Origin of the sequence: Neobacillus sp. C211 (assembly GCF_051842875.1) — a bacterium.
GTDB lineage: Bacteria > Bacillota > Bacilli > Bacillales > Cytobacillaceae > Neobacillus.
Map to the genome: position 1 here is coordinate 1 of NZ_JBPXRO010000030.1, position 57,671 is coordinate 57,671.

Below are 57,671 nucleotides of genomic sequence, written 5' to 3' on the forward strand. Positions count from 1 at the left end.
TTTCTTCATGGACAAGGATTGGTGCGTTTATTTTTGTTGCTGAAATTTTAATATTATGATATAGCCTTGTTTTTACTTCTTCTACATTTTCGAAGTTACTGTAAATCGTTACTAATGACTCACCTTTTTTGACTTGGTCACCAATTTTCTTTCTTAAGACAAGGCCCACTGCTAAATCAATAACAGATTCCTTCGTTGCTCGTCCAGCTCCAAGGATCATCGCCGCTGTACCAACTTCATCTGCAACAATTTCGGATACATTGCCCTCTTCTTTGGCTTCAAGTTCAAAGGTATACTTTGCTTGAGGCATTTTTGAAGGGTCATCAACAATTGATGCATCCCCACCTTGTGAGCTTAAAAATACCTTTAATTTTTCAAGTGCTGATCCGTCCTTTATGACACCTTCAAGCAGGGTGCGTGCTTCTGCTAATGAACCAGCCTTTTCTGCTAAGTAAACCATGTGGCTGCCTAGGGTTAAACAAAGCTCTGTTAAGTCTTCAGGACCTTCCCCTTTTAAAGTATCAATTGCTTCTTTTACTTCAAGGGCGTTACCAATCGCAAAACCAAGTGGTTGACTCATGTCAGAAATAACAGCCATTGTTCTTCTGCCAACATTGTTCCCAATTCGCACCATTGCTTTTGCCAATTCCCGAGAATCATCAAGTGTCTTCATAAATGCACCCGCGCCGGTTTTGACATCAAGAACTATGGCATCTGCACCCGCTGCTATCTTTTTACTCATAATAGAACTTGCGATGAGTGGAATGCTATCAACAGTTGCTGTAACATCACGTAAAGCATAAAGTTTCTTATCTGCAGGAGTTAAATTTCCACTTTGACCAATGACAGCAATCTTATTTTTATTAACAAGGCCGATAAATTCTTCATTTTCAATTTCAACATGGAAGCCTTTTACTGCTTCTAATTTATCAATTGTTCCTCCGGTATGGCCTAAGCCGCGCCCCGACATTTTTGCCACAGGTACCCCAAGTGCAGCAACCAGCGGTCCAAGAACTAGGGTAGTTGTGTCGCCTACACCGCCAGTAGAATGTTTATCAACTTTAATTCCCTCAATTTGTGATAAATCAATTTGATCTCCTGATTCAACCATGGCCATAGTCAAATCGGCTCTTTCCTGTTCCGTCATCCCTTTGAAAAAGATAGCCATCGTTAAGGCGCTAACTTGGTAATCTGGAATCGAACCATCGGTATATCCTTTAATAATAAAATTTATTTCTTCAGTTGATAGTTCCTGTCCATCTCTTTTCTTCTCTATTAAGTCAACCATTCTCATTATAATCACCACTTTACGAAATTTTCCTATAACAGAATTTATATCACACCGCTAACAGGGCGCTTCCGCTTTGTTATTAAGCGATCGTTTTTACAATTTCTTTTATATATTGAAGAAAGTCAGCTTTCACTCTTTCTGTTGTTTCAATAACTTCATCATGGGTAAGTGGTTGATCAAGAATTCCTGCTGCCATGTTCGAAATACAAGAAATCCCAAGAACCTTCATACCACTGTGACGGGCAACGATTACTTCTGGTACAGTCGACATTCCGACGGCATCTCCGCCCAAAGTGCGCACCATTCGTATTTCAGCAGGCGTTTCATAAACAGGCCCAGGGTTTCCGAAATAGACGCCCTCTTTTACCTTGATATTTAAGCGGTCGGCAATTTCCCTTGCTACAGCACGTAATTCTTTCGTATATGCCTCAGACATATCAGGGAAGCGGACACCAAACTTGGAATCATTCGGTCCGATTAATGGATTTGTTCCCATATAATTAATGTGATCGGATATTATCATTAAATCCCCTGCAGAGAAGGTTTCATTCACTCCGCCCGCTGCATTGGTTACGATTAACATTTCAACTCCAAGTTCTTTCATGACGCGCACGGGAAAGGTTACTTTTTCCATACTATATCCTTCATAGAAATGGAACCTTCCTTGCATGGCAACAACCTCTACTCCACTTAAAAAACCAAACACTAATTGTCCAGCATGACCTTCAACAGTAGAAATTGGGAAGTCAGGTATCTGATTATATGGAATTTTTACAGGGTTCTCAATTTCATCCGCTAGGACACCGAGGCCAGATCCTAAAATAAGACCAATTCTGGGCGTATTCTCATATTTTTGTTTTAAAAATCCTGCAGCATTTTGAATTTTATCAGCATTCATTTTTATACCCCTTTTGAATTTAATTCGTTTAAAAAACTTTTTCCGAAGTTAGGTAGTTTCACATTGAAGTTTTCAGCAACAGTTGCCCCAAGGTCCGCAAAGGTCTCTCTGATTGGGAGCTCTTTCGCTTCGTTCATACGCTTTGAATAAACAAGTAATGGTACGTATTCACGAGTATGGTCAGTTCCTGGTGCAACAGGGTCATTTCCATGGTCTGCGGTAATCATTAATAGGTCGTCTTCTTTCATTTTTGCAAACACTTCTGGCAGGCGTGCATCATATTCTTCCAGTGCTTTTCCATAGCCTTCTGGGTCACGGCGGTGTCCGTATAATGCATCAAAGTCAACTAAATTTAAGAAACTAATACCTGTAAAATCCATATCCAATGTTTCTACTAGTTTATCCATTCCATCCATATTAGAAACTGTTCTAAGTGATTGAGTTACGCCTTCTCCATCATATATATCGGAAATTTTTCCGATTGCAATAACATCAAGACCAGCATCTTTTAATTCACTCATTACTGTACGGTCAAAAGGTTTTAATGCATAGTCATGACGGTTAGAAGTACGTTTAAAATTTCCAGGTTCCCCCAAGAAAGGTCTAGCAATGACACGGCCAACCATATACTTCTCATCAAGAGTCAATTCACGGGCGATTTTACAGATCTTATATTGCTCTTCAATTGGGATAATTTCTTCATGGGCAGCAATCTGAAGGACAGAATCCGCAGAAGTATAGACGATCAATGCTCCTGTTTTCATATGCTCTTCGCCCAACTCAACGAGGATTTCAGTTCCGCTAGCGGGCTTATTGCCAATAATTTTTCTGCCTGTGCGTTTTTCTAACTCTGAAAGAAGCTCATCCGGAAAACCCTCTGGGAATACACGAAAAGGGGTTTGAATATTCAGGCCCATAATTTCCCAGTGACCTGTCATGGTATCTTTTCCGTTAGAGGCCTCCATCATTTTTGTATAATATGCTAATGGTTTTTCTGCTTTTTCAATTCCTTTAATTTCACGGATATTGCTTAAACCCAACTTGCCCATATTTGGCATGTTCAGACCATTCATTCTTTCCGCTATATGACCAAAAGTATCTGCACCCTTGTCACCAAACTTTTCCGCATCCGGGGCTTCGCCAATACCTACCGAGTCCATTACGATAATAAAAATACGTTTATATGTATTTGCAGCCATTCAATTCTTCCTCCTTTTTCCGTAGAAAACGTTTGCAAATATTAACATTACACAAGAATAAGTTGCCCTTTTTAGTTTAGTATTATTAAATCTAATCCAAATCTATTCGTCAGAAGTCTGACATCTCTATTGTACTAAATGTTTTAAAAATTACAAGGAAAAAGCCACCGAATTTCAGGCAGCTTTTTGACAATTATATGATTTTTATAGAACTTTCATTCTATTAAGCTCGAGGATGAAATTTACTATAGACATCTTTTAACTTTGTTTTTGAAACATGTGTATATATTTGTGTGGTTGAGATATCTGCATGACCTAACATTTCTTGGACTGCTCGTAAATCAGCACCATTTTCTAACAAATGCGTTGCAAAAGAATGGCGAATGGTATGTGGTGTTAGTTCTTTATCTATTCCGGCTTCTCTAGCAAGCTTTTTCAATATTTTCCAAAACCCTTGGCGTGTTAGCTGCTTCCCTTGATGGTTTAGAAACAAAGCATGATCTTGTTGCTTTGCGGATGTAAACCGAGGTCTTCCATCTTCCAGGTAATGTTTTATGGCATCCGCTGCAGCACGTCCAATGGGAATAATTCGTTCTTTATTCCCGTTACAACGAACAAACCCCATCGTTAACTGAATATTATCAATCTCAAGACCTATTAGTTCACTAACACGGATACCTGTAGCATAAAGCAGTTCAAGCATCGCCTTGTCCCTTATTCCAAAATGATCTTGTGTATTAGGTGTGTCCAGCAGGATTTCTACTTCTTGTAAACTCAATACATTGGGCAGTGATCTTTCAAGTCTAGGTGTTTCTATTTGAACAGATGGGTCTTGATCTGTTGCCTTGGCCCTTAATAAAAATTGATGAAATGCACGGACAGAGGCGATGTGCCGTGCCAATGTTTTCGAGGATTTCCCCTGTTCTTTTAGAAATCTTAAAAAGTGGACAATATGTACACGTTGTACATCATTTAAAGAATGGACGGATTCGACATTTATCAAATAATGAAGATAGCTTTTTAAATCTCGCTCATACGCCATAATTGTGTTTTGGGCTGAACCTTTTTCAACGATTAAATAATCCATAAAATCCTTTAATTGCTCGTCCATCGTATTTACTCCCCATTTAAATAAAACAACATCAGCCGATCTAACAAGGAAGAATCCTCCTCATACACTGCGTTCGAAACTTTTAGCGCAGCTCCTTCCGGTTCATCATAGCGATGATAATTTTGATATTCTTCATTCACAAACATGATACCATAATAGAAAAGAATCGTGCACCCTGTGAATATGATAAAGACCTTTAAGGTTTTTAATGCTGCTTTTAAAAATAAGATCATCCCGCTTCCCCCAATTTCCAATCATCTAGTAAAATGTATGCCAAAATAGATAAATTTTATACCTAGTCATTGGTAATATAGGGGAAGTTCTTTTTTAATCTGTTAAACTTGGATGTTGATTTCCGTTCCAATCAACATGGCTCTAAAATCAACAATGACCTTTTACATAGCATTTTACTAAAAAGAAAAAAGCCCTTTTCAAGGAGCTTTCATTGGTTAATCAGCTTTTTCTTCCTCTTTATCTTTATCTTTATCCTGGCATCGGTAACAGATCCCATGAAAAGTGAGGCGATGATCTTTTATTTTAAAATTCCATTTGCGTTCCACAATTGCTTCTACATCTTCAAGTAAATCCTCTTGAATTTCATCAACGGCACCACATTCAATACAAACAAGATGATGATGAAAATGGGCTGCACCTTCCTGGCGAAGGTCATAGCGAGAAACCCCATCCCCAAAATTTATTTTATCAACAATTTTTAATTCCGTTAATAATTCCAACGTCCGATAAACAGTTGCTAAACCAATTTCAGGCGATTTTTCTTTCACGAGGAGGTATACATCTTCCGCACTTAAATGATCCTCTTCATTTTCCAATAAAACTCGAACGGTTGCCTCACGCTGAGGTGTTAGTTTATAGCTTGCTGAATGCAACTGTTTCTTAATTCTTTCAATTCTAGTTTCCATCCTGCAGTCCCTCCCTCGCCACTGTTAATTCTCATTATAACAGATGACAATTGAGAATCAAAATAAAATTATTATAAACTACAATAAACAATATTCTATATTAAGTATTATATAATAATTACTTTAAAATTGTTGAACTAATGATGGTTTTCATTAACCAAGGCGAAAGATAGGCCTCTATCCCAGATGCTGCAGCTATAAATATTACCGCTACAATCAAGGTTAAAATATAACTTTTAAAAAAAGGAAGGATTGGCTGGGCATATTTTTTCATAAACTGCTTTTTGATCATTCGAAGTGAGAAAATCACTGATAATGCTGCCATCATTATGAATACAGGAATAATAATCAGATTCTGAGGCAAAATCGAAACAAAGGCGAGCATAAAGCCCTGCCAGCCCATTTGACTGACTAGAAAACCCACGGTAAACCCAACTACCATTCCTTTAATAAATAATAGAATAAGTATCACTGGAAGACCGATGATTGAAATTCCTAGTATCCACATGAGCCCAATAAACTTACTATTATGGAAAAGGCTTTGCATGAATAAATCATTGTCTTCTGCTTCTTTTCCGCTCGAGACTTGACCAAAAAATTGTGATAAATAGTAGAATAAATCTTCCTTCTGAGTAATGCTCATACTGTTTACAACAATTGCCCCAAAGATTACTCCCATTAAAAATAAGACAACAATAAACAAAAAAATTGAGGAATGCTCACGGAAATAACTAGCGGCATCGGACTGGTACAATCGTTTTTTCATTTGCGTATCCTCCTACTATTCTCAGTTCAGTTTATACATTGTATGCCAGTCTAGTATATCTATTCCCACATTTTAATAGATTACATAATAAAACCCGATAGCTTTATGCTACCGGGGTTCATCTTTTATTAGTCTGAAATTTTTCCGTATTTCCCACCGCCGCCGGCAGCTAGATTTACTTTACCTGCTCTTGCTTTTAGGATAAGGTCAGCGATCCTTTCCGGGACAACCTCTTTCAATCCTTCATAGGGTACATCATGCAAAATCGCCATTTCACTCCCAAAATGATCAACCAGCTTCTCAAGTAAGCGGGGTCCTAAGCCGGGGATAAATTCCAGCGGGACTTGATGGATATAGGGCGGACGGTCTTCTGGACCTTGTTCAGCCGTTTTCAGTTCAAGGATTCTGTCAGCTACACCTTTAACAATTTTCTTATTTCCACATTGCGTACATATTTGATCCCCATCAGCAGCAGGATGATGGCATGCTGCACAAACTGTTTTATGGTATTTACCGAGCAATGGATCAAGACCATAATTTGCGATAATTTTACGTCCATCTTCCTTCTTTAATGCTTTCTGCAACTCTAAAAATGTTGGTTCCTTCATGGCAATGACTTGGTATTCACGGGCTATTTTTGCAAGCGAATGGGCATCAGAATTCGTAACAAATGTATAGTCATGTAATTCCTTTATTTGATCCGCCATAGTCGTATCAGAACTTAATCCAAGCTCAATTGCGTCAATCAATTCCGGGTCCAATACCTCAGTAAGTGACTGATTGACTCCTTTTCCATACAAACTTTTAAAAGGCGTGAAAACATGAGCAGGAATGAAGATTCCACCTAACTCTTTTACCTTCTTTTGTAAAACAAGACCCGTGGCATAGATCCGTTGTGAGCTCAGTTGAATATTTTTCAAGTGACCTGACAGCCACGAGGAGAACTCTCTCATGATGGAAAGACTTGGAAAAAACATAAGCAGGTGGATTGGTCCGTTAGATTGTTCGTCATAAATCTCCAATTCAGAACCGGGAATAACCGTTAAATCACCAAACACTAACCCACCGTCCGGATGTTCCACTACATCTCCACTTTGGATAAGACTTTCCATTTCAAGGATGACTTCAGGCGAATGGCTATCGATGATCCCAACCATATTAAGTCCCTTTTCGTGTCGTGCATGCTCAATGATATTCGTAAACGTTAGAGACTTGGCACCGGTGATTTTTACCGGCTTCCCTGTCCAGGTACGTCCAATGTGTATATGTAAATCTACATAGTAGCGATTCATTTATTTTTCAACGCCTCTTGCAATTGTAAATATTGAACAGCAAAAATCGTTTTGGCATCATATATTTTTTGTTCTTTTACATATTGAGCTGCTTCTTCCAGAGTTAATTCCTCTAGATTAACAAACTCGTCCTCATCAAGTGCTGCTGCATTTTCTTTTTTGCTTAGTCCTGTCGCAACATAGACATGAACGATTTCATCGGCAAATCCTGGCGAGGTGTAAAAAGAAGTAAGCCATTCAAGGCTCTCGCACTCATAGCCTGTCTCTTCCTCCAGTTCACGGCGAGCACAAAGCTCAGGCTCTTCCCCTTTTTCCAGCTTTCCAGCGGGAATTTCAACAATGGTTCGTTCCAGTGCTTTCCGATATTGTTCAACCATTACTACTTTCTTGTTGTCGGTAATGGCTAAAATAGCGACAGCCCCGGGATGTTTAATGATCTCCCGTTTCGATTGTTTCCCGTTCGGAAGCTCTACATCCTGTAAATGAAGACTGATTACTTTTCCTGAGAAAATTTCTTCACTATGAAGTGTTTTTTCTTCGAGATTGCTCATATGGGTCACTCCTGTTCTATTCCTTTAATCTGCTCATACATTTTACCATACTTTATTTGGAGGGGGATGGAATGAAGGTGTACGTTCATGATAAAGGAATCATTCTTGTTGGAAAAGGATGGGAAATACTTCAGAAACTAAAAGAATACAACAAAGATTATTTCACCGTTTCCGAATGGATTGAAAAGGTGAATCAAAAATAAAGTCTTTCGATTGTAGTCTGTCCTTTTCTTTTATAAAATTGTAGAAAAAAGGACGGGGTGAGTTTTTGAAAAAGAGAAGACTAGGAAATTCGGATTTGTATGTATCGGAACTAGGACTTGGTTGTATGTCGATTGGAAACGAGGAGAAAACCGCTAGAAAGATTATTGAAGCCTCACTTGAGGAAGGGATCAATTATTTTGATACGGCTGATTTATATGATTTTGGTGAAAATGAAAAAATAGTTGGAACAGCATTGAAGGAAGTCCGTGAAAATGTCATTATTGCAACAAAGGTTGGGAATCGCTGGAGTCAAGATCAGAAGGGATGGTCATGGGATCCCTCGAAGTCCTATATAAAGGAAGAAGTCAAACAAAGTCTTAACCGGCTGGGTACCGACTATATCGATCTTTATCAGCTGCACGGCGGGACCATCAATGATCCAATTGAGGAAACAATAGAAGCGTTCGAAGAATTAAAAGCAGAAGGCTATATTCGCTACTATGGCATTTCCTCTATTCGCCCAAATGTAATACGGGAATATGTTAACAAGTCTAGTATCGTATCTGTGATGATGCAATACAGTATCTTAGACCGCCGCCCTGAGGAAGAAGCCTTGCCACTACTTCAGGAACATGGGCTTAGCGTTGTGACCCGCGGACCGCTCGCAAAAGGTCTTTTAAGTGATAAAATGATTGAGAAGGTAACTGAGAAGGGGTATCAAGACTACAGCTTAACCGAGTTGAATGACGTCTTGCCGTTGTTAAAGGAAAAGGTAGCAGCCACACGCTCTTTTACAGAGATAGCCCTTCAGTATAATCTGGCCCATCCTGTTGTAGCCTCTGTTGTTGCCGGGGCCAGTAGTCCTGAACAAATTAGGAGTAATGCGAAAGCAGTCAGAAGTCAGCCGCTTTCTGAGGAGGAAGTTTTAGTAATTAGAGAGTTAACGAAGGCTGGCATTTATAAAGAACATCGTTAAAAGGAGAGCGTTCGTACGCCCTCCTTTTTATATTATTTTTATTTAAACTCCTTCCAGTTCATGCCGCTCTCATTTAATAGTTCTGCAAAAGATTTGTTTTTTTCTTTTAATCGTCTTTCTTCTCTCTTTCTTAGCTCTTCGTCTTCTTTTCTTTTTTCTTCTGCTGCTTTAAGCTGTTCTTGTTGTTCTTTTAGTTGCTTGAATAAATTAGGGTTGATCATATCGCCAAGCGTTACCGCTGAATCATCTTTTTTGGGTTTCGATTGATTTTTTTGTTTAGATTGCTTTTTCATTCAGAACGCCTCCATCATCAAAATTTCATTTATATTATACCATGTCACCAAGCATCGCCCATATAAAAAAGCAGGCTATGCTTAATCATATTCAGCCTGCTCTTACTTGTTATTTTTAATAAGCTTCAAGTAACACGTTTTCGTCCACAAACAATGTGGCTTCAGTAGAATTGACAACATCCTCAATCGTATACCCTTTAGCAACTTCTACAAGCCTCAGCCCTGATTCTTTTACATCCATAACAGCGCGCTCAGTGATAATTCGGTTGACTACCCCTTTACCCGTTAAAGGAAGCGTGCACTGTTTCAATATTTTGGATTCACCCTTTTTATTCACATGCTCCATAATAACAATTATTTTTTGGGCACCATGAACGAGATCCATCGCGCCACCCATTCCTTTTATCATCTTTCCAGGGATCATCCAGTTAGCTAAGTCACCGGTTTCAGATACTTCCATTCCACCGAGTATCGCTAAGTTGATATGCCCGCCGCGAATCATCGCAAACGATTCGGCGCTATCGAAATAGGCTGCACCACTAATTGCCGTAACGGTCTCTTTACCGGCATTGATTAAATCGGGGTCCACATCATCAGCATCTGGGTAGGGTCCGATGCCAAGAAGACCATTTTCAGACTGCAAGACAACCTGTTTATTTGCTGACATAAAATTAGCAACAAGGGTTGGCATACCTATGCCTAGATTTACATAAAATCCGTTTTCTATTTCCTTCTCAGCCCTTATCGCAATTCTCTCTCTAACGGAGACAATTTCATTCACCATTACGTTCTCTCCCTTCTCCCAACACTATTTTCTCACTGTCAATCTCTCAATTCGTTTTTCCTGTGTTCCTTCGATAATTGTTTGTACATAGATACTAGGGGTATGAATAAAATTAGCATCTAACTCGCCAATTTCACAAAGTGCTTCCACTTCAGCAATCGTTACTTTTCCAGCAGCTGCAATCATCGGATTGAAGTTTCGCGCTGTTTTGTGGTAAACGAGATTTCCCATTTTGTCGCCCTTCCATGCCCTAACAAGACTAAAGTCGGCAGTTAGCGCCTCTTCCAAAAGGTATTCTCTCCCGTTAAAAACCTTCGTTTCCTTCCCTTCAGCAATCGGTGTTCCAACTCCGGCTGGTGTATAAAATGCTGGGATTCCGGCCCCGCCTGCCCTGATTTTTTCAGCCAATGTACCTTGTGGCGTTAATTCTACTTCGAGTTCTCCAGTTAAAACCTGTCTCTCAAACTCTTTATTTTCACCAACATAGGATCCAATCATTTTTTTGATTTGTTTATTATTTAATAGAAGTCCTAAACCCCACTCATCTATCCCGCAGTTATTTGAAATAACTGTTAAATCCTTTACGCCTTTTTCTGCCAATGCAAGTATCAGGTTTTCCGGTATGCCGCACAAACCAAACCCACCAACCATTAATGTAGCCCCATCATGAATTCCGGCAACTGCATCCTGGAAAGATGTACATATTTTTTTCATCCTGATTTCTCCCCCTAATCCCCATTTTCCCTTTACTATTTCTAGTAAAAATACAGAAAATCCTCTTATTTTGTCAAAATTTCCATTATTCCCGCTTTTTTGAAATTACACCACTACAATGAAAATATGATTATCAGAGGGGGAAAATGAATGTCAAACTGTCTAAATTAAATTTTTCATGAATAATCAGTCTTCGACTAATGCATCTTATTAATTGAGACTAGCTTGAAGGGGGACAGATTATTTTGAGCCAAAAACGTGATAAAGGTTCCAGTCAAAAAGGAAAAAACTATGCTGACACAGCAGGTGGAGGCAAGCGGGTGATTGCCGCTGAAGAAATCGAAAAAGCCATCCATCCTACCAAAAGACAAAACGCAGAGCAGTAAATCATTCTGTAAACTCGGAAACCGCTTATTGGTGTCAGCGGTTTTCTTTGTGTTAAAATTAAAACGGCTAATTTATGGGCGCTTGGTACTTATTTTACATATGTTATATTAATTCCTACGGGAGGTGCCAATGGTGAGGAAGGCATTTCGAACTTTGTTTGTTTTGTTGTTTTTCTGGTTATCTCTTGGTTTGTATTTTACAAACCGTCTCATGTATATGAAAAAAAAGGATGAGGAATTAATTTTAAGGCGCGAAAAAGAAGCTGGCCGGTATAATCCCGATGAATTTGATTCTCTCCCAAAACGGGAGGTTGATATTTCTTCGCCTTTTGGATACACAATTAAAGCCCAGCTCGTGGAACCGCACCAGACCAATCGTTATATCATTATTTCTCATGGTGTGACCGAAACGAAAATTAATTCCATTAAATATGCAAATATGTTCTTAGAGCGTGGGTTTAATACGTTAATTTATGACCATCGTCGTCACGGGGAATCTGGCGGTAAAACAACTAGTTTTGGTCATTATGAAAAATTTGATTTGAAGACAGTCGTCGATTGGCTCAAAAAAGAAAAAGGACCTCAACTTGAACTAGGGATTCACGGCGAATCGATGGGCGCAGCTACCATGCTGTTATATGCTGGACTCCTTGAGGATGGGGCAGATTTTTATATTGCCGATTGCCCGTTTTCTGATTTTAAGGAGCAGTTGGCTTATTTGATTAAAAAGGATTTCAAGCTCATCCCTGGTCTTTTGCTACCGCTTGGGGATGCCCTTTTACGCCTTCGGGACAAATATTCGATCCGAAATGTTTCCCCGATTTCGGTTATTGAAAATATCAAACATCCGATTTTGTTTATTCACAGCCAAAAGGATGACTTTATCCTTCCTACCATGACAAAGGATTTATTTGAGCATAAAAAGGGTCCTAAAATGCTTTTTTTAGCGGCTAACGGCCGCCATGCCCAGTCCTTTAATGAAAACCGGGCTGATTACGAACGGGTGATTGATGAATTTTTACAAAAATATGTTGATCATCCATTGCCAAACTAAAAACAGACTATCCATTATGGATCAGTCTGTTTTTTCTTTAATTATAAGGCTCATACGGCCATTTAGGATTTGTTGCGGACTCTTTAGTTGAAAGCAATTGCACGCTTTAGAAAAGTCAATTTTCATTTGCTCATCGAAAAAGACCATTTTTGATTTTTCTGCATAAACCGTCCGGTCATTTGTTTCAATAGCTATGTCATCATTATCTAATTCTGGTATAAACCACAAAGCCACTACCCCGTTTACGGCACAGCCACAGCCGTCTGTATCGTATTTTAGCTTTAAGTAGCCTTCTCGACCGTCAATTCGCTCATTTATTTTGTTAGCTGCCTCTGCAGTAATAGTTATCTCCAAGTTTATTGCCCCTCTCATTTAGCATATGGTGATTGTACCACATGTTACGAGAGGTTGATTCATCTTTGCTCATAGATTTAGATCTCCGTCATCCGAATGTCAGCAATAGCATCCATCGGAATCCGGTGCACCTCATCAAAGCAATCTATCACATGAAGCCTTTGCGTCAGTTCATCCCAGTAATGGATTTTGCCAATCACGATTTCATAGTTCCGATTCCGGTAATGGGTAATCGTCACGTACTGATTATATTCAATCGCTTCGGACAAGATCCCGTTCATGAGCTCCAGATGCTGTTCATCCATTTCTCGTTTCTGTTCGTACCGATCTTCTTTCACCCAATCCCTGAGCAATTTCACATGCTCAGGAAGCATCATCGACGTCCATTTGATCCTTCCACGGTCGCGAATCATCCGCCTCTCCTTCTTTCTCAGTATTCAGTCTTAATTATTTGACTACTGTCTAGCTTTAACGCCGCTAAACGGGCGCTTCTACATTTATCTTTTATGTCCACCAACAAGTGTAGCCCGATGCTTAGCCGTTCCAGCAGCTGTATAGGAAACCGCACGCAACAAGGAACCTGAACCAAAGCGTCTGCGAACCGTATCCACCACATAGCCGAGCTCTCGCCTCTTATAGGCACCCATGTCGAACAGATCAAGCTGCAGCTCACGGTCATCAACAATATTGCTGATGGCAATCGAGATCTGCCGTACCGTCTTTCCAGTGTAATGCTCATGAAATAATTCCAGACACACACGGTACAGTTCCATCGTCACATTCGTTGGCTGGCCGATGCTTCTAGAGCGATGAAAACCGCCGCCAAATTCATCCTGGCTGTAGCCGACTCCGAGACTTATCGTTCTCCCTGCTTTTCGATGCGTCCTTGCCCGCCTTGCTACTTCCTCACACATTTCTAAAATGACCGTCTTAATTTCCGCTTCCTCTTTATAGTCCCTTAACAGAATTTGACTTTTTCCAAAGCTGATTTGTCCTTGGATAAGCGGTGCACCCAAATCAGAAAGGTCAACTCCCCAGGCATGATGATAAAGCTGGTTTCCCATGATACCAAATTTCTTTTCTAGCTTTTCTAAATCATAACGGGCTAGCTGACCGACAGTGAAAATCCCCATCCCATTTAATGTTTTTTCGACACGTCTGCCGATCCCCCACATTTCCCTGAGCGGTGACACATTCCAAAGCTTTGTCTGAACATCTTCATATGTCCACTCGGCCACTCCGCTTTTCTTGGCATCAAGATCAAGACATAGCTTTGCCAGTAACATGTTAGGGCCAATTCCAACGGCACACGGCAGTTGAAACTCCCGCTCAATATCATCCTTTATTTTTTTGGCAATCGTGTGGGCATCCCCCCACAAATGAATGGCACCATCCACTTTAATAAAACTTTCATCGACGCTATAGACATGAATCGCTTCTTTTGGAACATAGCGGTTAAAGACACGAGAAATTTCGGTAGCAATCCGCAAATACGTTGCCATTTTTGGCTCAACAATTTGAATCCTGGGGTCTTGTGGAATCTCAAACATCCGGGAACCCGTTTTGATGCCAAATTCTTTTTTCATACGCGGCGAAGCAGCAAGGACAATACTTCCCTGCCGCTCTTTTTGACCAACCACCGCTAAATAACACTCCATAGGGTCAAGGCCCCACATAACAGCTGAACAGCTGGCATAAAAGCTCTTCATGTCCACACATAAAATTTTATTTTGCGGCAGTGCGCTGTAGTCCACCATGGCATTCCCTCACAATCAGAATATCGAACATTCGTTCCTTTTTATTATATTCATTATCATAAGCGAATATGCGTTCGTATTCAATGGAAATTTTTGAACACCGTTCTTTTATGGAAGTCGAGGAAAACATAGTATAATGGATAGTGAGGTGCATGTTTATGGATAAAAAATTGGTGGCAAAGATGATCAAAAATTGTTTTAAACAGTATTATGAGACGGGGACAATGCCTATTGGAGACAACGATTTGGAGAAGCTAAGCAAACAGATCCTTCAAACGAAAGCAGAGGAACCAACTGCAGATTTATACGAGATTGTGAATGATACGGTATACGAGTATTTAGCAGAGTGAAAAGAAAAGCGTAAGCGCCCTGTTCAGAGGCGTATGGCCTGGAGCGCTCCAACTGAGATAAAGGAAACACGAAGAGCCGAAGGCGCATTCGTGCTTGACTTATCGTAGGGCGGAGAGCGAAGGACACTAGCCGCTAGGGTGCTGGAGCTGGACAATTTTCAAAGTCGAAACAGGATGACAGCAAAACAAAAAGCCTCTAAAAATGAGGCCTAATTTACTTATAAACTATTTCTGATTAAAAGCACGTCTGCCAATCCGCTCAAACAGCCGTGGGAAGAGGACGTACACAACGCTCCCCATGTTCATCCAGCGCGGTAAATTAATCTCCCTTGTTTTCGACAGCATGCTGTCAACGACCTTCTGAGCGACGTACTCAGGCTTGAGCATAAATCTCTGCACATTTTTAACATACGTGCCTTTTTCATCGGCTATATTAAAAAAATTAGTGGCAATTGGCCCAGGGTTCACTGAAGTCACTTTTACATTATAATCGGAAAGCTCCATCCGCAGTGAGTTTGTGTATCCAAGTACGGCATGCTTTGAAGCAGAATAGACACTTGATTTGGGCGTGGCAATCTTACCAGCCTGCGAAGCAATATTGATAATATGACCAAAACGCCGTTCCCGCATTTTCGGCAGCACCATGCTTGTGCAGGCCATAAGCCCGACGACATTGACATCAAACATTCCCTTGATTTCGTCCAATGTCGCCAAATGAGCTTCACGGAAAATTCCAAAGCCGGCATTATTGACAAGGATATCAATCTCTCCGATTTTATCGAAAATCCGTTGAAAAACCTCCTGCACCTGAGCTGTATCCGAGACATCCAGCTTGAAAACATCCACTTTTACTTGATACTTTTGCTGTAGTTCCGTTTGCAGCTGCTCGAGTTTACCAATGCTTCTTGCAAGCAGAACAAGATTGGCACCGCTTGCCGCACATAGCTTGGCGATTTCCGCTCCGATTCCTCCGGAGGCACCCGTAATCACGATATTTTTACCTTTTAAATGTTCCATAACCATTTCTACACCTCATCTGAGTTGACCCAATGCATATTACTTAGCTTGATAAAGCACGGGCTTAGTATTCTTACTAATAATCTCCCCGATAGATGATAAATAGTCAAGTTGTGCGACGGTTTCCGAAAGGGTCAGCATCAGTTCGCGCTGATAAACAGATGGAAACAGGCGTTTACAGATTTCAAAAACGGTGAGCTGCTCTTCTTTTAACCAGCTATGAACCGTCATTGCCCGCTCGTGTTGGCGTATCAATCGTTTTTCAATCAACTCTGCTAACTGGTAGACTTCCTCGCCGTGACCAGTGTAGACACATTGGACCGGATACAATAGCAGCTTCTTCATGGAGTCATTATGTTGCAGCAGTGGCTTCGCTCTTTCTGTTTCACCTGGGGCAGGCGGCTCGAGCAATGGATTTGGCGAAATGTGTGCTAAGATTAAATCTCCACCAATCAAAATTCCATCCTTTTCCCGGAAAAGCGCAATTTGACTTTGGGCATGACCCGGTGTTTCAATGACCTGCCACTCACTTAGCCCAGGAGGTCTCATTCCCTCAACAAGATGTCCAGTTAGTGATCGGTTACATGAATATTTCAATGTTTTTCTTAACTTAGAAAGTAACGAAAAATATTCCTCGGGCAGCCCGAATTCTAGAAAATGCACACGGAAGAATTCCTCTTGTTCTTGAAAAAAGGCTTCTGTCTGGTGAATCCATCGTTCATTCAAATAATGACCATATACTTCTAACGAATCCGGAAAAAAATCTAGCATTCCAACATGATCGGGGTGATGATGTGTTAGAATCACCTGCTCAATATCAGCAGGACTTAAGCCTAAATCCCCCATTTGCTCCTTAAGTGACATCCAGGACTGTTCCGTTTTTACGCCCGCGTCTACAAGCGTTAATCGCTCGCCTTTAATCAAATAGACATTGACATCTCCGACCGCAAAAGGAGTCGGCACCGTAATTTTCGCTATTCCGTCTTTCCATTTTGTCATTACTAAATCCCCTTAACATTATTGTCGAATAAAGAACCCAACGATATAGATATGAACATTATGTGACATTTATTGTATATACTAAAGTGTAGCGACTTTTTAACCAATTGTCATTATTTCTGCATAATTTTTTAGAAAAAATAAAAAATTCAATAAACTTATCTATTGACAGATGGGTTGTTTATCTTGCATAATCTAGTAAAATTTAATTCGTTAAAGCGATGAATAAGGCCAGTAAATGAGAAATGGCGAAAGAGAGTGAAGTTCGACGGCTGAAAGACTTCACCGCCCTCTTAATCATTGAACCTACCTTAGGAGCACTTAGGAAAACCTAACGCATTTCCGGCGTTATCGGAGTCGAGTGAACCCTTCTTGCAATTTAAGCAAGGGTAAATGAAGGTGGTACCACGGAAGCTAGACCTTTCGTCCTTTACGGATGAGGGGTCTTTTTGTTTTCTTAAGAATCGAAATGGAGGAATATTAATGGAAAAAATAGCAATTATTGGTGCAGGTTCGATGGCTGAGGCATTCATTTCAGGAATTCTTGAAAATGGGCTAATTAATAAAAAAAATATCTGGATTACAAACAATTCTAATCAAGAAAGATTAACTAATTTAGAAACTCGTTATGGAATTCGAACGACTTATAATTTGAATGAACTGTTTGATCAAGCGGACATTGTGATGTTAGCAATGAAACCAAAGGATGTCGCGACAGCCGTCCAATCCATTCGGGAACACTTAACGGAACAAATGCTCGTCGTCTCAGTCTTAGCTGGTGTTTCCATGATGACAATTGAAACATTGGCAAAATTACCACTTGCGATTGTAAGGTCGATGCCAAACACTTCGGCTGCTGTTGGAAAATCGGCCACCGCTGTTGCCGTGAATCAACGTGTTACCGAGCAGCAGTTAGAAACAACCAAGAACTTGTTTGGAACAGTTGGCTTGGCTTCTTTTGTAGAAGAAGAGCAGTTAGATGCCGTTACGGGGCTATCAGGAAGTGGGCCAGCCTATATTTATTATCTTATCGAAGCCATGGAAAAAAGTGCAGTAGAAGTAGGACTAGACAAAAAAATGGCCAGTGAACTGATTGTTCAAACACTACTTGGGGCAGCAGAGATGGTGAAAAAATCAAGCAAATCATCTACTCAACTGCGTATGGAAGTAACAAGCCCTGGCGGAACAACAGAAGCTGGCATTAGAGTTCTTGAAGGACACGGCGTCCAGCAAGCATTTATTTCATGTATTAAAGCAGCAACTGCGCAATCCAAAAAAATGGGGGAAGAATTAAGTTCTAGGCTTCAGACTGCAGACCAAACTTCCTAAATTGGACTTTTGCCTAGTTTACATTACACTAGTGAAAAAAGGCTAGGGAAGTGTCGTGGATGCTAACGATCTTATTTTCTTTAGGTATGCTAGTCTGGACTATTTTTCTTTTAGACGGACTGATTGGTTTACGAAAAATAGATCCGCTGGAAAAAGAAGCAGGCATGGAGCTTGGACCGCTATTATCTGTAGTAGTTGCCGCTCGTAATGAGGAAAAACAAATCGAAGCAAGTATCCTTAGTCAGCTGGAGCAAACCTACAAAAATGTAGAATGGATACTTGTCAATGATCGGTCAACTGACATGACTGGAACCATTATGGAAGAATTAACAAAAATAGACCCGCGCCTAAAAGTCATCCATGTTGATCAATTCCCTGAGGGCTGGCTTGGGAAGAATAACGCTTTGTACACGGGCGCACTTCAAGCTTCAGGGAAATGGCTATTGTTTACCGATGCTGACGTAAAATTTGAAAAACAAGCCTTCGCAAAAGCGCTCCACTATTTTGAAAGACACAAGCTTGACCATCTAACCGCTGCACCAAACTTAAGCGCTAACCGATTTTGGTTAAAATCATTTGTTGCCTTTTTCCTGTTTGGTTTTTCTTATTTTAAACGTCCTTGGTTGGCAAATAACCCAAAATCAAAAATCGGAACAGGGATTGGTGCGTTTATTCTTGTTTTAAAAAAATCTTATGAATCGTTTGGAACACATGAGAAGATAAAAATGCGGCCGGACGATGACCTGCAACTTGGGATGAAAATGAAAAAAGCAGGCTACCGACAAAGAATTGTGACTGCACTTCATCTAATCGAAGTGGAATGGTATGGAAGTTTAAAAGAAGCATTAGTTGGACTAGAGAAAAATACATTTGCCGGATTGCACTATCGTATCAGCATGGTGATCTTTGCAATCCTCGGGGTTTTTATCACCAACGTTCTGCCTTTTGTGATGATTTTTTCAGGGAATACAACAGTTGCTCTATTAAGCTTTGGAAATATTGTTCTTTGCGGAATTCTTTATGTGGTTGTCATAAAAAAATTAACCTTATTCTCCCCTATGATGTTTTTGGTCTTTCCAATCACTGCCTTACTGTTTATTTATTCGATTATTCGGGCGAGCCTTCTTACCTTTAAGCGCGGCGGTATTGTTTGGAGAGGAACCACCTATCGGTTAAGTGAACTGCGAGAAAAAGATTAGAAGCTTGATTTTTTCATTAAAAAGATCCTTTTGCTATACTAGAAAAGGATAATTCAGATTGAATTCAGGAGGCTTCTGAAATGGCAGTAAAACTATTTTCACCCTATACAATAAAGGGTGTTACACTTAAAAATCGAATAGTGATGTCACCGATGTGCATGTATTCCAGTCATGAAGATGGCCATGTTCAAAACTGGCATCGAACCCACTACACAAGCAGGGCGGTCGGTCAGGTTGGTCTAATTATTGTTGAAGCAACATCAGTAACACCTCAAGGCAGGATATCCCCTAGAGATTTAGGAATCTGGAGCGATGAGCATATAGAGGGCTTTTCTGAGCTTGTTGGTCTTATGAAGGAGCATGGGGCCAAGACTGGGATTCAACTCGCTCATGCCGGCAGAAAAGCCGTATTAGAAGGTGAAATTCTTGCCCCTTCTGCACTTGCTTTTAAAGAAAACATGAAAACACCAAAGGAAATGTCCAAAACGGATATTGAAGAAACAGTAGAAGCATTTAAAAAAGGCGCGGAGCGTGCAGCAAAAGCCGGTTTCGATGTGATTGAAATCCATGGTGCTCATGGGTATCTTATCAATGAATTCCTTTCACCACTTTCCAATAAAAGAACCGATGAATACGGCGGTTCGGCTGAAAACCGCTACCGAATCCTCCGAGAAGTGATTGATGCAGTGAAAACCGTTTGGGAAGGTCAATTATTTGTGAGAGTATCTGCTCATGATTACCACGCAGAAGGATTAACCGCTGAAGATTACATAACGTTCGCCCAATGGATGAAAGAACAAGGTGTTGATTTAATTGATGTTAGCTCAGGTGCCGTTGTACCTGCCCATATTCACGTTTATCCTGGATATCAAGTGAAATTCTCAGAGACCATAAAGACTGGCGCCGATATCTCAACAGGTGCGGTGGGATTAATCACTTCCGGGATCCAGGGCGAGGAAATTTTACAAAATGACAGAGCTGATTTAGTCTTCCTAGCTCGTGAATTACTTCGCGACCCATATTGGGCCCGGACAGCAGCAAAAGAATTAGGGGTTCCAATTGAGGGACCTAAACAATACGAGCGCGGCTGGTTATAAATCAAAAAGAGGGTGTCTTCTAAATGGACATCCTCTTCTTATGTCTATCATCAGCAGGCAATTTATTTTATTTGCGAAAAACCCGGTTTTATTTGCGAATCAAAAAAATTAGCGAATGTCCCTATTTAATTTCGAAGAGGAATATTTATTTCTTTAAAATCCTCAGCTATATCTGTATTTGGAAAAACTTCCTTTGCCTCATCCACCAATTCCCGCCAAGCATTTCGATCATAACGGGAGCTTATATGGGTTAGACATAGTTGCTTACAACCGGCCTTCTTAGCAACTTCTGCTGCCTGATGTGTGGTTGAATGAAAATAGTCGTGGGCAAGCTTTTCTTCATCCGCTGAAAAAGTCGCTTCATGCACCAAAAGATCTGCATTTTCAGCCAATGAAATCGCATTTTCGCAGTACCTTGTGTCCCCTAGAACCGTGACAATTCTCCCCTTCTGTTCAGGACCTAGAAACTTACTCGGATCAATTGTCCTGCCGTCTTCAAGGGTAACTGTTTCACCATTTTTAATTTGTCTAAAAATGGGCCCTGGCTGTACTCCCGCTTCCTTTAGCTTATCAGCAAGTAATGTTCCAGGCCGATTCTTTTCGACAATTCGATACCCATATGAAGGGATGCCATGATCTAACCTGAGGGCTTCCACTGTAAACTGCTCATCTTCAAAAAGAATCCCCTCGTCAATTTGAATAACAGTTAACGGGTATTTCAAATAGGTCTGGCTTAATGAAAGGCTGACATGAATATAGTCCTTAATCCCTTTTGGTCCATAAACCGTTACCTCGGATTCTCCGCCTTGAAAAGAGCGGCTTGATAATAATCCAGGCAGACCATAGATATGATCACCATGAAGGTGAGTAATAAAGATTTTTTCAATTCTACGAGGTTTTAACGATGTATGTAAAATTTGATGCTGGGTCGCCTCACCGGCATCAAATAACCAAACGGCCCCCCGCTCTTCTAACAATTTCAGTGCAATTGACGTCACATTGCGGAGTTTTGCCGGCATCCCCGCCCCTGTTCCTAAGAAAAATATATCCACTAATAATAGCTCCTCTCAATCCGTTCCTTTTATCCAATATTGTTAATATAGCACAAAAAGAAATCAATTTCTCCCTAGGGGACCTTTAATTAATAAGTGAATAGCACGGACTATTATGTGAAAAATAATTGAGACTTGAATGTTTTATTTTTGCGAAGTCTAACGGAATGCTATAAAATCAAGAAATGTGATATTTGTTGATTTTACAATTTACATAAATAGAAAAGAGGTTTTTATTTTGACGCAAACTGGAAACGTGACTTCATTAATTATGATTTTTGGTGCGACTGGTGATTTAGCAAAACGGAAGTTGTTTCCTTCCCTTTACCGGTTATTTGAGAAAGGCAAATTAAATAAATTTGCGGTTATTGGGGTGGCCAGAAGGTCCCTTTCTAACGATGAGTTTCAACATTCCGTTAAAGACTCCGTATTATCTGCATTAGGAAACAAAGACAAGATTGATGAATTTATCTCCCATTTTTACTATCAATCACATGATGTCGCTGATTCCAATTCATATGCAATATTAAAAAATTTAGCAGATGAGATTGATGGAAATTATCATTTAGAAGGGAATCGCATTTTTTATCTCGCCATGGCTCCAGAATTTTTCGGAACCATCGCCTTGCATTTAAAATCAGATAAACTGACGGACGTAAAAGGCTACAAACGACTTGTGATTGAGAAGCCATTCGGACATGACTTAGCCTCTGCAATCGAGCTTAATAAACAAATCAGAAGTGCGTTTAAGGAAAAAGAAGTTTATCGTATCGACCACTATTTAGGCAAAGAAATGGTCCGGAACATCGAAGTAATACGTTTCGCCAATGCTATTTTTGAACCGCTTTGGAATAACCGCTATATCTCAAATATTCAAATCACCTCAAGTGAAATACTCGGTGTCGAAGAGCGCGGCCGTTATTATGAAACAAGCGGGGCCCTTAGAGATATGCTTCAAAACCATATGATGCAAATGGTGGCCTTGCTTGCGATGGAACCACCTATTAACCTTACAACCGACGAAATCCGTTCCGAAAAGGTTCGTGTATTTCGAGCACTTCGAACCGTTGAGGGCGAACAAGTAAATAATTATTTTGTTCGCGGACAATACGGTGAGGGCACGGTTGAGGATGTGCAGGTTCCTGCCTATCGTGATGAACCAATGGTGGACAAAGAATCGAATACAGAAACCTTTGTCGCAGGGAAAATTATGATCGATAATTTCCGCTGGGCTGGTGTTCCTTTTTACATCCGTACTGGGAAAAGAATGTCGACAAAATCAACAAAAATTGTCGTTCAATTTAAAGATATTCCAATGAATTTATATTACCAAACTGACAAAATGTTAAATCCGAACCTCCTTGTGATTCATATTCAACCAGAGGAGGGAATTACCCTGCACCTAAACGCCAAGAAAGCGGGCGGACATTTGGATGCGCAAGAAGTAAAACTTAGCTTTGCCAATACTGGAATCCATGCGATGAACACTCCTGAAGGCTATGAAAAACTTCTTTTGGATTGTATGCGAGGGGATGCTACAAATTTCACGCATTGGGATGAAGTCGCTTATTCCTGGAGCTTTGTTGATAAAATTTCGGCGGTTTGGGAAAACACGAAGGCTGATTACTTCCCCAATTATCAGTCAGGGACAATGGGGCCCAAAAAGGTGGATGAACTCTTAGAAAAAGACGGCTACTTCTGGTGGCCTGTAACAGGTCTAGACGTCGATATTTGTAAGTAAATAATCAAAAGCACCACTTTGTTATAACAGCAAAGTGGTGCTTTTTAGTCTAGATCATTATTTTTATTAGGAAAGGTCCGCAGAAAATCTTTATTAAAGCTTGTTCCAGTCCCGATATTGTGAGAACCATCCATTTGGTGCGACCCCGCATTTTCAATGATACTTTTCCCGTACTTTTCACGAAGACTAGATAAGGTATTAAGTAACGGCTCTTTTTTCGCATCCTTTTCATAGGAAAATAAATCTAACTGTTTATAGGCATGATCATGATCCACTAAATCATTGCCTGTGATCCCTAACAATCGAATAGCATTTCCATTCCAAGCTTTTAGAAAAATCTGCTGCGCAAAGGAAGAAATGTCATCTTTATGACTGATGGGGTTGGGAAGCTTTTTACTTCTGGTAATTGTCTTCCGATCCTTATAGCGAATTGTAATTCCAAGAGTTCCGGCAAGGACATTCTTTCTCTTCAGCCTGATAGAGACCGTTTCCGCTAATGATGTTAACACACGAAAAAGTTCATGCTGATTACTAACATCCTTAGGCAGTGTTGTTGAATTGCCGATACTCTTAAATTCTTCAATCGATTCCGGGTCAACAAGGCGATGATCAATCCCATTGGCTCTTTCTTTTAATCGAAGGCCATTAATGCCTAGAAGCGTTTTAAGTTGAATCTCATTGCCTTTTGCTAATTCACCAATGGTGTGAATCCCAATTGTCTGTAACTTTTCCGCTGTCTTCTTCCCGACACCATGCATTTCGTTCGTGTTCAAGGGCCAAAGAACGTTTGGTATATCACGCTTACGAAGAATCGTAATTCCCATTGGCTTTTTCATATCTGAAGCCGTTTTTGCTAAAAATTTATTTGGAGCTATACCTATGCTGCAAGGTATATCTAGTTGTTCCAGAATCCTTTTTTGAATGCTTTCAGCGATTTCTATCGGGCTGCCGTATTCAAAGCTTTCCGTTATATCTAGGTATCCCTCGTCAATCGAAACGGGCTCTACAAGCTCTGTATAGTGCCTGAGAATTTCAAACATACCAATGGAAACGGCCCGATAACGCTCAAAATTAGGTTTCATGACGATTAACTGCGGACAAAGTTTTCTCGCTTCCCAAAGCGGCATCGTCGTTTTCACACCAAATTTTCTTGCATCGTAATTGCAGGTTACAATGATCCCTCTGCGCTCCTCGACATTTCCAGCAATTGCGAGCGGTTTACCCTTCAGTTTGGGATCATAGGCCATTTCAACCGACGCATAAAAGCTATTCATATCAACATGTAAAATGACTTTCCCGTTTTTCGGATACATTTCCTTCATGCTGGCACTTCCTTACCAAATTTTCTTCCCTAATTATATCAAAAAGGAGAACCATCAGTTAGGTTCTCCTTACAACTACATTATTGATTTGCCACTTCATCGATAATCGCAAGTGTCATTTCTGCAAGCTTATACAATTCTTCAACCGGCATGCGTTCGTTAGTTGTATGGATTTCTTCATAGCCGACTGCAAGATTGACCGTTGGAATATTAAACCCAGCAAAAACGTTGGCATCACTGCCTCCGCCGCTATGCTGCAGTTCACAACTGCGGCCAATTTTTGCCGCTGCCTTGCGTGCAACTTCTACAACATGATCGCCTTCGCCAAATTTGAAGCCTGGATACATGATTTCCACATCTACCTCTGCTCTGCCACCCATTTGTGCTGCAACTGTTTCAAATGCATCCTTCATTTTGCTTACCTGAGCCTGCATTTTTTCAGGGATAAGCGAACGTGCCTCTGCTAAAATATCAACACGGTCACAAACGATGTTAGTTGCCTGACCGCCTTCAAACCGGCCAATGTTTGCTGTAGTTTCGTGATCTATTCTTCCTAATGGCATCTTCGCAATCGATTTTGCGGCAATTGTAATCGCTGAAACTCCTTTTTCAGGTGCCACACCGGCATGAGCCGTTTTACCGTAAATAACTGTTTTTACCTTTGCTTGTGTCGGAGCAGCAACAATTATGTTACCAACTAAGCCATCACTATCCAGTGCGTAGCCAAATTTTGCTTTCATCAATGAAGAATCAAGTGCTTTTGCACCTACAAGACCTGATTCTTCTCCGACAGTGATGACAAATTGAATCAAACCATGAGGTAGATTTTGTTCTTTTAATTGACGAATGGTTTCAAGCATGACAGAAATACCTGTTTTATCATCTGCCCCTAAGATCGTGGTGCCATCTGTAACCACATAACCCTCTTTAATCGATGGTTTCACACCTTTAGCCGGTGTAACAGTATCCATATGACAGGTAAAATAAATCGGGTCAACACCCTCTTTAGTTGCCGCAAGCGTGCAAACTAGATTCCCTGCACCATGGCCTGTTACAGCGGCGGTATCATCTTCAAATACATCGAGTCCTAACTCAATAAATTTTTGTTTTAATACCTTTGCAATTTCAGCCTCGAATTTTGTTTCTGAGTCAATTTGCACAAGTTCTAAAAATTCATTCAACAGACGTTCCTGATTAACCATTATATTGACCCTCCATGTTATGTAATCACTATTTCAGTATACCTCTTTCTTATTCATATCATCAAATGAAAGAGGAGGAAGTCAATTTCAAATTATCCTATAGTGGAATATTCCCATGTTTTTTGTAAGGTCTTGACTCTTTTTTATTTCTAAGCATTTCTAGTCCCTGCACTATTTTCAATCTTGTTTCTCTTGGATCAATGACATCATCGACCATGCCTCTGCTCGCCGCCACATAAGGATTGGCAAACTTTTCACGGTATTCATCGATTTTTTGCTGCCTGGTCTGTTCAGGATCTTCGCTATTATTAATTTCCTTGGCAAAAATGATATTGGCTGCTCCTTGTGGACCCATAACAGCAATTTCCGCATTGGGCCAAGCAAATACCAAGTCAGCACCAATTGACTTACTATTTAACGCCACATAGGCACCGCCATAGGCTTTTCTTAAAATGACCGTCAATTTCGGAACTGTCGCCTCGGAATAGGCAAATAATATTTTAGCTCCATGGCGAATGATTCCCCCGTGCTCTTGTTTAACTCCCGGGAAGAAGCCTGTAACATCTTCAAACGTTATGATTGGAATATTAAAAGAATCACAGGTTCGGATAAACCGAGCTGCCTTATCAGAGGAATCAATATCCAAGCCGCCAGCCATCACCCTAGGCTGATTACAGACAAGCCCTACTGATTCACCTTTGATACGTGCAAAGCCAACGACAATATTTCTAGCAAAGTCCTTATGAATTTCCATGAAAGAGTCCTCGTCAACAACATGCTCAATGACTTTTCGGACATCGTATGGACGAACGGTATCGAAGGGAATAACATCCATTAAGTCAGGACGGTAGTCTTCTTCCTCCTGCACCTCAAATCTTGGAGGCTTCTCTTGATTATTTTGCGGCAGATAACTCAAAAGCCTGCGGACGTTCTGTAACACCTCTACTTCCGAATCGGAATGAAAATGGGCATTCCCGCTAATGGAGCTATGTACATTGGCACCGCCCAGTTCTTCAGCTGATATTTTCTCCCCTGTCACTGTTTCGATGACTTTAGGTCCCGTAATAAACATTTGACTCGTTTTTTCGACCATAAACACAAAATCAGTAATTGCCGGTGAATAGACGGCACCACCTGCACAAGGGCCCAAGATTACTGAGATTTGCGGAATCACACCGGAATAAATGGCATTTCGGTAAAAAATATGTCCGTATCCATCTAAGGAAACAACACCTTCTTGAATGCGAGCCCCGCCAGAATCATTTAAACCGATAAAGGGTGCCCCATTTTTCGCTGCTAAATCCATCACATTCGCAATTTTCTTTGCATGCATTTCCCCTAATGCACCGCCAAAGACCGTAAAATCCTGCGAAAAAAGATAAATGGGCCGACCATTAACTTTGCCGTAACCAGTCACTACCCCGTCCCCTGGGCCCTTTTGTTCGTCGAGACCAAAATCATTGGTACGGTGTTCAATAAAGGGATTTAATTCAAAAAACGTCCCTTTGTCTACCAACAGATCGATTCTTTCTCTCGCCGTCAATTTTCCTTTTTCATGCTGCTTCTCAATTCGCTCGTCACCGCCACCGAGTTCAACCTCGCGACGTTTATCATACAACTCATTTATTTTTTCATAGATGTCTATCATTTACCCCTTCATCCCCTTCTTCTCACAGAGTTCAAATAAAACCCCAGATGTGGATTTTGGATGCATAAAAGCAATGTTTGCTCCTCCAGCACCAGGTCTTGGCTGATCGTCTATCATTCGGATCCCTTTTTCCTTCATTTCGCTAATTCTTTCTTTAATCGATACAACACCAAGTGCAACATGGTGAATGCCCTCACCGCGTTTTTCGATAAATTTAGCAATGGTACTTTCTTCCGAAGTAGGCTCAAGCAGTTCGAGTTTTGTACCTCCTGCCTCTAAAAAGGCCACTCTTACTTGTTGAGTTTCAACCTCTTCAATTCCTAGCAATGGTAGATTCAATACATCGGTATAGAAAGGAAGCGTATGTTCAAGTGATCTAACGGCAATTCCAATATGGTCGACTTTTTTAATCATTATTACCCCTCTGTTCTAAAAATTAAATTTAATTCGACAATTATCTTATTCGTGAAAAAGTTCATAAATCCTTCCTAAATTACTTAGTTGTTCCGTTGTTCATTTTTGATTTTCCTTGTACAATAGATATAAAGCGCCAAAATGTTAAGGAGGTACCCATAATGAAAAGTAAGAAAACGAGAAAAATCATTGTTTATTTAATGTTATTCGCTATGCTTGCCTCAACTCTCCTAATCGGAATTGGTACATTTCTATCATAAATATACAAAAGGAAGGGACTGTTCAAATTGAACAGTCCCTTTCCCTATTGTATTGCCCCATTATCTTTGCCAAGTGCCTCAAATGATTTTTTGGAAGAGATAACTAATACCTTTGTTCCTAATGGAATTAAGGGAAAAAGCGAAGTAACAACCTCATTCTGTGTGCGGATACAGCCCTGAGAGACATATTTACCGATAGAAGCCGGCTGATTCGTCCCATGAATGCCATAGGTTCTGCCATCTGTTCCTTTTGCATCAAAGCCAATCCATCTGGCCCCTAGTGGATTCTTTGGATCCCCTCCAGAAATATTCCCTTTCCGAAAATAAGGCTCTTTTGCCTTTACCGTAATAGTGAAAAGACCTTCCGGAGTTAATTCTTGGGTTTTACCCGTCCCGACACTTACAACTGTTTGGACTTTGTTTTCATCAATAAACGCCATTTCATTGTTACTTTTGTTAACAATAACAAATGGATCGCCTGGCATAGGGTTTGGCCCCAACGGCCAAAATGGTGAAATGAAAAAAGTAATCAGGATTGGCGATAAGATTTTTATCAAAGCAGCCACCTGCCTTTTTTTCCTAGTTTGCTTCAATCTTTTTCTGTTCATTCACTTTTGAAGAAGTTTTTATTCCTTTAAACGAACTTTTTATAATCAGATAGTCATTCATTTCATTTACAAGTTGAAGTAAGGCTGCTCTGGTTTCAAATTCTTCTCTTGTCTTCGGGAGCTCCATTTCCTCAAATTCCTTTTTCATTTCTCTTAATTTTTCAATATAAATATGAGCTGTATTTCCAGGATGAACATTCTCAGAAAGTTCTTCCAGAAACTCAGCTACCATATGCCCTTGCTTTACTGTACGTGTAATGGAGGTGACTATCGGTAAGATACGTTCGATAATTTCAAATTGCTTCCCTCGCATTTTAAAATAATGAAAATATAAATTGTCATCTCGTAAAAAATGGTTTTCAACATCCTGAAGAGCTAGCGTTATAGCTTCATCTAGTAAACGAGCACTAACCGTAATCTCTTTTCCATCCCAATTACTATCTCCCGTCCGTAAATAACATACCATTTCACCGAAAATGATTTTAAAATTCTCCTCAATTTCGTTTTGATAGTCCTTTAATTTTTTATCAACGCTCGGCATATAAAGATTAATCAGTAGTGCCACGCCAATTCCAATCGTGATCACACCAAGTTCATTAAAAAAAATTGCCAGGGAGATTTTCTCTGCCATATAAATATGTAAAATAATGACACTGCTGGTCACAATACCATCAGGTGCCTTCAGCATCACAATCGTCGGTATAAAGAAAAATAACATGATCCCAATAACAATTGGGTGATAGGAGATTCCCTCAAAAAATATAGCCGAAAATGGCATCGCTAATACACAAGCTAAAAATCGATCTCCTGCTGTTCGGAGCGATCTCCGCTTCGTCACCTGAATACATAAAATGGTTAATATGCCAGCGGAAGCAAAATTATCCAGTCCAAGCTGCTGCGCAATTAAAATCGAAATAGCAGTACCAACAGCTGTTTTAATTGTTCGGTAGCCAATGCGAAATTTCATAGTAATCTCCCCAAAATAGAAAAAGTAAAAAAGATGATCGATTAGACCATCTTTAGCATATCCCTATTAAAGTATTTTTTGCAAGAAATCCTGATAGTAAAGATTGATTCTACTACAATACTTTCTCTAAAAAGTCCTTTGCTCTGCTTGTACGAGGTTTATTAAAAAATTCATCAGGAGAGCCTTCTTCTAGTAATACCCCTTCATCAAGGAAGATAATACGGTCAGAAACCTCACGAGCAAATCCCATTTCATGTGTAACAATAGCCATAGTCATACCGGATTGAGCAAGATCCTTCATAACATTAAGTACTTCCTTGACCATTTCTGGATCTAGCGCTGATGTTGGCTCATCAAATAACATTAACTTCGGTTCCATGGCAAGTGCACGAGCTATGGCAACACGCTGCTTCTGTCCACCTGATAAATTATTCGGATAGGCTTTTTCTTTTTCGGTAAGCCCCACACGAGCTAACAATTCGCGTGCTTTTTTTTCAGCAAGTTCTCGCGATTCGCCTTTTACTTTCATCGGAGCATAGGTTAAGTTTTCCAAAACCGACAGATGTGGAAATAAATAAAAGTGTTGAAAAACCATACCGATTTGTTCACGAACTTTCATTATATTCGTTTTGCTATCAGTAATCTCTTGATTATTAATCCAAACTTTCCCTTGCGTTGGTGTCTCTAATAAATTTAAACAGCGTAAAAAGGTGGATTTACCAGATCCAGATGGTCCAATAATCGAAACTACTTCCCCACTATCAATATTGGTTGAGATATTTTTTAATACTTCGTTATTGCCAAATTGTTTATAGAGGTTTTCTACTTTAATCACTGTACTTCAGCCTCCGTTCAAACCGTTTCCCTGCCAAAGTCAGCACCATTACTAAGATCCAATAGATTAATCCAACAAAGATTAATGGTTCAAAATTACGATAAGTATCCGCTCCGACAACTTGCGCACGACGCATCAAATCTAGATAACCAATCGTAGAAACGATTGCTGATTCTTTTGTTAAGGTAATAAATTCATTCATCAATGCAGGTAAGATATTTTTTAGTGCTTGAGGTAAGATTAGGTCCTTCATCATGAGACGATAAGGAACACCTAGTGCTTGAGCTGCTTCGGTTTGACCTTTATCAACCGCTTGAATTCCGGCTCTGATGATCTCCGAAACATAGGCGGAAGAATTTAAGCCAAAAGCTAAGATTGATGATAAAAATGGTGAGATGTCATAACCCGTTAATTGCGGGATCGCAAAATAGATTAGCATTAATTGTAAAATTAATGGTGTACCACGAAAAATAGATGTATATGCATCTCCAAACCAATTTAATGCTTTGATTCGTGAAATTTTACACAAAGCTAAAATTGTGCCGAGGATAAAACCTAAAATAATCGAAATAATAACAAATTTTAATGTAACCCATATTCCCTCTAAAATAAAAGGAATATAAGGCACAATTTGGCTAAAGTCCAAATTCATGCCTTACACCTCACTTTATAATTTTCTTTGCGCCATTAGTCTAGTAGCCATTCATTTTATGCTTATTGCTGGTCTTTTAACCACTTGTCCTTTAATTCTTGGAGTTTTCCGTTCTCCTCCATGTCTTTAAGGACCTTATTTACATCATCAGTTAAGTCACTGCCTTTTGGAAATGCAACTGCCATTCCAGGAGAACTTGTTGTTGGATCATCAAATCCAGCTAAACCTTGTTCCTTTACATATCCTATTGCAACTGATTTATCCATATAAGCAACCTGGATACGATTTGATAATAGTTCTTGAATTAAAGTTGTTGCATTGTCTAGCGGCTTAATCGTAAAATCAACCTTTTTTTGAAGTGTTTTGGCACCCTCTTCTTGAATGGTTCCTAACTGTACTCCAACCGTTTTTCCTTTAAGATCATCGATAGTTTTAATTTTAGAATCTTTAAGTGTGATAAACATTTCACCTGAATGATTATAAGCCGTTGAAAAATCAACATTTTGTTTGCGTTTTTCTGTTGCTGACATACCAGCAAGTACCATATCCACACGTTTAGCCTGTATTGCACCGATTAAACCATCAAACTTCATGTCTTTAATCTCTAGTTTATAACCTAATTCTTTTGCAATAGCATTGGCTAAGTCAATATCAAATCCCTCGACCTTACCTGATGGATCTCTTGATTCAAATGGAGCAAAATCAGCTGATGTAGCCATTGTTAAAACTTTGTTATCTCCTGTTTTTTCTCCATTTGCTCCGTCCTTATTACCTTGGCCGCAAGCAGCCAACACTACTAATGTTAAAATCATGGTAAAAAATAAAAATGTTTTTTTCATGATGTCTCCTCCTATGATTAATAATATCTGCTTATTCTAATTTGAATTTGAATTTTTATTCAACAAAACGAATATTAACACATGAGATTTGTTTTGAAAAGATATTATCCTAATATAAAAATATTCCAAAAATTCTGTACTTTGATATATTGAACTAATATTAAAAGCAAATAAAAAGCACCTCCTTGAGAAGAGATGCCTTTTTGAGATTATGTTAATGATTGCCTACTACTGTTTGCCTAAATTCATTTTTCATTTTTTCCAATGCTTCCTTATTGGTTATTAAATCAAATCCTGTTAAGGCAAGGGCCAAGGCACCTCTAGAAAGAATTTGATGGGAATTGTCAGTGATGGTTAAGTCGGCAAATTCCCTTGTATGTGCAATTAGTCCAGGCGAATCAAGACCAATATAAGGATGTATCGCAGGAACAACATGACTTACATTTCCCATATCAATGGAACCATATGAATCCTTCGCTTTCTTAACTTGCTTTACACCTGCCGCTAAGAGATTGTCTGTGAATAATTGGGATAATGCTTGATTGGTAACCATATTATCATAGCTCAATTCGTAGTTTTCAATATGAACCTCTGCACCTGTCATTAGAGATGCACCTTTTGCTATATTAATTACCTTTTGAACAACCTCGTTTAAATAGGTACGATCCTTTGCTCGAACATAAAACTGAGCTACTGCTTTATCTGGGACAATATTGGCTGCTACTCCGCCTTCTTTAATAATCCCATGGATTCTAACATCAGAAGTCACATGTTGACGAAGTGCATTGATGCCATTAAATAATTGTATAACAGCATCCAGTGCATTAATTCCCTTCTCTGGAGAAGCTGCTGCATGACTTGTTCTGCCACGGAAGTCAAATTGAATCGCATCCATCGCTAATGAATCACCACTCTCATAAGATTCATCAGCCGGGTGTAAAATCATAGCTGCATCGATACCATCAAAAATACCTTGTTCAGCCATTGGAACTTTTGCACCGTTTGTTTCTTCAGCAGGTGTTCCTAATACAACTACACGTCCGCCAATTTCATCTACCACTTTACTTAAGAGAGCTCCAGCCCCGGCACTCATCGTTCCAATCAGATTATGACCGCACCCATGTCCAACCACAGGCAATGCATCATATTCCGATAAATAGGCAATCGTTGGTCCCTCCTTCTTAGAGTCGTATACCGCTTTAAAAGCAGTAGCTCGGCCAACAATTCCTTTTTCAACTACAAATTTATGTTCCTCAAGGAATTCTATTAACTGTTTGCTAGATTCAAATTCTTGATCCCCTAATTCAGGATGATGATACAAAGAATCACTTATCTCCCATAATCTATGCATAATAATTTCTAAATAATTTTTTAATAAATCCTTCATGCTAAAATCTCCCCTTTAATATGATTAAAATTGCAAAATAATTAATAAATATACATTAAAAATATCATTTTGACAAGAACAAAAGGCCAAATCAATTGATGATTTGGCCTTTCCTTCATTCGGAATCTTATATTAAACTTCTTCGCAATATTCATCAAATTCTTTTTGGAGTTTTGACACGACTGTTGCTGGATCAAAACCTTCGATTTGATGTCTTTCAACCATTGTAATAATCTTGCCGTCCTTTAAAAGGGCAAATGATGGGGAGGATGGCGGATAGCCAGTGAAATAACTTCTTGCTTTTTCGGTTGCTTCTTTATCCTGTCCAGCAAAAACAGTGACAAAGTGATCCGGGCGCTTATCATAATGTAAGGCATGTGCTGCTGCAGGACGTGCAACACCACCCGCACAACCACATACTGAATTAATCATTACTAAAGTGGTCCCTTTTTGTTCAAGTGCTTCCTCTACATCTGCAGGTGTTTTCAACTCTTTATATCCGGCAGACACGATTTCTTGACGTGCCTGGCTAACAACATCATTCATAAAAAAATTAAAATCCATGCTCATTAAATTCACTCCTTAGATTTATGACTATATCTACATATTAACAGTAAAAATGTCTGATTATCAAATATCAATACTTGTGGCAGCTTATTCTTTTTTTTGAAAAAAAGTCTTAAAAAGACTTTCCACTGCAGAAGCGACTGTCTTTCCACCGGTAATTACTTCATTCTCTAATTTTGGCAGCTGGTTCATGATCTCAGGATGGTGATAAAAATGATAGTGCAACTGATCCGTAATCATTGCATGGAGCCATTCTCTTGATTGGGCATTCCTTCTATCTTCCAAGACTCCAGTGAACTTTCCTCTCGATTCAAAAGCTTGAATAACTTCCCATATCTTATCAATTCCTTCTTGAGTCAAAGATGAACAGGTATGGGCTTTTGAAATCCAACCTTTTGTCGATGGCTGCAGAAAGTGAAGGATTCGATTATAATCTTTCCTTGTCAATTCTGCCTTTTGTTTATTATCCCCGTCTGCTTTATGGACAATTATCGCATCAGCAAGCTCCAGGATCCCTTTCTTCATGCCTTGCAGTTCATCACCTGCCCCAGTCAGCACCAGCAGCATAAAAAAGTCGACCATATCCCTGATGATAAATTCACTTTGTCCGACGCCGACCGTTTCTATTAATATCACATTAAATCCCGCTGCCTCACATAGCAGCATCGATTCTCTTGTTTTTCGATGAACACCACCGAGCTTTCCTGCCGATGGTGACGGACGGATAAACGCACGTGGATTCCTTGCTAACTGTTCCATACGCGTTTTATCTCCCAAAATACTACCACCCGAGATACTCGAAGTTGGATCAATTGCTAATACAGCCACCTTTAGACCCAAACTGCAGAGATACATTCCAAACTCTTCGATAAAAGTACTTTTCCCAGCACCAGGCACCCCAGTAATTCCAACCCTTATCGAGTTTCCGCTGTAAGGCAGCAATCTTTGCAGTAACTCTTGTGATTTTTGGAAATGATGCTCTGCATTACTTTCTACAAGAGTAATAGCACGAGCAAGCAAGCCTCTGTTTCCTTTTAGCACCCCGTCAAATAATTCTTCAACTTCTGGTTCTGAAGAGTTACGTTTTTTAAATCGAATATTTTTTTGCAAAGAAGTTGCTTGACCTTCAAGTTCCTCCCCTTTTCTTACCAAACTTGAGCAAAGTTCGGGCTTTCTTGGATCGCTCCATTCGGGTTTTTGATCTGCAGCCATTACTCTGCCACTTCCTCATAACCGAGTTGAAGGTAAATTGCCTTGATTACTTTTTGTGCTGCTATCGGAATCACTGTCCCAGGTCCAAAAATAGCCACTGCTCCGTTATCGTATAAAAATTGGTAATCCTGTGCTGGAATAACACCACCAATAACAACTAAGATATCTTCACGTCCTAGTTTTTTCAGTTCAGCCACTAATTGTGGCAATAGCGTCTTGTGCCCAGCAGCAAGCGAGCTCATACCAATGACATGGACATCGTTCTCAATTGCCTGCAAGGCCGTTTCTTCTGGTGTTTGGAATAATGGACCAATATCAACATCAAACCCCAAATCAGCAAATGCAGTGGCGATGACCTTTGCCCCGCGGTCATGTCCGTCCTGACCCATTTTTGCAATCAGAATTCTGGGTCTTCTACCTTCATTCTTCAGGAATTCGTCGGACATTTCTTTTACTATCAAAATTTCTTCTTCATTACTAAAAGCTTTACTATATACTCCGCTAATTGCATGGATGACCGCTTTATGTCGATTTGCTACTTTTTCGATGGCATCGGAAATCTCCCCAAGAGTTGCCCTCGCTCTTGCCGCCTGGACAGCAAGCTCCAAGAGGTTGTACTTACCTGTTTCCGCTGCTTTCGTTAAAGCGGTTATCGTTTCTTCCACTTTTTTGTCATCACGATTAGCTTTTAATACATTTAATTTTTCAATTTGTTTCAATCGAACTGCTGTATTATCGATATTTAAAATATCAATTGCTTCTTCCTTCTCAAGGCGATAACGGTTGACACCAATGATGACTTCTTTTCCAGAATCAATTTGCGCTTGCCTTCTAGCGGCTGCCTCTTCAATTCTCATTTTTGGAAGCCCAGTCTCAATGGCTTTAGCCATGCCACCTAGACCTTCAATCTCCTCAATATGTGTCCATGCTCTATTAACCAATTCATCTGTCAATTTTTCAACGTAATAGGAGCCTGCCCACGGATCAATAACATTTGTAATCCCCGTTTCTTCTTGCAAAAACAATTGCGTGTTACGAGCAATCCGAGCAGAAAAATCAGTTGGCAGTGCAATCGCTTCATCCAAGGCGTTTGTATGCAGGGATTGGGTATGCCCCATTGCCCCAGCATGTGCTTCGATTAATGTACGTGTAACATTATTAAAAGGATCTTGCTCTGTCAAACTCCAGCCAGATGTTTGCGAATGGGTGCGTAACGCTAATGATTTTTCATTTTTCGGATGAAAAGATTTCATCATTTTTGCCCAAATCAATCGAGCGGCACGCATTTTAGCTACTTCCATGAAATAATTCATCCCAATTGCCCAAAAAAAGGATAATCTTGGTGCAAATGAATCTATTTCAATTCCTGCCTTTAGACCCGTACGTACATATTCCAGACCATCCGCTAGTGTATAAGCTAGTTCTAAATCAGCTGGTGCACCAGCCTCCTGCATATGATAGCCCGAAATACTAATACTATTAAACTTTGGCATGTATTTTGACGTATATTCAAAAATATCAGCTATTATTTTCATTGACATTTCCGGAGGGTAAATATAAGTATTACGAACCATATATTCCTTTAAAATGTCATTTTGGATGGTTCCAGCCAGCTTCTCCTGACTTACACCTTGTTCTTCAGCCGTCACGATGAAAAAAGCAAGAATGGGTAGAACCGCCCCGTTCATGGTCATTGAAACGGACATTTGGTCTAAAGGTATCCCCTCAAATAACGTCTTCATATCAAGGATAGAATCAATGGCCACCCCTGCTTTACCGACATCTCCGACAACACGTGGATGATCAGAGTCATAGCCGCGGTGAGTGGCTAAATCAAAGGCAACCGATAATCCCTTTTGCCCCATCGCTAAATTTCTGCGATAAAAGGCATTGCTTTCCTCTGCAGTTGAAAAGCCTGCATATTGTCTCACTGTCCACGGCCGATTAACATACATCGTTGGATAAGGCCCTCTTGTATAAGGAGGGAGTCCCGGCAGATTGTCTATATGCTCAAGGTCTTCACGATCTTCTTTTGTATAGAGCGGTTTTAAACTGATTTGTTCATTTGTCTCGAACAGTAAATCATCAATCGAGGTATTTATCTCTTGGTGTACTTTTTGCTGCCACTCTTCTTTGGTCATAAAACTTTGATCGTCAAATAAAGAAATATTTTGAAAATCAGGCTTTTGTTTCTTCAACCTTGCTCACCTCCAGGTCGTTAAGGATTGACGTTAGCGTTTCGTAGCAATTGCTTTTCATATGGATAAACTGCTTAATACCAGCATCCTTCCATTGGTCCAGTTCCTCTTTTTCTGGAAGGCCTGCTAAGTAAAAAATCAACTCAGGGAATTCAGTTTTTAGAGCAGGCAGGATTTCATAACCGATTATTTCATATTGTTCATTCGTACCGCATAAGCAATAATACTTGGCAGGCGTTTCTAAAATAAATTGTCTAGCTTCCTCTAAAGATAATATCGGCTTACTTTCGGCTGCTCTCAAACCGCCTGCTGCAAGAAAGCCCTTCATAAAATCAAGTCTTGCTTTATGCTGCTTTAATCCACCAAGACAAATCATCCCTACAGTCGGCTTTGAGCCTAATTTTTCTTCGAGATCCTTTGCCTTTTTTCGCAATTCTTCAAATGGTTCTGCCAATCTCAGATCCGGAATGGCCTCCATTTTTATTAACGATTTTTCCATAGTAGTAAAATATGAATTTCTCGTTTGAGTTTTTTTATGCGTAACAATTTCATCCAGATTAGCGTAGACATTTGTTCCAACAATGCTTTTCTTTCTTGTTTGAACATCTTGATTCTTTTTTTCATAGACAACAGCAATCTCCTGCTGCAGCCAATTTGATTTTAAAGTTTCTAGAATGCCACCATTTGCTTCAATTTGTTGAAAAAATCCCCAAGCTTTTTCAGCTAAGTCATTGGTTAGTTCTTCTATATACCAAGAACCTCCAGCAGGATCTATCACTTTTGTTAGATGTGCCTCTTCCTTCAAAAGAAGTTGAGTATTTCTAGCAATTCTTTCCGAAAACGAAGTCGAACCTGTGAGATCATCGAAGGGTCGCACATGCAAGTATTGAACGCCCCCAACCACGGCCGCAAATGCTTCATTTCCAGCACGCAGAAGGTTAACATACGGGTCATTTACTGTTTTTGTGAAAGAAGAAGTTTCAGCAGCTATATGCATCCTGCCCATATCATCAGAAGATCCGTAAACATTACTTATTCGATTCCACAGTACACGAGCGGCGCGAAGTTTTGCGATTTCCATAAAAAAATTGCTGCCAATCGAAAATTGGAAGATCATTTTTGTAAAGATTTCATCCAGTTCCATGCCTGCATTCTGAAAGTTTTCAAGATAAAATATCCCTTCAGCCATTGCGATCCCTAGTTCTTGAACAGCGCTCGCCCCACCATTATGATATGGAGCAGTATCTATTAGAATTGTACGCACATTAGGTAATTTCTCATTTGAGTGGACAATGTTTTTTACCCAATCATTGAAAAATCCCTCAGAAATACACCCCTCTTCAGCGAAAATGGCGACGGGATCAGCCCCAATATATCCTCGGAGATTGTCGATAGCCCCTTCTTGAACCGCCATTCTTTCTAATTCCGAAAGAAAAGTAATTTGTAAACTTTTTGCGTTAATTGAGAATGGATATTGACAATAGAATTCTCCTAATAATTTTGCTAGGTTTGTTTCGACATCTAGTAAAGCTTTTGAGACTTTAAATGAAATAGCCGTTTGGCCTTTATTAAATGATTGTCTGAGTTTCTGCTCCAACTCTTCTGCGGTTTGATAGGATAGTTGTTGGGCGACCACCCAGTCATTCGTCAAGTAACCTAACGGATAGGTCCCTCTTCTAAAATCTGAACCTCCTGGAAAATCAGGTACTGGTCGCTCATCTTGATGGGTATAAAGCGGTTTCAAAATAATGTTTTCATATGTAGTAGTTTGTAAGGATTCAACCGTTTTTCCTTTTAAAGATTGCTCTGCTTTAGTTTTCCATTCATGTGTGGATCCTGAAGGAAAAGACTGATTCTTTATTTTTTCCAAACTTTTCATCCCCCCCCATTATACATAATTGAAATAAAATTCAATTAATTCTACTAAGTACTATTTTATGGTACAAACACAATTCAAGCAATTAAAAACAAGATAACCGCTGCCAAGCATGGTAGCGGTTGTTTTGTTTAATAAATCGAAGTTGTTGATTTTGATGTATTTTCAAGTATTTCTTTTACGCGTTGTAGGAATCGGCCGCAAACAAGTCCGTCCAACACTCTATGATCAAGTGACATACATAAATTCACCATGTCACGGACAGCAATCATTCCATTATTCATGACAACTGGACGCTTGACGATGGACTCCACTTGCAAAATGGCTGCTTGCGGATAATTGATGATACCCATTGATTGAACAGAGCCGAATGAACCTGTGTTGTTTACTGTGAAGGTTCCGCCTTGCATATCTTCTGATCTTAGCTTGCCTGTTCTCACTTTGACTGCAAGTTCAGAGATTTCACGTGCAATCCCCTTAACTGTTTTTTCATCTGCCTGTTTAATGACAGGAACATAGAGAGCATCATCCGTTGCCACTGCTATCGAAATATTGATTTCTTTCTTTTGGATGATTTTATCTCCCGCCCACATCGAATTGATTTGCGGGAATTCTTTCAGTGCTTGCGCAACGGCTTTGACAAAGAAAGCGAAGAAAGTTAAATTGAAGCCTTCTTTTTTCTTAAATTCATCTTTGAGGGAGTTGCGGTACTCCACCAAATTAGTTGCATCCACTTCAATCATTGTCCAGGCATGCGGTGCTTCGTGTTTACTGCGCAGCATATTAGCGGCAATCGCTTTGCGGATGCCTGTCACAGGGATTTCAATATCACCAACTGCAACCGGAATATTGACAGATTGTGCAGATACTGTAGGCGTAGAAACTGACTGAGATGCTGCTTGTGTTGGTGCTTCCACAACTGCTGTCTCTTGGTTAGCTTCAACATTTTGTTCTGCAACTGGAATTTTTCCTGATTCAATTAATTTTAATAGATCTTTTCTAGTAATTCGCCCGCCAGCACCGGTGCCTGACACCTTTGTTAAATCGATCCCATGCTCTTGAGAAATTTTTAGAACTGCAGGTGAATAACGGGCCTTGTTTCCTTGGTCCACTGGTTCTACACTTACTGCAGCGCTTTGTACAGCGGCACCGCTTGTTACTAAAGCAGCAGTTTCCTGGGGAGTTCCACCTTCCATTTCAATTGTGCAAATCATTTCACCAACTGCTAATGTTTCACCTTCTTCAGCGATTAACTCCTTAACCACACCTGTAAAGGAGGATGGAACTTCTGCATTTACCTTATCTGTCATAACCTCTGCTAGGGGGTCGTATTTATTTACTTTATCGCCAACGGATACGAGCCATTTACTAATCGTACCTTCGGTTACACTTTCCCCTAACTGAGGCATTTTGATTTGTTCAATTACCACTTTTTACAACCTCCTATTGTCCAGCTCCGGCGCCTAGCCCCTCGAGTCGCTTCGGTCCTGCCAATGAAATCAAAAACGACTTCACCGTCAAGACCTCCATCGCTTATCGGGGCTGAACAAGTCGCCTCCGCTTTTCGTTTAATACTCAGCAAGCTCGCGCATGGCTTTTTCGACTTTATCCGGATTTACCATAAAGAATTTTTCCATTGTTGGAGAATACGGCATTGCCGGTACATCCGGTCCAGCTAAGCGCATAATTGGTGCATCTAATTCAAATAAGCAATTTTCAGCTATGATCGCAGAGACTTCGCTAATGATGCTGCCTTCTTTGTTATCCTCTGTAACAAGAAGGACCTTACCCGTTTTCGATGCAGCTTCAATGATTGCTTCTTTATCAAGTGGATACACGGTCCTCAAATCAAGAATATGTGTTGAGATTCCATCCTTCGCTAATTTTTCAGCGGCTTGAAGGGCAAAATGAACACATAGACCATAAGTAATAACCGTAATATCTTCTCCCTGGCGCTTTACATCCGCTTTTCCGATTGGAAGAGTGTAATCATCAGTCGGGACCTCACCTTTAATTAATCGATAGGCCCGTTTATGTTCGAAGAATAATACCGGATCATTGTCACGGACGGCAGCTTTTAATAGTCCCTTCGCATCGTAAGGTGTGGAGGGCATCACAATTTTCAATCCAGGCTGATTAGCAAAAACAGCTTCAACTGACTGGGAATGATAAAGTGCACCATGAACACCCCCGCCGTATGGCGCACGAATAACCATCGGACAGTTCCAGTCGTTATTGGAGCGATAGCGGATTTTTGCTGCTTCCGAGATAATTTGATTAACTGCCGGCATAATAAAGTCGGCAAATTGCATTTCGGCAATCGGCCGCATGCCGTACATCGCTGCACCGATTCCAACCCCAGCAATTGCTGATTCGGCAAGTGGTGTATCAATGACACGCTCTTCCCCAAATTGCTCATACAATCCTTGCGTCGCCTTAAACACACCGCCTTTTACGCCAACATCTTCACCAAGGACAAATACCCTTGGATCTCGTTCCATTTCTTCTCGCATTGCCATTGTGATTGAATCTATATATGAAATTATCGCCATGTTACATCCCCCTTACAAGTCCGCATAAACATATTTCAGTGCTTCTTCAGGTGCAGAATAAGGAGCATTTTCTGCATAGTCAGTCGCTTCATTCACTTGCTTCATCACACGGTCATTTATTTCCTTTTCCATCTCATCATCCATGACACCAGTTTCCTTTAAATAGGCCCCAAAAGTTATAATTGGGTCTTGTGTTTTGGCTTTTGCAACCTCATCTGGAGCACGGTAGGAACGGTCGTCATCATCAGAAGAGTGTGGAGTTAGACGATACGATATGGTTTCAATCAATGAAGGGCCTTCCCCACGACGGCCACGCTCCGCTGCTTCCTTTACGACTTTATAAACTTCTAATGGGTCGTTCCCATTAACAGTAAAGCCAGGCATACCATATCCAATTGCACGATCTGAAACCTTTTCACATGCTAATTGTTTTTCGATTGGGACAGAGATCGCGTACTTGTTATTTTCACACATAAAGATAACTGGAAGTTTATGTACACCTGCAAAGTTTGCCCCCTCATGGAAATCCCCTTGGTTAGAGGAACCCTCTCCAAATGTTACAAACGTTACCAAGTCTTTCCTTTCCATCTTCCCGGCAAGGGCAATTCCAACTGCATGTGGAACTTGAGTTGTAACTGGCGAAGAACCTGTGACAATCCGATTTTTCTTTTGGCCAAAATGGCCAGGCATTTGCCGACTACCAGAGTTAGGGTCTTCTGCTTTTGCAAAACCGGATAGCATCAGTTCCCTTGGGGTCATACCAAAAGCCAATACTACCCCCATATCACGATAATACGGAAGAACATAATCTTTTTCACGATCTAGTGCAAATGCTGCTCCCACCTGTGCTGCTTCTTGACCTTGACAAGAAATAACAAATGGTATTTTACCAGCACGGTTCAATAACCACATCCGTTCATCAATTCGGCGGGCTAAAAGCATAGTTTCATACATTTCCAATACTTTTCCGTCGCTTAAACCTAAAGCATCATGACGCTTTTCTGTCATTTATTTCATACCTCCCTATTGTTCGTTATTCGAAAAGCGGAAGTGCCTTGTTCAGGGGCGACAAGCATAAGACTAGCGCTGACAGAAGGCGTGCTTTTTGCCTTCCGAAGCGATTGGCTTATGTCTCGAGCCCCTAGGCACTGTAGCTAGACACTAACACTTTTTCAAAGATTTAAACTTTTGCTTTTATTAAGAATGGATTGCTTTCCCATCAACTGCGAGTGCAGCCTCACCAATTGCCTCTGACAAAGTTGGGTGTGGATGAATTGTATGTGCAATTTCCCAAGGTGTCGCATCTAATACCATCGCAAGTCCTGCCTCGGTAATCATATCCGTTACATGTGGACCAATCATATGCACCCCAAGAATATCATTGGACTCCTCATCAGCAACAATTTTTACAAAGCCATCAGATTCTCCAAAAACAAGTGCCTTCCCAATAGCACGGAAAGAAAACTTTCCAATTTTCACTTTATGACCTTTTTCTATTGCTTGATCTTCTGTTATCCCGACGCTTGAAACTTCCGGATTACTATAAATACATCTAGAGACCAAATTATAGTCAAATCGAGAAGGATCTTTCCCAGCGATATGTTCAACAGCTACAATCCCTTCATGTGAAGCAACATGGGCCAGTTGTAATCCACCAATCACATCACCAATCGCATAAATATGTGATTCTTTTGTTTGAAAAAATTCATTTGTTAAAATAAAACCCTTCTCCACTTGTATTTCTGTATTATCAAGCCCAATTCCTTCTGTATTTGCTTGACGTCCAACCGAAACTAGAATTTTTTCTGCTTTAAACTCTTTCAATGCACCTTTAACTTCTGCAGAAATCGCCACGCCATTATCCTTAACCAACGTTTCTGGGAGCACTTTTGCACTTGTGACAAGTTTAATTCCCTTTTTCTTCATTAAGCGCTGCATTTCTTTTGATATTTCCTTGTCTTCTGTCGGAATAATGCAGTCAGCATACTCAATAACCGTTACTGACACACCAAAATCCGATAACATAGACGCCCATTCAATTCCAATTACACCCCCACCAACAATTATGATGGAACTTGGAAGTGTTTCTAACTGCAATGCTTCATCAGAGGACATTATATATTCTCCATCAATTTCAAGCCCTGGAAGTGTCCTCGGTCTAGAACCTGTTGCGACAATTACATTTTTCGGAAGCAGCATTTCGTTTTCTTTCCCGTTATTCATTTCAACAGAAATGGTTCCCGGCATCGGTGAAAAGATGGATGGCCCTAAGATTCTGCCTAATCCTTCATAGACATCGATTTTGCCTTGCTTCATTAAATGCTGAACTCCATTGTGAAGTTGATCAATTATTTTATTTTTCCGATCCTGTACTAAACTAAAATCAACCGTTACATCACTCGTGATAACTCCAAAATCTTTACTATGTTTGGTTGTTGCATAAACTTCCGCACTTCTAAGGAGCGCTTTACTTGGAATACATCCTTTATGTAAACATGTCCCGCCAAGTTTTCCTTTTTCTACAATAGCTGTTTTCAATCCAAGCTGAGAGGCCCTAATGGCAGCTACATAGCCACCAGTTCCCCCGCCAAGAACGACCAAATCATATTCTTGTGCCATTTTCTTTCCTCCCCAAGTACCTTAAATTTTAGCTGTTTTAAATTTACCCGGATAAACTTTTTCCTCTTCTTCACCGCGTAAGACTCGTAGTGCTCCTTCAGCTAGAGCTTGAAGTTCGTTTTCCCCAGGCTGAACAATAACATCAGCAATCCAATTAATTCGGTCGGTGATAGATTTCACAAATCCTTTTCCGTAAGCAAGGCCGCCAGTCAATATAATTGCATCTACTTTTCCTGATAATACAGCACTCGCAGCCCCAATTTCCTTTGCTACTTGATAGGCCATTGCATCATATACAAGCTTTGCCTCATCATCACCAGCTGCTATTCTTTGTTCTACCTTTACCGCATCATTAGTTCCTAGGTAGCCAACAAGGCCACCTTGGCCTACAAGCATCTTCATTATTTCATCACGGTAATATTCCCCCGAATAACAAAGTGCTACTAAATCCCCAACTGGAACGGTTCCAGCACGTTCGGGGCTAAATGGCCCATCTCCATGAAGACCATTATTAACATCAATTACCTTACCATGTTTATGGATACCAACGGTAATCCCACCACCCATATGGGTAACAATTAAATTCAAGTCATTGTATTTTTCCCCTAATTCCTTTGCTACCCTTCTTGCGACTGCTTTTTGATTCAAGGCATGAAAGATACTTTTCCGTTCAATTAAGGAAAATCCAGAAATTCTCGCTAGTGGTTCAAGCTCATCAACAACAACAGGATCAACGATGAAGGAGGGAATATTTCGTCCAGAAGCAATTTCGTATGCAATGATTCCGCCAAGATTTGATGCATGCTGTCCGGCATAACCAGACCGAAGATCAGCTAACATCACATCATTAACGGCATAAGTTCCACCTTCAATTGGTCTAAGCAAACCTCCACGGCCACATACAGCAGACAGTTTGGAAATATTTATACCTTCATTATCCAGTATTTCCAAAATTGTTGTTTTTCTAAATTCGTATTGATCAATTATATTTGCAAAAGAGTTTATATCCTCTGAATCATGACGAATTGTTTTTTCTAAAATGGAAATATCATTATCGAAAACCCCAATTTTCGTGGATGTCGAGCCAGGGTTGATGACGAGAATCCGATATTCATTATCTTGCAACGTATTTGACCTCCATTTTGGATTTCTTATGGTTGAAGTCGTATGGTAATTTAATATAACTATAAGTGCCCTATGAAAGGCAAAGACGCTGAATTCCCATTCAGCGCTCTGCGAATATATTTTTTAAAAAAGTAGTGCCTATCTAGATATTCTATGACTTAAGATATGGTGGCCATTTTGCAGGAATTGGCTTCTTGAATTACGAATCCTTGCAATTCTTTCTTCTGCCATCCGGTCCGCTGCTACATATGTTGGAATACCATCACGTTTTGAAATTTCAATTACTTTTTCAATCGTTGCATAAAGCTGTTCAACCTTTTTCATTGCCCGTTCTTGGTTGTAGCCATAGAGTTCATCAGCAACATTGATTACCCCGCCAGCATTAATAACATAATCGGGAGCATAAACAATTCCCATTTCGTGGATGATATCACCGTGACGGGTATCTTTTAATTGATTGTTAGCTGAACCAGCAATAACTTTTGCTTTTAGCTGTGGAATCGTTTCATCATTAATTGTTGCCCCTAAAGCACACGGAGCATAGATATCACATTCTACACCATAAATTTCATCAGGGTCGACCGCTAGTGCACCAAATGCTTCAACAGCACGGTTAACCGCCTCTTTATTAATGTCCGTTACAATAAGTTGAGCCCCTTCTTCATGCAAATATTCACAAAGTGTATAGGCTACATTTCCAACACCCTGAACAGCAACTACTTTTCCTTCAAGTGAATCTGTTCCAAACGCCTCTTTTGCCGCTGCTTTCATACCGCGGTAAACACCGAAAGCAGTTACTGGGGAAGGATTACCTGATGAGCCAAATGCCGGTGAAATTCCAGTTACAAAATCTGTCTCTTCATGAATTAAATCCATATCAGCGACTGTTGTACCAACATCTTCTGCTGTAATATATCTGCCGTTTAGTCCTTGGATGTAACGGCCAAATGCACGAAACATGGCTTCATTTTTATCTTTTCTTGGATCGCCGATGATAACCGTTTTACCTCCACCAAGATTTAATCCTGCGGCAGCATTCTTATAAGTCATTCCTTTTGCTAAGCGTAGGGCATCTTCAATTGCAGCTTCTTCAGATGCATAAGTCCACATACGTGTTCCACCCAATGCTGGCCCTAAAGTTGTATCATGAATAGCAATAATTGCTTTTAATCCTGATTGTTTATCCTGGCAGAATACTACTTGCTCATAATCGTATTGTTCTAAGTACTTGAAAATTTCCATGTAAAATTCCTCCTCGATTATTGACTATCTATTTGTTGTTGCACAGCATAATGCCAGTGCAAGAGAATAAAGCTTACTTTCAGCAGAATCAGCTCTGGACGTTAACACAATTGGTGCCTTTGCCCCGGCTATTACCGCACCGACTTTTGCATTTGCGAAATATATTAATGATTTATATAATACATTACCTACTTCGATAGTTGGTACTAATAAAATATCTGCATTTCCCGCCACTTCACTATGAATTCCTTTGTGTTCGGCAGCCAGTGTTGATACGGCATTATCTAAAGCTAACGGGCCATCTACTATACAATCAGATATTTGTCCTCGTTTATTCATCACAGTTAATAATGCTGCATCTAAGGTAGCCTGCATTGCCGGATTAACTACTTCCACGGCAGCAATAGGAGCCACTTTAGGTATTTCTATTCCAATCGACCTCGCAAGGGAAACAGCATTCTTAATAATTTGTGCTTTCTCTTCTAAATCGGGAGAAATATTCATTGCAGCATCTGTTACAATCGTAAAACGATTGAAACCTGGAACCTCAAATGCAGCTATATGTGATAAAACATTTCCAGTCCTAAGTCCGTATTCCTTATTCAAGACTGCTTTTAAGAAAATATTGGTTGGAATATTACCTTTCATTAAGACATTTGCTTCTTTGTTAAAAACGGCCTTTACAGCTAATTCTGCAGCAGCAGCATTAGAATTTGCATTGATAACTTTTAGATAATTATTTCTAATGTTTTTCTGTTTTTTTAATTCAATAATTGAATTTATTTTTTCTTCATCACCAAATAGAATAAAATTGGCAAGATTCCGGTCTAATGCAGCTATAACCGCTTCAATGACTTCTAGATCTTCTGCAGCAGCAACTGCAACAGTGTTTGAACTTACTTGGGCTGCTTTGTTAATTAGTGAATCCAGCAACAAGTTGTCATCAACCCTTTCTCCTCTTACTGCAACTCCCATAATGTAATATGCAATTTCCGTGCCAAACAAATCCCCATGAAAACGCTTTATTATTCATTCTAAAGTGTGAAACATTTTTCATAATACGAAATTTATTGCATGCTATTCTTTTCAATGTTGTATTTTTCAAGCTTATAATATAAATTCCTCACAGACAATCCCAGCGTTTTCGCTGTCAATGTCTTATTTCCATTTAAGCGAAGAAGTGTCTGCTTAATAATTTTCGTCTCATATTCATCTATCATATCTGATAAGGAACGGTCTATCACAAAGGAATCGTTACTGTAGCTTAAAGAGGGTTCATTTGTGCTTTTTTTATTTTTTAACTCTGGTAGGTGATGAACATCAATAAGGAGCTCATAATAATTCATAAAAATAATCGCTCTGCCAAGAATATTTTCTAATTCTCGAACATTTCCTGGCCATTCATAATCCATTAACTGGTGTAACGCTGCCGGTGTGATTCCTTCAACGTTTCGTCCATAGTCCTGGCTTATTTTTTGAATAAGCCGCTCATTTAAAAGAGGAATTTCCTCTTTTCGCTTCCTTAATGGAGGGATATGGATTGGCATTCGATTTAAACGATAATATAAGTCTTCCCGAAAGGAGCCTTTAGCAATACCCTTTTCTAAATTGACATTAGTTGCCGCAATAATTCTTACATTAATGGAAATTGGCTTTGTCCCACCGACTCGGATAATTTCTTTTTCTTGAAGTACTCTCAGTAATTTTGCTTGTGTATTTACTGGAAGTTCACCAATTTCATCGAGAAAAATACTCCCATTATTAGCTTCTTCGAAAAAGCCTCTTTTTCCTCCTCTCATGGCACCAGAAAAAGCACCTTCCTCATAGCCGAATAGTTCACTTTCTAACAATGTTTCCGAAATTGCAGCGCAATTGACCCTGATAAATTTGTTATATTTACGGTCGCTTGCATTATGTATAGCATGGGCAAACAATTCTTTCCCGGTTCCTGATTCACCCCTAAGGAGAACGGTTGCAGGTGTTTTCGCTCCTAGTTTAGCTTGTTCAATCGCTAGCATCATTTCATCAGATTGAGCAATTATATCCTCAAAGGTGTATTTCGCTTCAAGCTTGCGGATCAGTTGTCGTGCGCGGTTCAATTCTCTATTCAGTGATTTTATTTCGGACATATCATGAATAACGCCAACACTGCCTTTTAATTTCCCTTTTACGATAATCGGGGCTACATTTACTATTACTTCTCGTTTGTTTGGCCCCACTCTCATCGGAACGCCGCGTACAGCTCTTCTGGTTTGCAACACCTTCATGTGCATACTCTCCCCTTCAGAAATATCCGCTGTAGCTGGTTGACCAATAATCTGATCATGGGTCAGTCCAGTAATACGGGAGTATGCTGGATTAATAAGAATGCCTCTGCCATTTTCATCTACAACAGAAATTGCATCATCACTAGAATGGATAATAGCTTGCAACATGGTTTGAATTTCCTTTAAATCCGTAAGTTCTTCAGCAAGATTAACAACCTCAGTAATATCTTTAAAAACAGCAAACGCACCTATTAAGGTCCCATTTTCCTCGATAATTGGAATACGGGTCGTAATGATTTTTCTATCATTACTCAGAACCATTTCTTGGTTCGCTTCAATTCTTCTTGTTTCTAAAATTTGAGGCAGCCTTGTTGTTGGAATAACATCAACAACAAATTTCCCAATTGCCTGTACACTCTTTACACCCATGATTTCTTGTGCCCGTTTGTTGAATAAAATGACCTTTCCGTACTTATCAATAACAATCATTCCATCATTTGCAGCATTAAAGATTAGTTCCTGCTGGTAGGATTCATTTTTATGCTTTTCAATTAGCTCCTCTTTTTCTTGCATAATTTTTGCGACCAGAAATGCAACGCTTCCTGGAATCAGAATGGTATTTTGACTTTTAGCTTTTCTAAGTTCTTGGAAAACAGTATCGTTTCCTGTTACTTCAATGATAATATCAATAGAACCTGCTAAAAATGGGCGCCAGTCTTCCCCTGTTTTTATCCCCTCTTCTTGTGCGAATAAAATTCCCGGTGCATCCAAGTTCCGATCAATTACCACACTTACTTTTAATACTTCAGATTCTTTTAAAATTTTTAAGATTGCCGTACCACCTTTACCAGCACCAACAATCATGACATTTTGCATTTTTTCTACCCCTTTAAGAAATTTTTTTCATATCATCTTAAGAAAAATATGCAACTTTTTTCATATCTATTTTATAACCAAACACAATCCTTGACAAATTTTATCTATATAATAATATTTTGATGAGATATAATCTTAATATGACATGATATTACAGTAAAATTTGAAACTGGAAGGATTTATTTATGAAGCGAATAATTGCCCTCATCATAGTATTGATTCCTGGAATTTTGGCTGCTGTTGGTATTAAATTAATGCGTGATATGTTATTCGGGATTTTACAAGCTCCATTCCCTAATTTATTGGTGCAATTTCTAGCTGGGTTTATCTTTTTTGTCGGCGGTCTAGGGTTTGTGGCAGGATTTATTTTTCATCGAGACCGAAAAAGAAGCAAGGTTCAAAAAAGGTTTAAAAATACAAAATAAAAAGAGGCCTCTACGGTCTCTTTTCATATTGTTTTCGTATTTTTAACGCTTTTACTGGATCATCCGTAATAAACGCCGTGCAATTAATCTTAAAAAGGCGATGCATATCTATCTCTTTATTAACAGTATATGGCCGTACGGCAATCCCGTTATTTATTGTATTTATGATAACATCATCAGACATGACTGAGTATTTTGGATGGATCCCCTTAGCTCGGATCGCTTGGGAATAAATCCATGGCATGTAGATGCCTTCAAGAAAAAGAGGGGCTATTTCAATTTCAGGTGCTAGGCTGTAACTATAGACAATGCTATAGTGATTGAAAGAGGAAATAATAATCCGATCGATTAAATTAAATTTTCGAACAAGTTGAATGACTTTTTCTTCCATCCCCTTATAGGGAAATAGCCCGTTCTTTAATTCAATATTACATAATAATCTATTGGATGTAAGCCACTCAAGAACTTCAGTTAATGCAGGTATAGGTTCTTTTTTGCTTTTTAGATTGGCGTTCAATTTCCGAAGATCTTTAAATAAGAAATCTTTTACAAACCCGTTCCCGTTCGTTGTTCGGTCTACTTTTTCATCATGAATGACAACTAATTCGCCGTCTTTTGTTAACTGAACATCCAATTCCAACCCATCTGCACCTGCTTTTTCTGCTTCACGAAAGGCTCCTAATGTATTTTCTGCAAAAGAAGCCGAATAGCCACGGTGCGCAAAAATCTGAGTCATATTTTCACTTCCCAACTTTCTAATTGGAGGAATTTCAAATGAAACCTTTACAGTTATCACCAGAAACAGCAATCAAGCTATCCCAAAAGTTAAATGTGCCTATAGAACAGATTATGCATATGCCCCAACATATTCTCATCCAAAAACTAATGGAATTAGAGAAAGAGGAGAAAAAATAACATAAATAAAAACACCAACTTTAAGTGTTAAAAAAAAAGCCTTCATTTCTTTCGATGAAGGCTTACAATTAATTATTATTTCAAGATGCCTTGTGTTCCAGCCTCAATTTATCCGCAACCATGGCAATAAATTCAGAATTCGTCGGTTTTGCCTTAGACATGCTGACAGTGTATCCGAATAGCGAAGAAATGGAATCAATGTTTCCCCGGCTCCAAGCCACTTCAATGGCATGACGGATTGCTCGTTCCACACGGCTCGCTGTTGTGTTATATTTTTTGGCGATATCTGGATACAGCACTTTCGTAATTGACCCTAAAAGTTCGATATCGTTATATACCATTGAAATGGCCTCACGTAAGTACAGATATCCTTTAATATGTGCTGGGACACCAATTTCATGAATGATGCTTGTAATACTAGCATCCAAATTTTTAGGTTTTTGCTCAGTTTGAGAACGATAAGTTGTTGATGTTGATTTTCGTGTAAATGAATTGTTATTTCCGCTAACTTGTCGAATATGGCTTCCTAAATTCTCCATATCAAATGGTTTCAAAATAAAGTAGGAAGCACCAAGTTCAACTGCTTTTTTTGTCACATCTTCCTGACCAAAGGCAGTGAGCATAATAACGTTGGGAAGTACTCCCTTTTTAAGATCACGGAGGCGCTCAAGTACAGCCAAACCATCAAGATGCGGCATAATAATATCCAAAACTAGAACGTCAGGATCCGTTGTCGATAACATTTCTAGACACTCTTGTCCATTATGAGCAATTCCTACAACTTCCATATCATCTTGGGACGAAATAAAGTCCTCTAATAGTCCAACTAGCTCCCTATTGTCATCAACGACACAAACTTTAATTTTCTTCACTTCTAGTTCCTCCTCGGGTTTAAATCATAAGATCTATTTCATCTAACATTTCTAATCAGTTGTATTCTCCTAATTCTATTCTAAATTAGAAATTCGACAATGCAACAAAAATTCCTCTCATTTTTTTAATATTTCTTAAAATAGTGATAAAATCTAATCTTTTCTTTGTTTTTCTCGCCTTTTCGACGTAAACTGCGTCATTTCCAAAATATGGATGTTTTTTGTCGAAAAATGTTTATGTAAAAAGCAAAATAGGGGGATTTTCCTATTTTGCTCCAATGTCCTAACTCGCTTTATTTTTTGGCATTTCATATATGTTAATTCCAGCTTCATTTAACATCCATTCAATGTGTACCCCGTATCCTGAGGTTGGATCATTAACAAAAACATGTGTAACTGCTCCAATTAGTTTTCCATCTTGAATAATTGGGCTGCCGCTCATCCCTTGAACAATACCTCCTGTTTTTTTAAGGAGCTTAGGGTCGGTTACTTTTATTACCATGCCTTTGGTTGCTGGAAACTTTTGCGGGATTGTGCTGACAATTTCGATATCAAATTCTTCTACTTGGTCATCATTAACGACCGTTAATATCTTTGCGGGTCCTTCTTTTACTTGATGTGATAATGCGATAGGCAGTGGTTTATCCATAACACCATTTTTTAATTCTTTTACCATTTCACCAAAAATACCAAATGGGCTGTTCTTTTGGATATTACCAACGATTTCTCGGTCCGAAGAAAAGCGGGCAAGTTTTTCACCAGGGTCTCCGTTACTTCCCTTTTCAATGGAAGTTACAGTAGACCGGACAATTTGTCCATCTTCAACAACAATTGGCTGTTTTGTATCCATGTCTGATATTACATGACCAAGGGCACCATATTTCTTAGATTGTGGATGAACAAAGGTCATTGTTCCAATTCCTGCAGCGGAATCTCTAATATATAAACCAAGCTTATAAATATTTTCCCCTTTGTCTTTTAATGGGGTTAATTGTGTAGTAAATTTTCCACTTTCCCGACTAATAACCATATCGAGAGGTTTTCCTTCTTGTCCTGCGGTTTGTACAAATGGTGCTACATCTGACATTTTTTCAATTTTATTACCGTTAATTTCAGTAATGATATCCCCAATTTTTATACCTGCAATTTCACCTGGAGACTTTTTTCCAGATATAGTATTGATTAAATGGTGGCCCACAACCAAAACGCCGACTGTGTTTAATTTTACGCCGATTGACTGCCCGCCTGGAATGACTCTAAAATCCTTTAAGACGCGTACGTCAACCTTTTTTATAGGAATCCCTGCAAACTCTAACAGCATTTCATTTTTTCCATTTTCAGTTGCCTTCATTGAAACCGTATGTTTTCCTTGATCAAGTGTAATATTCGAATTGCGAGAAACCAAAGCGGCTGATACCGGGGCAGCCTTTTGAAAATTATAGTCTTGTCCTTCAAAAACTGTAATTGTTTTAGGTATCGCAAGGTATTGCTGTATAGGCTGAAAAAAAATAAGGCTAATTAATGAAACAAGGAGAATTCCACCAATAATCTTTCTAATTATTTCTAACTTCAAATTCTTCACTCTCCTCGCTTCTTTTCATTACATTGAAATGGCTACATCTTTAATTTTGCCTCCTTGACAATCATTTATAACTTGGTTCTACATAAAAAAGCTACCCGAAATGGATAGCATTACAATTTTTATTAAAAATATAGAAATTTTAGCCTTTTTACGGCAAATGTTTCAGTTTAGTGACTTGTCAAAGGACTACCACTTTTTTTGTTTTCAGCAGCTAAATATAATAATTCTTCTGCATGTTTTTTAGTGAGGTCAGTTATTTCTGTTCCAGATATCATCCGGCCAATTTCATTAATTTTTTCATTAATCTCTAACGGGGTAACAGAAGTTTTCGTTCTACCCCCTTTTATGATCTTTGAAATGAACAAGTGAGTATCAGCCATAGCTGCTACCTGAGGCAGATGCGAAATACACAAAACCTGTGATTCGGCAGCCACCTTATAGATTTTCTCCGCAATTGATTGGGCAACCCTGCCGCTTACACCAGTATCAACCTCATCGAAAATTATGGATGTTACTCCTTGATGCTTGGAAAAAATACTTTTTAATGCCAACATAATTCTAGATAATTCCCCTCCAGAAGCAACCTTTGATAAGGGCTTCAATGGTTCTCCGGGGTTAGTTGAGATAAAAAATTCGACGTGGTCCACACCGTTTTTTGTAAATTGAATGGTATTTGATTCAAAACGAATTTCAAAAACGGTTTTCGCCATATACAATTCTTTTAATTCTTTATGTATTAACCTTGTCAGTTTATCTGCCCATTTAAGACGAATTTCAGTTAACTGCTTCGCTTCAAGGATTAAGTCTTTTTTTACAGAAGTTAATTCTTTTTCTAATTCGCTTATATGTGTTTCTTTATTTTGCAATGTTTCAATTTCTTCTTCAATATTTGCAGCATACTCTAATATTTCATGAATTGTTTTTCCGTATTTTCGTTTGAGCTGATTAATTTCATTCAACCGGTCTTCGATTTCATGTAACCGTTGCGGGTCGAACTCTAATATATCTAATTCATTTCTTAATGCACGCGCCGCATCTTCTAATTGGTAGTAGCTATTCGAGACAGATTCGTAGATGTCTTTATACGCCGTATCAAGTGCCGCAGCGTCTTCTAGGTGCCCCATAACCATACTAATCCAATCCAGCCCTTTTTGTTCTCCCTGCAAGGCTGTATGGCTGGACTGAATGGCTCCAAATACTCTTTCGAAATTAGTTAGTTTTCTTTTTTCCTCAAAAAGATCTTCATCTTCATTAAGCTTTAAATTTGCCTTTTGAATTTCATCCAATTGAAACTGTATTAAATCTAGCCGATGGGCAGTTTGTTGATCATTTTCACTTAATGCTTTTAACTTTTGGAAGGTTTGCTCATAACGACGAAATACTTGCTGGTATTCACCTTGTGAAGGTAGTATATCATCTGCTCCAAATTGATCTAGCAGTGTTAGGTGTCTTGAGTCATCCATTAACTCTTGATGCTCATGCTGACCATGGATATCAACGAGTGTTCCTCCGATTTCCCTGAGAATGGAGATTGTCACAAGCTTTCCATTCACTCGGCAAACACTTTTACCGGTTTGGGCAATATCACGTCGTAAGATTACCGTTCCTTCGTCAATGTCAATCCCAAATTCTAAAGCTTTAGCAATTACCGGATGTTTGTTATCATCAATCTGAAAAAGCCCTTCGATTTCCGCCTTTTCCTCACCATGACGAACAAATTCTGCAGACCCTCTGCCACCAACTAATAAATGAATAGCATCAATGATGATTGATTTACCTGCACCCGTTTCACCTGTTAAAACCGTTAATCCCTTTGTAAATGTTACAGATAAGGCTTCGATAATGGCGAAATTTTTAATTGATAATTCTGCTAACAAGGAACATTCCCCCAATTAAAGCATATCTAGGAACCGGTTTGTGATAACTTCAGTATCTTCCGGAGTTCGACAAATGATTAACATTGTGTCATCCCCACAGATGGTCCCTAATATTTCATCCCAATCGAGATTATCGATTAGTGCGCCAATTGCCATTGCATTACCTGGCAGGCACTTCATGACAAGCAAATGACCTGCCGCATCAATCCGTACAAACGCATCGATTAATGATCTTTTCAACTTTTGTAATGGATTAAATCTTTGGTCAGCAGGTAAGCTGTACTTATATCGTCCATCGCTTAATGGAACCTTAACAAGATGTAATTCTTTAATATCCCTAGAAACGGTTGCTTGTGTTACATTATAGCCAGCACTTTTTAGTTCATCCACTAACTCGTCCTGTGTTTCGATATCATTAGTAGCAATGATTTCTCTTATTTTTATATGGCGTTGGCCTTTGTTCATTGTTTCACCCCATAATAGTTAAAACATCTAAGTAATATGTACTAACACGCTCTTATAAACATGTTAGCCGATTTTTACAAGCTTGTACATTTTTTCTTGTGAAAAGGGGGGAATTTTCATTCCAAAAGAAGAAAAGGATAAGCATCAGCCTACCCTTCTGAATTTTGTTTTGTTTTAAGTTCCACGTGTGATTCCTTTACAATTTCAATAGGGGTGACAAGTAATTGATTAACTCCAATTTCCCGTTCCCCTTCCCATTTTAGATGGAGCAGGTACTCAATGTTTCCATCCCCGCCAGTGATGGGTGAAAAGGATAAGTTTTTTATTGTGTATCCTTGCTGAAAGGCAAAATTAATGATTTTATCAATTACTTGTAAATGTACTTTTTCATCACGAATGATCCCTTTTTTACCAACCTGTTCACGTCCAGCCTCAAATTGCGGTTTTACTAGTGCTATGACGTCACTTTCAGGGACTAAGAGTGTTTTTAAGACAGGTAATATCAACGTTAAGGAGATAAACGATACATCGATTGTGGCGAAATTTGGCATCTCTCCAATTAAATCGACAGGTGTAACATAGCGGAAATTTGTCCTCTCCATTACTACGACACGTTCATCCTGTCTAAGTTTCCAAGCAAGCTGATTATAGCCTACATCCAAAGCATAGGACATTTTTGCACCGTTCTGTAATGCACAATCGGTAAAGCCGCCAGTAGAAGATCCAATGTCGAGCAATACTTTGTTCGTAACACTCACATCAAATACCTTCAAAGCCTTTTCAAGCTTTAATCCACCACGGCTTACATACGGAAGGATCTTCCCTTTGATACTAAGTGGAATATCCGTTTTCACCTTTTCTCCTGGTTTATCCAATCGCTCTTCGTTTGAATAAACTAGCCCTGCCATAATCGTTCGTTTTGCCTTTTCTCTGGTTTCAATTAAACCTCTTTCTACAAGTAAAACGTCTAACCGTTCTTTATTTTTCATATCTTAAGCCCTTTGTTGTTTTTTTCTAGCTAGTATAGAAACCCGTTTGATTACTTCTTCCGTTGTTAAACCAATTTCTTTAAGAAGTGAGTCAACATCTCCATGTTCAATAAATTGGTCCGGGATTCCGATTCTGTCGATGTGCGCGTGATAAAATCCTTGGGTTTGTGCGTACTCCAGAACTGCACTACCAAACCCCCCTTGTAAAACTGCTTCCTCAATGGTAAGAATCGGCATATTTTTCACAAGTAGATGAGTCAGCATTTTTCCATCCAAAGGCTTGATAAACCGGGCATTGACAACTTTGACGGAGATCCCCTTCTTTTCAAGTACCTCAGCTGCTTCTAAGGCCATTTGAATGGTGGTTCCAAAGGTTAGGATAGCCGCATCATCGCCCTCTTTTAGAACCTCCCACGTCCCAATTGGAATGGCTTGAAAATCCTTATCCAATGGGACACCAAGTCCATTCCCACGCGGGAATCTCATGGCAATAGGACCGTCATCATAATTTAGTGCGGTGTAAACCATATGCTGACCCTCATTT

General features: G+C 39.5%; 59 protein-coding genes (1 of these 59 running past the window's edge). 12 read left to right on the forward strand and 47 right to left on the reverse strand.

Translation table 11 applies throughout. From position 1 onward, the window contains the following. The 9 genes from ACSU6B_RS22735 to ACSU6B_RS22775 form a co-directional block, all read right to left on the reverse strand. Positions 1-1,294: pyrimidine-nucleoside phosphorylase (locus tag ACSU6B_RS22735; protein ID WP_410888551.1), on the reverse strand; the 1,294-nt coding region annotated here is incomplete at its 3' end. A 76-nt stretch (positions 1,295-1,370) separates the two neighbouring features. Then, on the reverse strand, positions 1,371-2,189 hold the full coding sequence (locus ACSU6B_RS22740) for a purine-nucleoside phosphorylase (RefSeq protein WP_410888552.1): 819 nt from the start codon (positions 2,187-2,189) through the stop codon (positions 1,371-1,373). A gap of 2 nt (positions 2,190-2,191) precedes the next feature. After that, positions 2,192-3,388, reverse strand: coding sequence for a phosphopentomutase (deoB, locus tag ACSU6B_RS22745; protein ID WP_410888553.1), 1,197 nt, complete (start codon positions 3,386-3,388; stop codon positions 2,192-2,194). Positions 3,389-3,611: 223 nt separating this feature from the next. Continuing rightward, positions 3,612-4,499 carry a site-specific tyrosine recombinase XerD gene (gene xerD, locus ACSU6B_RS22750; protein ID WP_410888554.1) on the reverse strand — a complete coding sequence of 296 codons (888 nt, stop codon included), beginning with the start codon at positions 4,497-4,499 and terminating at the stop codon, positions 3,612-3,614. A 5-nt stretch (positions 4,500-4,504) separates the two neighbouring features. After that, complete coding sequence (locus ACSU6B_RS22755) at positions 4,505-4,732, reverse strand: YqzK family protein (RefSeq protein WP_410888555.1); 228 nt, start codon at positions 4,730-4,732, stop codon at positions 4,505-4,507. 216 nt (positions 4,733-4,948) lie between these two features. Continuing rightward, positions 4,949-5,419, reverse strand: coding sequence for a ferric iron uptake transcriptional regulator (fur, locus tag ACSU6B_RS22760; RefSeq protein WP_410888556.1), 471 nt, complete (start codon positions 5,417-5,419; stop codon positions 4,949-4,951). A 118-nt stretch (positions 5,420-5,537) separates the two neighbouring features. Next, positions 5,538-6,185 carry a stage II sporulation protein M gene (gene spoIIM / locus ACSU6B_RS22765; protein ID WP_410888557.1) on the reverse strand — a complete coding sequence of 216 codons (648 nt, stop codon included), beginning with the start codon at positions 6,183-6,185 and terminating at the stop codon, positions 5,538-5,540. A gap of 128 nt (positions 6,186-6,313) precedes the next feature. Next, a complete protein-coding gene (locus ACSU6B_RS22770) occupies positions 6,314-7,477 on the reverse strand; it encodes an endonuclease Q family protein (protein ID WP_410888558.1) in 1,164 nt (387 codons plus the stop codon). Beyond that, positions 7,474-8,028: an NUDIX hydrolase gene (locus tag ACSU6B_RS22775; RefSeq protein WP_215018677.1), complete on the reverse strand. Its 555-nt coding sequence runs from the start codon at positions 8,026-8,028 to the stop codon at positions 7,474-7,476. Before ACSU6B_RS22775 ends, ACSU6B_RS22770 begins: the two co-directional genes overlap by 4 nt. Before the next feature lie 71 nt (positions 8,029-8,099). On the opposite strand from ACSU6B_RS22775, the gene mciZ reads away from it, so the two are divergent. Continuing rightward, complete coding sequence (gene mciZ, locus ACSU6B_RS22780) at positions 8,100-8,231, forward strand: Z-ring formation inhibitor MciZ (RefSeq protein WP_088088870.1); 132 nt, start codon at positions 8,100-8,102, stop codon at positions 8,229-8,231. A gap of 65 nt (positions 8,232-8,296) precedes the next feature. Further along, positions 8,297-9,208 carry an aldo/keto reductase gene (locus ACSU6B_RS22785; RefSeq protein WP_410888559.1) on the forward strand — a complete coding sequence of 304 codons (912 nt, stop codon included), beginning with the start codon at positions 8,297-8,299 and terminating at the stop codon, positions 9,206-9,208. 38 nt (positions 9,209-9,246) lie between these two features. Here ACSU6B_RS22785 and ACSU6B_RS22790 read toward each other — a convergent pair whose 3' ends face one another. The 3 genes from ACSU6B_RS22790 to ACSU6B_RS22800 all read right to left on the reverse strand — a co-directional run bounded on the left by ACSU6B_RS22790 (position 9,247) and on the right by ACSU6B_RS22800 (position 10,999). Continuing rightward, the gene (locus tag ACSU6B_RS22790; protein WP_168244981.1) at positions 9,247-9,501 is read right to left on the reverse strand and encodes a YqkE family protein; all 255 of its coding nucleotides are present in this window, start codon (positions 9,499-9,501) and stop codon (positions 9,247-9,249) included. Between the two features lie 115 nt (positions 9,502-9,616). Further along, positions 9,617-10,285, reverse strand: a complete 669-nt coding sequence (locus ACSU6B_RS22795; protein ID WP_410888560.1) for a 3-oxoacid CoA-transferase subunit B — start codon at positions 10,283-10,285, stop codon at positions 9,617-9,619. Between the two features lie 24 nt (positions 10,286-10,309). Beyond that, entirely contained in the window at positions 10,310-10,999 is a 690-nt protein-coding gene (locus ACSU6B_RS22800) for a CoA transferase subunit A (protein ID WP_410888561.1), read from the reverse strand. Between the two features lie 245 nt (positions 11,000-11,244). Between ACSU6B_RS22800 and ACSU6B_RS22805 the strand changes: the two genes are divergently transcribed. After that, positions 11,245-11,385 (forward strand): hypothetical protein, encoded by a 141-nt coding sequence (locus ACSU6B_RS22805; RefSeq protein WP_168244984.1) that lies wholly within the window; start codon positions 11,245-11,247, stop codon positions 11,383-11,385. 133 nt (positions 11,386-11,518) lie between these two features. Then, complete coding sequence (locus ACSU6B_RS22810) at positions 11,519-12,439, forward strand: alpha/beta hydrolase (RefSeq protein WP_215005237.1); 921 nt, start codon at positions 11,519-11,521, stop codon at positions 12,437-12,439. A gap of 21 nt (positions 12,440-12,460) precedes the next feature. On the opposite strand, the gene ACSU6B_RS22815 is transcribed toward ACSU6B_RS22810, so the two are convergent. The 3 genes from ACSU6B_RS22815 to ACSU6B_RS22825 all read right to left on the reverse strand — a co-directional run bounded on the left by ACSU6B_RS22815 (position 12,461) and on the right by ACSU6B_RS22825 (position 14,550). Next, on the reverse strand, positions 12,461-12,793 hold the full coding sequence (locus ACSU6B_RS22815) for an iron-sulfur cluster biosynthesis family protein (RefSeq protein WP_088088875.1): 333 nt from the start codon (positions 12,791-12,793) through the stop codon (positions 12,461-12,463). A 77-nt stretch (positions 12,794-12,870) separates the two neighbouring features. Beyond that, entirely contained in the window at positions 12,871-13,206 is a 336-nt protein-coding gene (locus tag ACSU6B_RS22820; protein WP_410888562.1) for a YolD-like family protein, read from the reverse strand. An 84-nt stretch (positions 13,207-13,290) separates the two neighbouring features. After that, positions 13,291-14,550, reverse strand: coding sequence for a DinB/UmuC family translesion DNA polymerase (locus tag ACSU6B_RS22825; RefSeq protein WP_410888563.1), 1,260 nt, complete (start codon positions 14,548-14,550; stop codon positions 13,291-13,293). A 158-nt stretch (positions 14,551-14,708) separates the two neighbouring features. Here ACSU6B_RS22825 and ACSU6B_RS22830 point away from each other — a divergent pair, with 158 nt between their 5' ends. Next, complete coding sequence (locus ACSU6B_RS22830) at positions 14,709-14,900, forward strand: YqzH family protein (RefSeq protein WP_168244987.1); 192 nt, start codon at positions 14,709-14,711, stop codon at positions 14,898-14,900. Positions 14,901-15,125: 225 nt separating this feature from the next. Here the strand turns inward: ACSU6B_RS22830 and ACSU6B_RS22835 are convergent, their stop codons facing one another. Next, entirely contained in the window at positions 15,126-15,917 is a 792-nt protein-coding gene (locus ACSU6B_RS22835) for an SDR family NAD(P)-dependent oxidoreductase (protein ID WP_410888594.1), read from the reverse strand. Positions 15,918-15,956: 39 nt separating this feature from the next. Then, positions 15,957-16,916, reverse strand: a complete 960-nt coding sequence (locus ACSU6B_RS22840) for an MBL fold metallo-hydrolase (protein ID WP_215005131.1) — start codon at positions 16,914-16,916, stop codon at positions 15,957-15,959. Positions 16,917-17,399: 483 nt separating this feature from the next. On the opposite strand from ACSU6B_RS22840, the gene proC reads away from it, so the two are divergent. The 3 genes from proC to namA all read left to right on the forward strand — a co-directional run bounded on the left by proC (position 17,400) and on the right by namA (position 20,541). Next, positions 17,400-18,245, forward strand: a complete 846-nt coding sequence (proC, locus tag ACSU6B_RS22845; protein WP_410888564.1) for a pyrroline-5-carboxylate reductase — start codon at positions 17,400-17,402, stop codon at positions 18,243-18,245. A 59-nt stretch (positions 18,246-18,304) separates the two neighbouring features. Next, positions 18,305-19,444 carry a glycosyltransferase gene (locus ACSU6B_RS22850; RefSeq protein WP_410888565.1) on the forward strand — a complete coding sequence of 380 codons (1,140 nt, stop codon included), beginning with the start codon at positions 18,305-18,307 and terminating at the stop codon, positions 19,442-19,444. Between the two features lie 80 nt (positions 19,445-19,524). Beyond that, positions 19,525-20,541, forward strand: coding sequence for an NADPH dehydrogenase NamA (gene namA, locus ACSU6B_RS22855; protein ID WP_410888566.1), 1,017 nt, complete (start codon positions 19,525-19,527; stop codon positions 20,539-20,541). A 125-nt stretch (positions 20,542-20,666) separates the two neighbouring features. Here namA and rnz read toward each other — a convergent pair whose 3' ends face one another. Then, the gene (gene rnz, locus ACSU6B_RS22860) at positions 20,667-21,593 is read right to left on the reverse strand and encodes a ribonuclease Z (protein WP_410888567.1); all 927 of its coding nucleotides are present in this window, start codon (positions 21,591-21,593) and stop codon (positions 20,667-20,669) included. 271 nt (positions 21,594-21,864) lie between these two features. Here rnz and zwf point away from each other — a divergent pair, with 271 nt between their 5' ends. Beyond that, a complete protein-coding gene (gene zwf / locus ACSU6B_RS22865; RefSeq protein WP_410888595.1) occupies positions 21,865-23,334 on the forward strand; it encodes a glucose-6-phosphate dehydrogenase in 1,470 nt (489 codons plus the stop codon). A gap of 44 nt (positions 23,335-23,378) precedes the next feature. Here the strand turns inward: zwf and ACSU6B_RS22870 are convergent, their stop codons facing one another. The 4 genes from ACSU6B_RS22870 to mce form a co-directional block, all read right to left on the reverse strand. Next, positions 23,379-24,656, reverse strand: coding sequence for a DNA polymerase IV (locus tag ACSU6B_RS22870; protein ID WP_410888568.1), 1,278 nt, complete (start codon positions 24,654-24,656; stop codon positions 23,379-23,381). An 80-nt stretch (positions 24,657-24,736) separates the two neighbouring features. Continuing rightward, on the reverse strand, positions 24,737-25,858 hold the full coding sequence (locus tag ACSU6B_RS22875; RefSeq protein WP_410888569.1) for a tripeptidase T: 1,122 nt from the start codon (positions 25,856-25,858) through the stop codon (positions 24,737-24,739). Between the two features lie 97 nt (positions 25,859-25,955). Further along, on the reverse strand, positions 25,956-27,506 hold the full coding sequence (locus ACSU6B_RS22880) for an acyl-CoA carboxylase subunit beta (protein WP_410888570.1): 1,551 nt from the start codon (positions 27,504-27,506) through the stop codon (positions 25,956-25,958). Next, positions 27,507-27,920, reverse strand: a complete 414-nt coding sequence (gene mce, locus ACSU6B_RS22885) for a methylmalonyl-CoA epimerase (protein WP_410888571.1) — start codon at positions 27,918-27,920, stop codon at positions 27,507-27,509. Positions 27,921-28,081: 161 nt separating this feature from the next. Between mce and prli42 the strand changes: the two genes are divergently transcribed. Continuing rightward, entirely contained in the window at positions 28,082-28,180 is a 99-nt protein-coding gene (gene prli42 / locus ACSU6B_RS22890; RefSeq protein ID WP_179195915.1) for a stressosome-associated protein Prli42, read from the forward strand. A gap of 44 nt (positions 28,181-28,224) precedes the next feature. Here prli42 and ACSU6B_RS22895 read toward each other — a convergent pair whose 3' ends face one another. From ACSU6B_RS22895 to ACSU6B_RS22980, 18 genes are all read right to left on the reverse strand, one after another. After that, complete coding sequence (locus tag ACSU6B_RS22895; RefSeq protein WP_410888572.1) at positions 28,225-28,737, reverse strand: L,D-transpeptidase; 513 nt, start codon at positions 28,735-28,737, stop codon at positions 28,225-28,227. A 22-nt stretch (positions 28,738-28,759) separates the two neighbouring features. Next, positions 28,760-29,755 (reverse strand): aromatic acid exporter family protein, encoded by a 996-nt coding sequence (locus tag ACSU6B_RS22900; protein ID WP_410888573.1) that lies wholly within the window; start codon positions 29,753-29,755, stop codon positions 28,760-28,762. A 112-nt stretch (positions 29,756-29,867) separates the two neighbouring features. Beyond that, positions 29,868-30,590, reverse strand: coding sequence for an amino acid ABC transporter ATP-binding protein (locus ACSU6B_RS22905; RefSeq protein ID WP_410888574.1), 723 nt, complete (start codon positions 30,588-30,590; stop codon positions 29,868-29,870). Further along, a complete protein-coding gene (locus ACSU6B_RS22910; RefSeq protein WP_168245002.1) occupies positions 30,583-31,242 on the reverse strand; it encodes an amino acid ABC transporter permease in 660 nt (219 codons plus the stop codon). Before ACSU6B_RS22910 ends, ACSU6B_RS22905 begins: the two co-directional genes overlap by 8 nt. A gap of 62 nt (positions 31,243-31,304) precedes the next feature. After that, on the reverse strand, positions 31,305-32,081 hold the full coding sequence (locus ACSU6B_RS22915) for an ABC transporter substrate-binding protein (protein WP_410888575.1): 777 nt from the start codon (positions 32,079-32,081) through the stop codon (positions 31,305-31,307). Between the two features lie 214 nt (positions 32,082-32,295). Then, the gene (locus ACSU6B_RS22920; protein ID WP_410888576.1) at positions 32,296-33,468 is read right to left on the reverse strand and encodes a M20 family metallopeptidase; all 1,173 of its coding nucleotides are present in this window, start codon (positions 33,466-33,468) and stop codon (positions 32,296-32,298) included. A gap of 132 nt (positions 33,469-33,600) precedes the next feature. Beyond that, entirely contained in the window at positions 33,601-34,038 is a 438-nt protein-coding gene (locus tag ACSU6B_RS22925) for a BrxA/BrxB family bacilliredoxin (RefSeq protein ID WP_410888577.1), read from the reverse strand. A gap of 84 nt (positions 34,039-34,122) precedes the next feature. Next, positions 34,123-35,247, reverse strand: a complete 1,125-nt coding sequence (gene meaB, locus ACSU6B_RS22930; protein ID WP_410888578.1) for a methylmalonyl Co-A mutase-associated GTPase MeaB — start codon at positions 35,245-35,247, stop codon at positions 34,123-34,125. Then, complete coding sequence (scpA, locus tag ACSU6B_RS22935; RefSeq protein ID WP_410888579.1) at positions 35,247-37,445, reverse strand: methylmalonyl-CoA mutase; 2,199 nt, start codon at positions 37,443-37,445, stop codon at positions 35,247-35,249. Before scpA ends, meaB begins: the two co-directional genes overlap by 1 nt. Beyond that, positions 37,426-39,324, reverse strand: coding sequence for a methylmalonyl-CoA mutase family protein (locus ACSU6B_RS22940; RefSeq protein WP_410888580.1), 1,899 nt, complete (start codon positions 39,322-39,324; stop codon positions 37,426-37,428). Before ACSU6B_RS22940 ends, scpA begins: the two co-directional genes overlap by 20 nt. 128 nt (positions 39,325-39,452) lie before the next feature. Further along, positions 39,453-40,751: a dihydrolipoamide acetyltransferase family protein gene (locus ACSU6B_RS22945; protein ID WP_410888581.1), complete on the reverse strand. Its 1,299-nt coding sequence runs from the start codon at positions 40,749-40,751 to the stop codon at positions 39,453-39,455. A 138-nt stretch (positions 40,752-40,889) separates the two neighbouring features. Then, positions 40,890-41,873 carry an alpha-ketoacid dehydrogenase subunit beta gene (locus ACSU6B_RS22950; RefSeq protein ID WP_168245010.1) on the reverse strand — a complete coding sequence of 328 codons (984 nt, stop codon included), beginning with the start codon at positions 41,871-41,873 and terminating at the stop codon, positions 40,890-40,892. A 12-nt stretch (positions 41,874-41,885) separates the two neighbouring features. Continuing rightward, positions 41,886-42,881: a thiamine pyrophosphate-dependent dehydrogenase E1 component subunit alpha gene (locus ACSU6B_RS22955; protein ID WP_410888582.1), complete on the reverse strand. Its 996-nt coding sequence runs from the start codon at positions 42,879-42,881 to the stop codon at positions 41,886-41,888. Between the two features lie 189 nt (positions 42,882-43,070). Further along, positions 43,071-44,492, reverse strand: a complete 1,422-nt coding sequence (lpdA, locus tag ACSU6B_RS22960) for a dihydrolipoyl dehydrogenase (protein WP_410888583.1) — start codon at positions 44,490-44,492, stop codon at positions 43,071-43,073. Between the two features lie 21 nt (positions 44,493-44,513). Further along, a complete protein-coding gene (buk, locus tag ACSU6B_RS22965) occupies positions 44,514-45,617 on the reverse strand; it encodes a butyrate kinase (RefSeq protein WP_410888584.1) in 1,104 nt (367 codons plus the stop codon). Between the two features lie 138 nt (positions 45,618-45,755). Continuing rightward, positions 45,756-46,859 carry a Leu/Phe/Val dehydrogenase gene (bcd, locus tag ACSU6B_RS22970; RefSeq protein ID WP_215005185.1) on the reverse strand — a complete coding sequence of 368 codons (1,104 nt, stop codon included), beginning with the start codon at positions 46,857-46,859 and terminating at the stop codon, positions 45,756-45,758. Positions 46,860-46,883: 24 nt separating this feature from the next. Next, on the reverse strand, positions 46,884-47,795 hold the full coding sequence (yqiS, locus tag ACSU6B_RS22975; RefSeq protein WP_410888596.1) for a phosphate butyryltransferase: 912 nt from the start codon (positions 47,793-47,795) through the stop codon (positions 46,884-46,886). Positions 47,796-47,926: 131 nt separating this feature from the next. Beyond that, on the reverse strand, positions 47,927-50,002 hold the full coding sequence (locus ACSU6B_RS22980) for a sigma-54 interaction domain-containing protein (RefSeq protein WP_410888585.1): 2,076 nt from the start codon (positions 50,000-50,002) through the stop codon (positions 47,927-47,929). 185 nt (positions 50,003-50,187) lie between these two features. Between ACSU6B_RS22980 and ACSU6B_RS22985 the strand changes: the two genes are divergently transcribed. Then, positions 50,188-50,427, forward strand: coding sequence for a DUF2627 domain-containing protein (locus ACSU6B_RS22985; protein ID WP_215005190.1), 240 nt, complete (start codon positions 50,188-50,190; stop codon positions 50,425-50,427). A 10-nt stretch (positions 50,428-50,437) separates the two neighbouring features. On the opposite strand, the gene ACSU6B_RS22990 is transcribed toward ACSU6B_RS22985, so the two are convergent. Then, on the reverse strand, positions 50,438-51,163 hold the full coding sequence (locus ACSU6B_RS22990) for a glycerophosphodiester phosphodiesterase (protein ID WP_410888586.1): 726 nt from the start codon (positions 51,161-51,163) through the stop codon (positions 50,438-50,440). Positions 51,164-51,201: 38 nt separating this feature from the next. Here ACSU6B_RS22990 and ACSU6B_RS22995 point away from each other — a divergent pair, with 38 nt between their 5' ends. Beyond that, the gene (locus ACSU6B_RS22995; RefSeq protein WP_215005197.1) at positions 51,202-51,342 is read left to right on the forward strand and encodes a YycC family protein; all 141 of its coding nucleotides are present in this window, start codon (positions 51,202-51,204) and stop codon (positions 51,340-51,342) included. A gap of 80 nt (positions 51,343-51,422) precedes the next feature. Here the strand turns inward: ACSU6B_RS22995 and spo0A are convergent, their stop codons facing one another. The 6 genes from spo0A to dxs all read right to left on the reverse strand — a co-directional run. Continuing rightward, positions 51,423-52,214 carry a sporulation transcription factor Spo0A gene (gene spo0A / locus ACSU6B_RS23000; protein WP_214713105.1) on the reverse strand — a complete coding sequence of 264 codons (792 nt, stop codon included), beginning with the start codon at positions 52,212-52,214 and terminating at the stop codon, positions 51,423-51,425. A gap of 283 nt (positions 52,215-52,497) precedes the next feature. Then, positions 52,498-53,787: a SpoIVB peptidase gene (gene spoIVB / locus ACSU6B_RS23005; protein WP_410888587.1), complete on the reverse strand. Its 1,290-nt coding sequence runs from the start codon at positions 53,785-53,787 to the stop codon at positions 52,498-52,500. A gap of 176 nt (positions 53,788-53,963) precedes the next feature. Beyond that, complete coding sequence (recN, locus tag ACSU6B_RS23010) at positions 53,964-55,673, reverse strand: DNA repair protein RecN (RefSeq protein ID WP_410888588.1); 1,710 nt, start codon at positions 55,671-55,673, stop codon at positions 53,964-53,966. Positions 55,674-55,688: 15 nt separating this feature from the next. After that, positions 55,689-56,138: a transcriptional regulator AhrC/ArgR gene (gene ahrC / locus ACSU6B_RS23015; RefSeq protein WP_088088912.1), complete on the reverse strand. Its 450-nt coding sequence runs from the start codon at positions 56,136-56,138 to the stop codon at positions 55,689-55,691. Between the two features lie 149 nt (positions 56,139-56,287). After that, the gene (locus tag ACSU6B_RS23020; protein WP_215005206.1) at positions 56,288-57,127 is read right to left on the reverse strand and encodes a TlyA family RNA methyltransferase; all 840 of its coding nucleotides are present in this window, start codon (positions 57,125-57,127) and stop codon (positions 56,288-56,290) included. Between the two features lie 3 nt (positions 57,128-57,130). Next, a protein-coding gene (gene dxs, locus ACSU6B_RS23025) for a 1-deoxy-D-xylulose-5-phosphate synthase (protein ID WP_410888589.1) crosses the window boundary here: on the reverse strand, positions 57,131-57,671 show its 3' portion. The gene runs 1,355 nt beyond the window's last position; only the last 541 of its 1,896 coding nucleotides appear in the window; the start codon falls outside the window, past its right edge; the stop codon is at positions 57,131-57,133.

Coding starts and splice junctions, on each gene's coding strand:
- ACSU6B_RS22740 (WP_410888552.1), bottom strand. CDS start 2,189: ATGAATGCTGATAAAATTCAAAATGCTGCAGGATTTTTAAAACAAAAA.
- deoB (WP_410888553.1), bottom strand. CDS start 3,388: ATGGCTGCAAATACATATAAACGTATTTTTATTATCGTAATGGACTCG.
- xerD (WP_410888554.1), bottom strand. CDS start 4,499: ATGGACGAGCAATTAAAGGATTTTATGGATTATTTAATCGTTGAAAAA.
- ACSU6B_RS22755 (WP_410888555.1), bottom strand. CDS start 4,732: ATGATCTTATTTTTAAAAGCAGCATTAAAAACCTTAAAGGTCTTTATC.
- fur (WP_410888556.1), bottom strand. CDS start 5,419: ATGGAAACTAGAATTGAAAGAATTAAGAAACAGTTGCATTCAGCAAGC.
- spoIIM (WP_410888557.1), bottom strand. CDS start 6,185: ATGAAAAAACGATTGTACCAGTCCGATGCCGCTAGTTATTTCCGTGAG.
- ACSU6B_RS22770 (WP_410888558.1), bottom strand. CDS start 7,477: ATGAATCGCTACTATGTAGATTTACATATACACATTGGACGTACCTGG.
- ACSU6B_RS22775 (WP_215018677.1), bottom strand. CDS start 8,028: ATGAGCAATCTCGAAGAAAAAACACTTCATAGTGAAGAAATTTTCTCA.
- mciZ (WP_088088870.1), top strand. CDS start 8,100: ATGAAGGTGTACGTTCATGATAAAGGAATCATTCTTGTTGGAAAAGGA.
- ACSU6B_RS22790 (WP_168244981.1), bottom strand. CDS start 9,501: ATGAAAAAGCAATCTAAACAAAAAAATCAATCGAAACCCAAAAAAGAT.
- ACSU6B_RS22795 (WP_410888560.1), bottom strand. CDS start 10,285: ATGGTGAATGAAATTGTCTCCGTTAGAGAGAGAATTGCGATAAGGGCT.
- ACSU6B_RS22800 (WP_410888561.1), bottom strand. CDS start 10,999: ATGAAAAAAATATGTACATCTTTCCAGGATGCAGTTGCCGGAATTCAT.
- ACSU6B_RS22820 (WP_410888562.1), bottom strand. CDS start 13,206: ATGATTCGCGACCGTGGAAGGATCAAATGGACGTCGATGATGCTTCCT.
- ACSU6B_RS22825 (WP_410888563.1), bottom strand. CDS start 14,550: ATGGTGGACTACAGCGCACTGCCGCAAAATAAAATTTTATGTGTGGAC.
- ACSU6B_RS22830 (WP_168244987.1), top strand. CDS start 14,709: ATGGATAAAAAATTGGTGGCAAAGATGATCAAAAATTGTTTTAAACAG.
- ACSU6B_RS22835 (WP_410888594.1), bottom strand. CDS start 15,917: ATGGAACATTTAAAAGGTAAAAATATCGTGATTACGGGTGCCTCCGGA.
- ACSU6B_RS22840 (WP_215005131.1), bottom strand. CDS start 16,916: ATGACAAAATGGAAAGACGGAATAGCGAAAATTACGGTGCCGACTCCT.
- proC (WP_410888564.1), top strand. CDS start 17,400: ATGGAAAAAATAGCAATTATTGGTGCAGGTTCGATGGCTGAGGCATTC.
- ACSU6B_RS22850 (WP_410888565.1), top strand. CDS start 18,305: ATGCTAACGATCTTATTTTCTTTAGGTATGCTAGTCTGGACTATTTTT.
- namA (WP_410888566.1), top strand. CDS start 19,525: ATGGCAGTAAAACTATTTTCACCCTATACAATAAAGGGTGTTACACTT.
- zwf (WP_410888595.1), top strand. CDS start 21,865: ATGATTTTTGGTGCGACTGGTGATTTAGCAAAACGGAAGTTGTTTCCT.
- ACSU6B_RS22870 (WP_410888568.1), bottom strand. CDS start 24,656: ATGAAGGAAATGTATCCGAAAAACGGGAAAGTCATTTTACATGTTGAT.
- ACSU6B_RS22875 (WP_410888569.1), bottom strand. CDS start 25,858: ATGGTTAATCAGGAACGTCTGTTGAATGAATTTTTAGAACTTGTGCAA.
- ACSU6B_RS22880 (WP_410888570.1), bottom strand. CDS start 27,506: ATGATAGACATCTATGAAAAAATAAATGAGTTGTATGATAAACGTCGC.
- mce (WP_410888571.1), bottom strand. CDS start 27,920: ATGATTAAAAAAGTCGACCATATTGGAATTGCCGTTAGATCACTTGAA.
- prli42 (WP_179195915.1), top strand. CDS start 28,082: ATGAAAAGTAAGAAAACGAGAAAAATCATTGTTTATTTAATGTTATTC.
- ACSU6B_RS22900 (WP_410888573.1), bottom strand. CDS start 29,755: ATGAAATTTCGCATTGGCTACCGAACAATTAAAACAGCTGTTGGTACT.
- ACSU6B_RS22910 (WP_168245002.1), bottom strand. CDS start 31,242: ATGAATTTGGACTTTAGCCAAATTGTGCCTTATATTCCTTTTATTTTA.
- ACSU6B_RS22915 (WP_410888575.1), bottom strand. CDS start 32,081: ATGAAAAAAACATTTTTATTTTTTACCATGATTTTAACATTAGTAGTG.
- ACSU6B_RS22920 (WP_410888576.1), bottom strand. CDS start 33,468: ATGAAGGATTTATTAAAAAATTATTTAGAAATTATTATGCATAGATTA.
- ACSU6B_RS22925 (WP_410888577.1), bottom strand. CDS start 34,038: ATGAGCATGGATTTTAATTTTTTTATGAATGATGTTGTTAGCCAGGCA.
- meaB (WP_410888578.1), bottom strand. CDS start 35,247: ATGGCTGCAGATCAAAAACCCGAATGGAGCGATCCAAGAAAGCCCGAA.
- ACSU6B_RS22940 (WP_410888580.1), bottom strand. CDS start 39,324: ATGAAAAGTTTGGAAAAAATAAAGAATCAGTCTTTTCCTTCAGGATCC.
- ACSU6B_RS22950 (WP_168245010.1), bottom strand. CDS start 41,873: ATGGCGATAATTTCATATATAGATTCAATCACAATGGCAATGCGAGAA.
- ACSU6B_RS22955 (WP_410888582.1), bottom strand. CDS start 42,881: ATGACAGAAAAGCGTCATGATGCTTTAGGTTTAAGCGACGGAAAAGTA.
- lpdA (WP_410888583.1), bottom strand. CDS start 44,492: ATGGCACAAGAATATGATTTGGTCGTTCTTGGCGGGGGAACTGGTGGC.
- bcd (WP_215005185.1), bottom strand. CDS start 46,859: ATGGAAATTTTCAAGTACTTAGAACAATACGATTATGAGCAAGTAGTA.
- ACSU6B_RS22980 (WP_410888585.1), bottom strand. CDS start 50,002: ATGCAAAATGTCATGATTGTTGGTGCTGGTAAAGGTGGTACGGCAATC.
- ACSU6B_RS22985 (WP_215005190.1), top strand. CDS start 50,188: ATGAAGCGAATAATTGCCCTCATCATAGTATTGATTCCTGGAATTTTG.
- ACSU6B_RS22990 (WP_410888586.1), bottom strand. CDS start 51,163: ATGACTCAGATTTTTGCGCACCGTGGCTATTCGGCTTCTTTTGCAGAA.
- ACSU6B_RS22995 (WP_215005197.1), top strand. CDS start 51,202: ATGAAACCTTTACAGTTATCACCAGAAACAGCAATCAAGCTATCCCAA.
- ahrC (WP_088088912.1), bottom strand. CDS start 56,138: ATGAACAAAGGCCAACGCCATATAAAAATAAGAGAAATCATTGCTACT.
- ACSU6B_RS23020 (WP_215005206.1), bottom strand. CDS start 57,127: ATGAAAAATAAAGAACGGTTAGACGTTTTACTTGTAGAAAGAGGTTTA.